The 55,840-nt window shown below is 68.4% G+C and carries 55 protein-coding genes (2 of these 55 cut by a window edge); 28 read left to right on the top strand and 27 right to left on the bottom strand.

From position 1 onward, the window contains the following. The 6 genes from ACT2FV_RS02035 to ACT2FV_RS02010 form a co-directional block, all read left to right on the top strand. A protein-coding gene (locus ACT2FV_RS02035; RefSeq protein ID WP_124628157.1) for a (2Fe-2S)-binding protein crosses the window boundary here: on the top strand, positions 1 to 426 show its 3' portion. The gene continues 36 nt to the left of window position 1, outside the view; only the last 426 of its 462 coding nucleotides appear in the window; its start codon lies off the left edge, out of view; its stop codon occupies positions 424 to 426. 2 nt (positions 427 to 428) lie between these two features. Beyond that, positions 429 to 2,639 carry a molybdopterin cofactor-binding domain-containing protein gene (locus ACT2FV_RS02030; protein ID WP_444503087.1) on the top strand — a complete coding sequence of 737 codons (2,211 nt, stop codon included), beginning with the start codon at positions 429 to 431 and terminating at the stop codon, positions 2,637 to 2,639. A gap of 453 nt (positions 2,640 to 3,092) precedes the next feature. Next, complete coding sequence (locus tag ACT2FV_RS02025; RefSeq protein WP_059526731.1) at positions 3,093 to 3,491, top strand: winged helix-turn-helix domain-containing protein; 399 nt, start codon at positions 3,093 to 3,095, stop codon at positions 3,489 to 3,491. A gap of 351 nt (positions 3,492 to 3,842) precedes the next feature. Next, the gene (gene sctQ, locus ACT2FV_RS02020) at positions 3,843 to 4,997 is read left to right on the top strand and encodes a type III secretion system cytoplasmic ring protein SctQ (RefSeq protein WP_174919669.1); all 1,155 of its coding nucleotides are present in this window, start codon (positions 3,843 to 3,845) and stop codon (positions 4,995 to 4,997) included. 3 nt (positions 4,998 to 5,000) lie between these two features. After that, complete coding sequence (gene sctR, locus ACT2FV_RS02015; protein ID WP_044847619.1) at positions 5,001 to 5,675, top strand: type III secretion system export apparatus subunit SctR; 675 nt, start codon at positions 5,001 to 5,003, stop codon at positions 5,673 to 5,675. Continuing rightward, positions 5,672 to 6,466, top strand: a complete 795-nt coding sequence (locus tag ACT2FV_RS02010; RefSeq protein WP_444503086.1) for a lytic transglycosylase domain-containing protein — start codon at positions 5,672 to 5,674, stop codon at positions 6,464 to 6,466. The genes sctR and ACT2FV_RS02010 overlap by 4 nt, the downstream gene beginning before the upstream one ends. A gap of 52 nt (positions 6,467 to 6,518) precedes the next feature. Here the strand turns inward: ACT2FV_RS02010 and asnB are convergent, their stop codons facing one another. The 16 genes from asnB to ACT2FV_RS01930 all read right to left on the bottom strand — a co-directional run bounded on the left by asnB (position 6,519) and on the right by ACT2FV_RS01930 (position 22,860). Further along, positions 6,519 to 8,486 (bottom strand): asparagine synthase (glutamine-hydrolyzing), encoded by a 1,968-nt coding sequence (asnB, locus tag ACT2FV_RS02005; protein WP_444503085.1) that lies wholly within the window; start codon positions 8,484 to 8,486, stop codon positions 6,519 to 6,521. Next, positions 8,462 to 8,692 (bottom strand): hypothetical protein, encoded by a 231-nt coding sequence (locus ACT2FV_RS02000; protein ID WP_444503919.1) that lies wholly within the window; start codon positions 8,690 to 8,692, stop codon positions 8,462 to 8,464. The genes asnB and ACT2FV_RS02000 overlap by 25 nt, the downstream gene beginning before the upstream one ends. 52 nt (positions 8,693 to 8,744) lie before the next feature. Then, positions 8,745 to 9,776, bottom strand: coding sequence for an EscU/YscU/HrcU family type III secretion system export apparatus switch protein (locus ACT2FV_RS01995; RefSeq protein WP_444503084.1), 1,032 nt, complete (start codon positions 9,774 to 9,776; stop codon positions 8,745 to 8,747). A gap of 24 nt (positions 9,777 to 9,800) precedes the next feature. Then, entirely contained in the window at positions 9,801 to 10,610 is an 810-nt protein-coding gene (sctT, locus tag ACT2FV_RS01990; protein ID WP_059526749.1) for a type III secretion system export apparatus subunit SctT, read from the bottom strand. Further along, positions 10,604 to 11,287, bottom strand: a complete 684-nt coding sequence (locus ACT2FV_RS01985; protein ID WP_444503083.1) for a hypothetical protein — start codon at positions 11,285 to 11,287, stop codon at positions 10,604 to 10,606. Before ACT2FV_RS01985 ends, sctT begins: the two co-directional genes overlap by 7 nt. After that, positions 11,280 to 12,665, bottom strand: a complete 1,386-nt coding sequence (gene sctN / locus ACT2FV_RS01980; RefSeq protein WP_444503082.1) for a type III secretion system ATPase SctN — start codon at positions 12,663 to 12,665, stop codon at positions 11,280 to 11,282. Before sctN ends, ACT2FV_RS01985 begins: the two co-directional genes overlap by 8 nt. Continuing rightward, positions 12,662 to 13,291, bottom strand: coding sequence for a type III secretion system stator protein SctL (gene sctL, locus ACT2FV_RS01975; protein WP_059600083.1), 630 nt, complete (start codon positions 13,289 to 13,291; stop codon positions 12,662 to 12,664). Before sctL ends, sctN begins: the two co-directional genes overlap by 4 nt. Next, complete coding sequence (locus ACT2FV_RS01970) at positions 13,273 to 14,013, bottom strand: SctK family type III secretion system sorting platform protein (protein ID WP_444503081.1); 741 nt, start codon at positions 14,011 to 14,013, stop codon at positions 13,273 to 13,275. Before ACT2FV_RS01970 ends, sctL begins: the two co-directional genes overlap by 19 nt. Further along, positions 14,010 to 14,894 (bottom strand): type III secretion system inner membrane ring lipoprotein SctJ, encoded by an 885-nt coding sequence (gene sctJ / locus ACT2FV_RS01965; protein ID WP_124628139.1) that lies wholly within the window; start codon positions 14,892 to 14,894, stop codon positions 14,010 to 14,012. Before sctJ ends, ACT2FV_RS01970 begins: the two co-directional genes overlap by 4 nt. Before the next feature lie 53 nt (positions 14,895 to 14,947). Further along, positions 14,948 to 15,430, bottom strand: a complete 483-nt coding sequence (locus tag ACT2FV_RS01960; protein WP_059600313.1) for a hypothetical protein — start codon at positions 15,428 to 15,430, stop codon at positions 14,948 to 14,950. A gap of 124 nt (positions 15,431 to 15,554) precedes the next feature. After that, positions 15,555 to 15,776 (bottom strand): hypothetical protein, encoded by a 222-nt coding sequence (locus ACT2FV_RS01955; RefSeq protein WP_040141234.1) that lies wholly within the window; start codon positions 15,774 to 15,776, stop codon positions 15,555 to 15,557. A gap of 145 nt (positions 15,777 to 15,921) precedes the next feature. Next, a complete protein-coding gene (gene sctD / locus ACT2FV_RS01950; RefSeq protein WP_444503080.1) occupies positions 15,922 to 17,280 on the bottom strand; it encodes a type III secretion system inner membrane ring subunit SctD in 1,359 nt (452 codons plus the stop codon). Next, the gene (gene sctC, locus ACT2FV_RS01945; RefSeq protein WP_175815969.1) at positions 17,261 to 19,300 is read right to left on the bottom strand and encodes a type III secretion system outer membrane ring subunit SctC; all 2,040 of its coding nucleotides are present in this window, start codon (positions 19,298 to 19,300) and stop codon (positions 17,261 to 17,263) included. The genes sctD and sctC overlap by 20 nt, the downstream gene beginning before the upstream one ends. Beyond that, entirely contained in the window at positions 19,300 to 19,578 is a 279-nt protein-coding gene (gene sctS / locus ACT2FV_RS01940) for a type III secretion system export apparatus subunit SctS (RefSeq protein ID WP_006751731.1), read from the bottom strand. The genes sctC and sctS overlap by 1 nt, the downstream gene beginning before the upstream one ends. Beyond that, positions 19,575 to 21,788 carry a type III secretion system export apparatus subunit SctV gene (gene sctV / locus ACT2FV_RS01935; RefSeq protein ID WP_124628131.1) on the bottom strand — a complete coding sequence of 738 codons (2,214 nt, stop codon included), beginning with the start codon at positions 21,786 to 21,788 and terminating at the stop codon, positions 19,575 to 19,577. The genes sctS and sctV overlap by 4 nt, the downstream gene beginning before the upstream one ends. A gap of 238 nt (positions 21,789 to 22,026) precedes the next feature. Beyond that, positions 22,027 to 22,860, bottom strand: coding sequence for a helix-turn-helix transcriptional regulator (locus ACT2FV_RS01930; RefSeq protein ID WP_444503079.1), 834 nt, complete (start codon positions 22,858 to 22,860; stop codon positions 22,027 to 22,029). Positions 22,861 to 23,140: 280 nt separating this feature from the next. Between ACT2FV_RS01930 and ACT2FV_RS01925 the strand changes: the two genes are divergently transcribed. Beyond that, positions 23,141 to 24,046, top strand: coding sequence for a helix-turn-helix transcriptional regulator (locus ACT2FV_RS01925; protein WP_444503078.1), 906 nt, complete (start codon positions 23,141 to 23,143; stop codon positions 24,044 to 24,046). 83 nt (positions 24,047 to 24,129) lie between these two features. On the opposite strand, the gene ACT2FV_RS01920 is transcribed toward ACT2FV_RS01925, so the two are convergent. Continuing rightward, positions 24,130 to 25,776: an NRAMP family divalent metal transporter gene (locus ACT2FV_RS01920; protein ID WP_444503077.1), complete on the bottom strand. Its 1,647-nt coding sequence runs from the start codon at positions 25,774 to 25,776 to the stop codon at positions 24,130 to 24,132. Positions 25,777 to 25,880: 104 nt separating this feature from the next. Continuing rightward, on the bottom strand, positions 25,881 to 26,018 hold the full coding sequence (locus ACT2FV_RS01915) for a hypothetical protein (RefSeq protein ID WP_444503076.1): 138 nt from the start codon (positions 26,016 to 26,018) through the stop codon (positions 25,881 to 25,883). A 1,064-nt stretch (positions 26,019 to 27,082) separates the two neighbouring features. Between ACT2FV_RS01915 and ACT2FV_RS01910 the strand changes: the two genes are divergently transcribed. Next, positions 27,083 to 27,352, top strand: coding sequence for a hypothetical protein (locus tag ACT2FV_RS01910; RefSeq protein WP_151049385.1), 270 nt, complete (start codon positions 27,083 to 27,085; stop codon positions 27,350 to 27,352). A gap of 110 nt (positions 27,353 to 27,462) precedes the next feature. Next, the gene (locus ACT2FV_RS01905) at positions 27,463 to 28,956 is read left to right on the top strand and encodes a carbohydrate porin (RefSeq protein ID WP_444503075.1); all 1,494 of its coding nucleotides are present in this window, start codon (positions 27,463 to 27,465) and stop codon (positions 28,954 to 28,956) included. A gap of 99 nt (positions 28,957 to 29,055) precedes the next feature. Here the strand turns inward: ACT2FV_RS01905 and treA are convergent, their stop codons facing one another. After that, complete coding sequence (gene treA / locus ACT2FV_RS01900; protein WP_151049381.1) at positions 29,056 to 30,780, bottom strand: alpha,alpha-trehalase TreA; 1,725 nt, start codon at positions 30,778 to 30,780, stop codon at positions 29,056 to 29,058. A 331-nt stretch (positions 30,781 to 31,111) separates the two neighbouring features. On the opposite strand from treA, the gene ACT2FV_RS01895 reads away from it, so the two are divergent. Together ACT2FV_RS01895 and ACT2FV_RS01890 are read left to right on the top strand one after the other, a co-directional pair. Then, complete coding sequence (locus tag ACT2FV_RS01895) at positions 31,112 to 32,500, top strand: MFS transporter (protein ID WP_124628116.1); 1,389 nt, start codon at positions 31,112 to 31,114, stop codon at positions 32,498 to 32,500. 343 nt (positions 32,501 to 32,843) lie between these two features. After that, positions 32,844 to 34,055 (top strand): winged helix-turn-helix domain-containing protein, encoded by a 1,212-nt coding sequence (locus tag ACT2FV_RS01890; RefSeq protein ID WP_444503074.1) that lies wholly within the window; start codon positions 32,844 to 32,846, stop codon positions 34,053 to 34,055. A gap of 95 nt (positions 34,056 to 34,150) precedes the next feature. Here the strand turns inward: ACT2FV_RS01890 and ACT2FV_RS01885 are convergent, their stop codons facing one another. Then, positions 34,151 to 34,369 (bottom strand): DUF1653 domain-containing protein, encoded by a 219-nt coding sequence (locus ACT2FV_RS01885; RefSeq protein ID WP_444503073.1) that lies wholly within the window; start codon positions 34,367 to 34,369, stop codon positions 34,151 to 34,153. A 55-nt stretch (positions 34,370 to 34,424) separates the two neighbouring features. Further along, positions 34,425 to 34,868, bottom strand: coding sequence for a GNAT family N-acetyltransferase (locus tag ACT2FV_RS01880; protein WP_059685971.1), 444 nt, complete (start codon positions 34,866 to 34,868; stop codon positions 34,425 to 34,427). A 202-nt stretch (positions 34,869 to 35,070) separates the two neighbouring features. Between ACT2FV_RS01880 and ACT2FV_RS01875 the strand changes: the two genes are divergently transcribed. Beyond that, positions 35,071 to 35,694, top strand: coding sequence for an HAD hydrolase-like protein (locus ACT2FV_RS01875; protein WP_444503072.1), 624 nt, complete (start codon positions 35,071 to 35,073; stop codon positions 35,692 to 35,694). 396 nt (positions 35,695 to 36,090) lie between these two features. Next, entirely contained in the window at positions 36,091 to 36,663 is a 573-nt protein-coding gene (locus tag ACT2FV_RS01870) for a DUF4142 domain-containing protein (protein WP_124628110.1), read from the top strand. Positions 36,664 to 36,774: 111 nt separating this feature from the next. Here the strand turns inward: ACT2FV_RS01870 and ACT2FV_RS01865 are convergent, their stop codons facing one another. Together ACT2FV_RS01865 and ACT2FV_RS01860 are read right to left on the bottom strand one after the other, a co-directional pair. Continuing rightward, entirely contained in the window at positions 36,775 to 37,374 is a 600-nt protein-coding gene (locus ACT2FV_RS01865) for a GNAT family N-acetyltransferase (RefSeq protein WP_151049375.1), read from the bottom strand. 75 nt (positions 37,375 to 37,449) lie between these two features. After that, a complete protein-coding gene (locus ACT2FV_RS01860; RefSeq protein WP_059600096.1) occupies positions 37,450 to 38,364 on the bottom strand; it encodes a LysR family transcriptional regulator in 915 nt (304 codons plus the stop codon). A gap of 109 nt (positions 38,365 to 38,473) precedes the next feature. Between ACT2FV_RS01860 and lysA the strand changes: the two genes are divergently transcribed. The 6 genes from lysA to ACT2FV_RS01830 all read left to right on the top strand — a co-directional run bounded on the left by lysA (position 38,474) and on the right by ACT2FV_RS01830 (position 44,233). After that, the gene (gene lysA / locus ACT2FV_RS01855; protein WP_444503071.1) at positions 38,474 to 39,712 is read left to right on the top strand and encodes a diaminopimelate decarboxylase; all 1,239 of its coding nucleotides are present in this window, start codon (positions 38,474 to 38,476) and stop codon (positions 39,710 to 39,712) included. A 550-nt stretch (positions 39,713 to 40,262) separates the two neighbouring features. Further along, positions 40,263 to 41,063, top strand: coding sequence for a transporter substrate-binding domain-containing protein (locus ACT2FV_RS01850; RefSeq protein WP_124628104.1), 801 nt, complete (start codon positions 40,263 to 40,265; stop codon positions 41,061 to 41,063). Between the two features lie 83 nt (positions 41,064 to 41,146). After that, positions 41,147 to 41,806 (top strand): amino acid ABC transporter permease, encoded by a 660-nt coding sequence (locus ACT2FV_RS01845; RefSeq protein ID WP_444503070.1) that lies wholly within the window; start codon positions 41,147 to 41,149, stop codon positions 41,804 to 41,806. A gap of 43 nt (positions 41,807 to 41,849) precedes the next feature. Next, entirely contained in the window at positions 41,850 to 42,575 is a 726-nt protein-coding gene (locus ACT2FV_RS01840) for an amino acid ABC transporter ATP-binding protein (protein ID WP_059468348.1), read from the top strand. Positions 42,576 to 42,624: 49 nt separating this feature from the next. Further along, on the top strand, positions 42,625 to 43,812 hold the full coding sequence (metC, locus tag ACT2FV_RS01835; protein ID WP_444503069.1) for a cystathionine beta-lyase: 1,188 nt from the start codon (positions 42,625 to 42,627) through the stop codon (positions 43,810 to 43,812). Between the two features lie 76 nt (positions 43,813 to 43,888). Beyond that, entirely contained in the window at positions 43,889 to 44,233 is a 345-nt protein-coding gene (locus tag ACT2FV_RS01830; protein ID WP_124628100.1) for a DUF3088 domain-containing protein, read from the top strand. Positions 44,234 to 44,457: 224 nt separating this feature from the next. Here the strand turns inward: ACT2FV_RS01830 and ACT2FV_RS01825 are convergent, their stop codons facing one another. Further along, a complete protein-coding gene (locus tag ACT2FV_RS01825; protein ID WP_151049369.1) occupies positions 44,458 to 45,141 on the bottom strand; it encodes a helix-turn-helix transcriptional regulator in 684 nt (227 codons plus the stop codon). 272 nt (positions 45,142 to 45,413) lie between these two features. Here ACT2FV_RS01825 and ACT2FV_RS01820 point away from each other — a divergent pair, with 272 nt between their 5' ends. The 8 genes from ACT2FV_RS01820 to ACT2FV_RS01785 all read left to right on the top strand — a co-directional run bounded on the left by ACT2FV_RS01820 (position 45,414) and on the right by ACT2FV_RS01785 (position 51,347). Then, positions 45,414 to 46,106, top strand: coding sequence for a DUF2589 domain-containing protein (locus ACT2FV_RS01820; protein WP_059600103.1), 693 nt, complete (start codon positions 45,414 to 45,416; stop codon positions 46,104 to 46,106). 210 nt (positions 46,107 to 46,316) lie between these two features. After that, the gene (locus tag ACT2FV_RS01815) at positions 46,317 to 47,000 is read left to right on the top strand and encodes a DUF2589 domain-containing protein (protein ID WP_444503068.1); all 684 of its coding nucleotides are present in this window, start codon (positions 46,317 to 46,319) and stop codon (positions 46,998 to 47,000) included. Continuing rightward, positions 46,984 to 47,430, top strand: a complete 447-nt coding sequence (locus tag ACT2FV_RS01810; RefSeq protein ID WP_124628096.1) for a lysozyme — start codon at positions 46,984 to 46,986, stop codon at positions 47,428 to 47,430. Before ACT2FV_RS01815 ends, ACT2FV_RS01810 begins: the two co-directional genes overlap by 17 nt. Positions 47,431 to 47,599: 169 nt before the next feature. Further along, entirely contained in the window at positions 47,600 to 48,715 is a 1,116-nt protein-coding gene (locus ACT2FV_RS01805) for an extracellular catalytic domain type 2 short-chain-length polyhydroxyalkanoate depolymerase (protein ID WP_444503067.1), read from the top strand. A gap of 55 nt (positions 48,716 to 48,770) precedes the next feature. Beyond that, positions 48,771 to 49,313 (top strand): hypothetical protein, encoded by a 543-nt coding sequence (locus tag ACT2FV_RS01800; protein WP_444503066.1) that lies wholly within the window; start codon positions 48,771 to 48,773, stop codon positions 49,311 to 49,313. After that, the gene (locus ACT2FV_RS01795) at positions 49,310 to 49,930 is read left to right on the top strand and encodes a hypothetical protein (RefSeq protein WP_124901235.1); all 621 of its coding nucleotides are present in this window, start codon (positions 49,310 to 49,312) and stop codon (positions 49,928 to 49,930) included. The genes ACT2FV_RS01800 and ACT2FV_RS01795 overlap by 4 nt, the downstream gene beginning before the upstream one ends. Positions 49,931 to 50,041: 111 nt before the next feature. Then, entirely contained in the window at positions 50,042 to 50,659 is a 618-nt protein-coding gene (locus tag ACT2FV_RS01790) for a hypothetical protein (protein ID WP_059600108.1), read from the top strand. 70 nt (positions 50,660 to 50,729) lie between these two features. Continuing rightward, complete coding sequence (locus ACT2FV_RS01785) at positions 50,730 to 51,347, top strand: hypothetical protein (RefSeq protein WP_059600109.1); 618 nt, start codon at positions 50,730 to 50,732, stop codon at positions 51,345 to 51,347. A 65-nt stretch (positions 51,348 to 51,412) separates the two neighbouring features. Here ACT2FV_RS01785 and ACT2FV_RS01780 read toward each other — a convergent pair whose 3' ends face one another. After that, complete coding sequence (locus ACT2FV_RS01780; protein WP_226114617.1) at positions 51,413 to 52,300, bottom strand: DMT family transporter; 888 nt, start codon at positions 52,298 to 52,300, stop codon at positions 51,413 to 51,415. 126 nt (positions 52,301 to 52,426) lie between these two features. Between ACT2FV_RS01780 and ACT2FV_RS01775 the strand changes: the two genes are divergently transcribed. After that, positions 52,427 to 53,884, top strand: coding sequence for an aminotransferase-like domain-containing protein (locus ACT2FV_RS01775; RefSeq protein ID WP_444503065.1), 1,458 nt, complete (start codon positions 52,427 to 52,429; stop codon positions 53,882 to 53,884). 42 nt (positions 53,885 to 53,926) lie between these two features. Here the strand turns inward: ACT2FV_RS01775 and ACT2FV_RS01770 are convergent, their stop codons facing one another. Next, positions 53,927 to 55,360 (bottom strand): nicotinate phosphoribosyltransferase, encoded by a 1,434-nt coding sequence (locus tag ACT2FV_RS01770; RefSeq protein ID WP_444503064.1) that lies wholly within the window; start codon positions 55,358 to 55,360, stop codon positions 53,927 to 53,929. Positions 55,361 to 55,434: 74 nt separating this feature from the next. Continuing rightward, on the bottom strand, positions 55,435 to 55,840 hold the 3' end of the coding sequence (locus ACT2FV_RS01765) for a bifunctional nicotinamide-nucleotide adenylyltransferase/Nudix hydroxylase (RefSeq protein WP_059685934.1). It continues 635 nt past the right edge of the window; only the last 406 of its 1,041 coding nucleotides appear in the window; its start codon lies off the right edge, out of view; it ends in the stop codon at positions 55,435 to 55,437.

Genomic DNA, 55,840 nt, shown 5'->3' with positions numbered 1-55,840 from the left:
ACGCTCGACGCCGATCCGTCGATGCCCGTCCTCTGGGCGATCCGCGAGCACGCGGGGCTGACCGGCACGAAGTTCGGCTGCGGCATGGCGCAGTGCGGCGCGTGCACCGTCCATCTCGAAGGCCAGCCGGTGCGCTCGTGCGTGCTGCCGCTCGCCGGCATCGCGGGCAAGCACGTCACGACGATCGAAGGCCTGCAGAGCAAGCCCGCGCAGGCCGTGCAGGCCGCCTGGGTGAAGCTGCAGGTGCCGCAGTGCGGCTATTGCCAGTCCGGCCAGATCATGTCGGCCACCGCCTTGCTCGAACAGAATCCGAAGCCGACCGACGCAGACATCGACGCGGCAATGAACGGCAACATCTGCCGCTGTGCGACCTACGCCCGCATCCGGGCCGCGATCCACGACGCGGCAGCGACACTGGGAGCCTGACCATGACGATCGAACTCGAGAATCGCGGTTCGGTGCGACCGTCGCGCCGCACGTTTCTGAAAGCCGCGGGCGCCGCGGCCGCCGTCAGCCTGACGATCGGCTTCGAATGGGCCGGCCTCGGCCGCCGCGCACTCGCCGCGACGGCACCCGCCGCCGATTTCGCGCCGAACGCATTCCTGCGCATCACGCCCGACGGTGTGGTCACCGTCGTCGCGAAACACGTGGAAATGGGCCAGGGTGCCTACACGGGCATCGCGACGATCGTCGCCGAGGAGCTCGACGCCGACTGGTCGAGCGTACGCGTCGAAAGTGCGCCGGCCGATGCGAAACGCTATGCGAACCTCGCCTTCGGCACGATGCAGGGCACGGGCGGCAGCTCGGCCATGTCGAACTCGTGGCAGCAACTGCGCGAAGCGGGCGGCAAGGCCCGCGCGATGCTCGTGTCGGCCGCGGCGGCGCGCTGGAAGGTGCCGGCCGGCGAGCTGACCACCGCCAACGGCGTGGTCACGCACGAGAAGAGCGGCAAGACGGCCGCCTACGGCACGCTGGTGGCCGACGCGTCGAAACTGCCGGTGCCCGACAAGGTCACGCTGAAGCAGCCGGCCGACTTCAAGCTGATCGGCCATCGCATTCCGCGCGTCGACGGGTCGGCCAAGTCGAACGGCACCGCGCATTTCACGCTCGACACGACCTTCCCCGGCATGCGCGTCGCGCTGCTGCAGCGCCCGCCGCGCTTCGGCGCGACGGTCAAGTCGTTCGACGCGACGGCCGCGAAGGGCGTGCCGGGCGTGGTGTCGGTCGTGCAGGTGCCGGGCGGCGTCGCGGTCGTCGCGACCGGCTTCTGGGCCGCGAAACAGGGCCGCGACGCGCTGAAGGTCGACTGGGACGAAACGAACGCCGAAAAGCGCGGCTCGGCCGAGATCATGCGCGAGTACCGGCAGCTCGCCGCGAAACCCGGCGCGTCCGCGCGCAAGGACGGCGATGCCGACGCGGCGATCGCGGGTGCCGCGCGCAAGGTCAGCGCGACATACGAATTCCCGTATCTCGCGCACGCTCCGATGGAGCCGCTCGACGCGGTCGTCAAGCTGACCGAGAACAGCTGCGAGATCTGGGCGGGCGACCAGTTCCAGACGGTCGACCAGGGCAACGCCGCCAGGGTCGCGGGCCTGAAGCCCGAACAGGTGCAGATCCACACGCTGTACGCGGGCGGCAGCTTCGGCCGCCGCGCGAACGCGTGGTCGGACTATGTGGTCGAGGCCGTGTCGATCGCGAAGGCGCTGGGCGCGGACGGCCAGCCGGTCAAGCTGCAGTGGACGCGCGAGGACGACATCCAGGGCGGCTTCTATCGCCCGATGTACTTCCACAAGCTCGACGCGGGGTTGACCGCGGACGGCAAGCTGGTCGGCTGGCGCCACCGGATCGTCGGCCAGTCGATTCTCGCCGGCACGCCGTTCGAGGCGTTCATGGTCAAGAACGGGATCGACGCGACATCGGTCGAGGGCGCGGCGAACCTGCCGTACGCGGTGCCGAACGTGTCGGTCGAACTCACGACCACCAAGGTAGGCCTGCCCGTTCTCTGGTGGCGCGTGGTCGGCAGCTCGCACACCGCGTACGCGGTCGAGGCGTTCATCGACGAAGCCGCGCACGCGGCCGGCAAGGATCCGTATCTGTTCCGCCGCGACCTGCTCGCGAAGGAGCCGCGGATGCGCGCGGTGCTCGAGCTGGCCGCGCAGAAGGCCGGCTGGGATCCGGCGAAGCCGCTGCCGAAGGGACGCGGGCGCGGGATCGCGGTGGCCGAGGCATTCAAGAGCTATGTCGCGCAGGTCGCGGAAGTGTCGGTCGACGCCGACGGCAAGGTGAAGGTCGAACGCGTGGTGTGCGCGGTCGACTGCGGGATCGCGATCAACCCCGACATCGTTGCCGCGCAGATGGAAGGCGGCATCGGCTTCGGGCTCGGTGCGGCGCTGCACAGCGCGATCACGCTGAAGGACGGCCAGGTCGAGCAGCGCAACTTCGACGGCTATCACGTGCTGCGGATGGCGGAGATGCCGAAGGTCGAGGTGCATATCGTGCCGTCGGCCGAGGCACCGACCGGCGTCGGCGAGCCGGGCGTCGCGCCGGTGGGCCCGGCGGTCGCCAACGCGATCTTCGCGGCGACCGGCAAGCGCCATTACGTGTTGCCGTTCGATTCGGGCGACACCGCGAAGGCTTGACCGGCAGGTGAAACGCCGGTCGCGCGGCGGGCATGTCGCGCGACCGGTTTTCTTTCCGCTTGGGGCAGGCCCTGACGTACGGTCCGAAATCGGCAAAAATCCGCCCCAACCCATTGATTCCGCTCTGCAATCCGTCCAGGCAACGGAGCGTTCGGTGCAGGGTTCGTCGTCCGGTCGGCGCGCTGCCTGATCGGCGGGAATTTCCCGCCCCCACGTAACACCGCCCGTAACGCCCGTAACGTTCCCGCCGGATGCTACGTAACAATCCTTTACTGTTGCTCCGACCCTTTCGAAGCGCGCCGCGCGTCCTGCGTTAAAAATTCTTTTAGATTCAAGGCCGGCGTACCGCCCGCCCCGCCCCCGCCGCCCGTCGACGCCTGACAGACCCTCCCTGGCCCGGAAGTTGCGGTACATGACCCGCAAACACTCCTTTACGGACATGCGAGGGCCAACATGGATTGCAAATACCTGTACATCGACAACATAAAAATCAACTTCGTGCGCCGCACGATCGAAATCGACAACAAAGTCGTCGACGTCACGCCGCGTGAATTCGACGTCGTCGAATTCCTGCTCGACAACATGAACAAGATCGTGCCGCGGCAAGCGATCCAGGAGGCGGTCTGGGGCCGCGAGCTCGGCGTGTCGTCGCGCACGCTCGACACCCACATCTCGCGCATCCGTTCGAAGCTGCAGCTCGATCACGACAAGAACCTGCGGATCATCCCGATCTATGCGGTCGGCTATCGGCTGGTGCTGTTCGGCGCGGCCATGACGCACGTCGAGCGCCACGACGCGGCGCCGATCCTGCGCGCCGCGCCGCAGCAGGCGCTGGCTGCCGACTACGCGTAACGGCTCACCCGCGCGCCGCCACTGAGCGGCGCGCCGGCAAGGCTCCCCACCGCGCCGCACGTCCGACGTGCGACGCCTCGCGGCGCGGCACGCGTGCCCGCCGCGCCACGACCGCCGCCTCCGGGCGGCGGCCGCCTTTGTGCGTGCGCCGCGCCGCACGCGGCCACGCCGCCGCGCAGCAGGCTTCGTAGCTCGCCGCCGCCCGCGCGGCCGGCGCATGCGCGCGACTACGGATTCCGGCGCGGCACGCGGCCGGCGCCGTCCCTACAATCGACGCAGCAGCCGCGCGCCCCCCGCGCCGCCGGCCACAAAAACCCGTCGAACCAACGCCGAATCCGCCCCGATCCCGCCGTGCCTGCGCTGTCCCTGACGAATGCCGACGCCGGCGACGCCGCGAACCGGGCCTCGCCCGCCGCGGCGCCCGCCATCCCGCCCTCGCCGGCCGTGGTCGCGCTCGACGCGTCGCCCTGGCTGCCGCGCCTGTCCGCCGCCGCCGCGCGCGGGCTGTCGCATGCGTACGGTGCCACGGGCGCGGTCCCGGTCACGCTCGGCGAACACGCGTACGAGGTGCGCTGGCGCGTCGACGCCGAACCGGCCGCCGACGCGCACGCATACCGCTTCGTCATCGGCCCGGCCGCCGGCACGCTATGGATCGATCCGGTCGCGGAAAGCGCATGGCTCGACGACGCGGCCGACCCGGCCGTACCGGCCGTGATCCGCGCGGCGCTGCTCGCCGACCTCGTCGCACCGCTTTCGGCCGTGCTGCAGGCCGCGACACGGCAGCGCGTGGAACTGCTGCCGCCGCCGACGAGCGTGCCCACGTGGCGCAGCGCGCCAGCCGCGCTGCGCTTCGAACTGCGTCGCGCCGACGGCGCATGGCGCTGCCACGGCGCGCTGCTGTTCGATGCACCGGACGCGCTCGCGGTGTTCTTCGCGGCGCCGGCGGCCACGCGGCCCGACACGCGCGCCGCGTATGCAAGCCTGCCGGTGCCGCTGGTATTCGAGATCGGCCGGACCGAGCTGACGATGGCCGAGCTGGCCGACGTCGTCAGTGGCGACATCATCGCGATCGAGCGCTGGCGCGCGCACGAGCAGAACCTGCTGTGCGTCGCGCGGGTGCCGGCCGCGCCGGCGTGGGAGATCACCGGACGGCCGTCGGGCAACCGGCTGACCGTCGAACGAATCAGGGAGATGCCTTTGGAACCGACCCGCACCGACACCCCGCCCGCGACTGCGCAGGATGGGTCGCCCGACGATGCGCCGCGCTCGCTCGACGGCCTCGCGGTCGACCTGCGTTTCGAATTGCCGCCCACGTCGATCCCGCTCGGCGAACTCGGCGCGCTGCAGCCCGGCGCGGTGATCGAATTGCAGCAAGGCATCAACCAGAGCGTGATCCATCTCGTCGCGAACGGGATGCTGATCGGCACCGGCCATCTGATCGCGGTCGGCCAGAAGCTCGGCGTGCGCGTCGTCACGCTGACGCAGCCCGCGCCGCGCGAGCGCTGAACGATGGGCAGCCTGCCGAATCCGGTCGCGCTGATCGCGGTGATCGCCGCGCTCGGCATCGCGCCGTTCGCGGCGCTGATGGTGACGAGCTACACGAAGCTCGTGGTCGTGCTGGGCCTGCTGCGCTCCGCGCTCGGGATCCAGCAGGTGCCGCCGAACCTCGTGCTCAACGGCATCGCGCTGATCCTGTCGCTGTTCATCATGGCGCCGGTCGGCATGTCGATCCGCGACGCGCTGCAGGCACGCCACTTCGACGCATCGGGACAATTGTCGACCGCCGACATCGGTGCGCTCGCCGATGCCGCGCTGCCCCCCGTCAAGGATTTCCTGGTGTCGCATACGCGGCAGCGCGACCGCGAATTCTTCGTGCGCACCGCGACGTCGGTCTGGCCGAAGAACCGCGCGGACGGCATCAAGGACGACGACCTGCTCGTGCTGGTGCCGAGCTTCACGCTCGCCGAGCTGACAAAGGCATTCCAGATCGGTTTCGTGATCTACATCGTGTTCATCGTCGTCGACCTGCTGGTTGCGAACATCCTGCTTGCATTAGGCATGCAGATGATCTCGCCGACGACGATCTCGGTGCCGTTCAAGCTGCTGCTGTTCGTCGCGCTCGACGGCTGGTCGCTGCTCGTGCACGGGCTCGTGCTGTCGTATCGCGTGGCGGGGGCAGGATGAGCGCGCGTGGCCCGCGCGGCGTCGCCGCGATCCTGTGCGCGCTGCTCGCGCTGGTGCTCGCAGGCGCGGGCATGCAGCCGCGCGGCGCGCAGGCGGCAGGCAGCGCCGCAGGCTTCGCGCAGCTCGCGCACGCCTGCGCACCGAACGTCGATCCCGACACGCTCGCCGCGCTGGTGCGCACCGAATCCGGTTTCAATCCGTATGCGATCGGCGTGGTCGGCGGCCACCTGACGCGCCAGCCCGCGTCGCTCGACGAGGCGCGCGCGACCGCTGGCGAGCTGGCCGCGCGCGGCTTCAGCTACAGCGTCGGCCTCGCTCAGGTTAACGAACGAAACTTCGCCAAATACGGCCTCGACGACACGACGATGTTCGAACCGTGTCGCAACCTGCGGGCAGGCGGCGCGATCCTGACCGAATGCTTCACGCGCTCGTCGAACACCGGCCGCCCCGCGCAGGCCGCGCTACGCGCGGCGCTGTCGTGCTATTACAGCGGCAACTTCACGACCGGGTTCTCGAGCGGCTATGTGAGCCGCGTCGTCGCGAGCGCGCAGCGCAACGCACGCGAAGGCGGCGTCGAACCGATTCCGGTGGTGCGCGACATGCCGCCACCCGAGCGACAACGGCGCATGGACGCGGCCGCGACCACGCCGCCCGAACGCGCGCGCAGGCTCGCGTCGCCCGCTGCTTCCGCCGACGCGCCGTCGTGCCATGCGCGACCGGTCGTGATGATGTGCCGCGGATTGTCGGCGAGCCAGGCGAAGCGGCTGTGCGTGCGGTGCCTCGATCAGTGAGCGAGCGCCGAACGCCAGCATGACGTGACGCGGCTTGCCGCGTCATCCCGCTTCATGCGGCGCGCTGATGTTCCAGCCACGCCTGGAACATCAGCACCGTCCACAGCTGATGCTGCCAGTTCATCCGGCCCGTCTGGTGCTGGCGCCACAGCCGCTCGACGGCCGCCGCATCGAAGAAGCCCTCGTCGCGCAGCCGCGACGGCTGAAGCAGCGCTTCGGCCCAGTCGCGCAATGCGCCGCGCAGCCAGTGATCGACGGGCGCGCAGAAGCCCTGCTTCGGCCGGTCGATCAGCGACGACGGCACGTACTGGTCCAGCAGCCGGCGCAACAGCGCCTTCGACTGCCCTTCCGGCAACCGCACCGACGCAGGCAGGCGCCACGCGAATTCGACGACGTGATGGTCGAGGAACGGCATGCGCGTCTCGAGGCTGACCGCCATCGCCGCGCGGTCGACCTTCGCGAGAATGTCGGTCGGCAGGTACGTGAGCGTGTCGATCGCCATCGCCTGCTCGGCGAAGCTCAGGTTCGCGGGCCATGCGGACACCGTGTCGAGCGGCGTCGGCGGCTCCTGGCCGCGCAGCGCGATGCGCTCCGGATGATGTACCGACGACATCAGCAGCCGGTACAGCCCGATGCGGCTCTCGGCCGTCATCACGTGGCCGAGCTTGTGCAGCCGGTCGCCGATGCGGGTCGCCGAGTCGCGCGCGTCCACGCCGCCCCATGCGCCCTGCGCAACCGCCGCGAGCTGGTCGGCATGATCGGGGCGCAGCGCATGCAGCGCGGCGGCGATCCGCGCGCGCACCGCCGCCGGCACGCGATGCAGCTTGCGCCACAGGCGCGGCGTCAGGAAGTAGCGCGTATAGCCGCCGAACAGTTCGTCCCCGCCGTCGCCGGACAGGCTCACCTTCACGTGCCGACGCGTCAGCTCCGACAGGAGGAAGGTCGGAATCTGGGAGGCGTCGGAGAACGGTTCGTCGTAGATCGTCGGCAGCTTCGGCACGACGCCAAGCGCATGGTCGGCCGTCACGTAGAGCTCGGTGTGGCGCGTGCCGAGATGGCGCGCAACCGCCTTCGCGTAACCGGCTTCGTCGTAACCGGCCTCGTGAAAGCCGATCGTGAACGTGTCGACCGGGTTCGCCGACTGCGCCTGCATCAGCGCAACGATCGCCGACGAATCGATACCGCCCGACAGGAACGCGCCGAGCGGCACGTCGGCTTCCATCTGCCGCGCGACGGCCTGCCGCAGGACCGCGTCGAGTTGCCCGACGGCCTCGTCGGCACTGCCCTCGAACGGCTGCTCGCGGCCGGCTTCGATCGCCTGCTCGAGCGTCCAGTACGCGCGCAGGCGCGGCGTGTCGCGCGCATGTTCGAACTGGACGAAAGTGCCCGGCGGCAGCTTGCTGATGCCGCGATAGATCGTATGCGGCGCCGGCACGCTCGACTGGCGCAGGTACAAGCACAGCGCGTCGCGATCGATCGTGCCGTCGAAGCCCGGATACCCGCGCAGCGCCTTGAGTTCCGACGCGAACACGAGTGCGTCGCCGATCCGGCCGTAGTAAAGCGGCTTCTCGCCGATCCGGTCGCGCGCGAGCGTCAGCACCCGCGACGCGCGATTCCACAGCGCGAACGCAAACATGCCGGTCGCGCGCCGCAGCGCCGCCTCGACGCCCCACGCGACGATCGCCGCGATGAGCACCTCGCTGTCGGAGTGGCCGCGCCACGCCAGTGCGCGACCCGCGCGCTCGAGCTCCGCGCGCAACTCGCGATGGTTGTAGATTTCGCCGTTGAAGACCATGACGTAGCGGCCGCATGCGGATGCCATCGGCTGCCGGCCGTGTACCGACAGATCGACAATCGCAAGCCGCCGGTGCCCGAGCGCGATACCAGCCTCCGGGTCGACCCAGAGGCCCTGCCCGTCGGGCCCGCGATGCGCGAGGCTCGCCGTCATTCGCGCGAGCGTGCCGCGCGCTGTCTCCTCATCGCAGGCGACGCTATTCAGAAAGCCGTCGATTCCGCACATTGATTTGTCTGCCCCTGTTGACCTGTTCCGTCAGCGGCGGCGCAATCTCGCAGCCCGCCGCCCGGTTGACGGTCGAGCCATATTACGAAGAAATAAATCAGCAATAATTCATGGGTGAATGTCGGACAAATCCGGAAAAAAAACCGCGTCAAGCCCGACGTGCCATCGGCCTGGCGAGCAGGAAACGGGTCCACATCACGGCGCATCGACGCATCGTCGAGTCGCGTGCATGCCGGCGTGCCCGACGGGTCGTATTCGTCATGCCGCGCCGGTCGCCCACTTCAGCAACTGCGCGACCTCGCGGAAATGCTGCTGCTGGATCGTGCCCTTTTCGGGCGTGCTCTCGTACAGCGCGTGCGCGAGGCCGGCGTTCGCGAGCGTCGGGCGCAGCGCGTCGCGCGCGAGCCGCACGATCCGTTCGGCTGCCTCGCCCTCGCCGCGCGCGAGCACCCACGGCAGCGTCCCGATCCCGCCGTAATAGAGCGCAACCGCGACGCTCGACGAATAGACGACCACCGACGCGAAGCCGATCCGGTCGGGCAGCGACGAGAACTGCGCTTCACGCGCGAGCTGCCGGCGCTTTGCCTCGATGTGCGGATCGCCCTCATCTTCCTTGTGCTCGCGCCGCACTTCGTCGACCGACATCTTCATCTTCTGGTTGAACTCATGGCGCTGGTGAACGATGTCGATCAGCGCCATCACGATGTAGATCAGCGCGGCCCAGCCGAACAGCAGCATCAGCAGCTTCACGATCAGCGCGAGAATCGACATCGGCCGCGTGAAGCCGGCCTGCACCGACGGGTCGAGCGACTCGACGATCAGCCAGCCGAGCGTCGCGGCGAGCAGCACGGTCTTCAGCAGCATCTTCGCGAGGTTCACGAGGTTGCGCATCGACCACATGTTCTTCAGCCCCTCGGCCGGATTGAGCCGCGACAGCTGCGGCACGAGCCGGCTCCACGCCATCACGCCGCCCACCTGCACGAAGCCCGCGAGCACGCCGGCCAGCAGCCCGGCCGCCACGATCTGCGCGGACAGCAGCGCCCAGTCGCGCGCGGCGCCGTCGATCAGCACGGCGAGCCGCGCGGACGGATCGGCCGCGCCGGCCGCATCGAACACGAGCCGGAACAGCGCCTGCAGCCGCGCGAACAACGTGCCGAGCCCCACCGCGAGCGCGACGCACACGCCGACGAAGAAGGCCGACGAGATCGTCTCCGCGCTCTTCGGCACGTCGCCCTTCTGGCGCGCCTCGCGCAAGCGCTTCGCGGTTGGCTGCTGGTTCTTCTCGGACATGGGCGCTCCGGTTCCGGCGGGCCGTCACGCGCCGCCGTGCGCGGCGAACAGCGCGCGCAGCAGCGCCATCAGCCCGCTGTCGGGGCTCAGCAGCGCATGCAGCGACGCGTACACCACCGGCAGGAACAGCACCATCATCAGCACCGCGAGCGCGCTCTTCACCGGCTGCGCGAACACGAAGATGTTCAGCTGCGGCACCGCGCGCCCGACGAGACCGATACCAAGCTCGACGAGCACCAGCACGATGATGACGGGCGCGGCGAGCTTCACCATCCATTCGAAGATCGTGTCGGTCTGCCGCACGACGAAGGTCTCCAGCATCGACGAGAAATCGGGGCCGAGCGAGCCGATCGGCCACCACGCGTACGACTGCGCGAACAGTTGCACCAGCACCTGCAGGCCGCCCGCGGTGACGAACAGCGCGATCGCGACGAAATTGAGGAAGCCCGAGGTCGGGCCGCCCTCGTGCCCGCCCATCGGATCGAAGAACGCGGCGCTGCCGCTGCCGGTCTGGAAATCGATCAGGTAGCCGACACCCTGGATCGCGAACAACACCGCGCTGAACGCGCCCGCGAGCAGCATGCCGACCACCGCCTCCTTCGCGACGAGCAGGCACCACATCAGGAACGGCAGCGCGGCGACCTGCGCCGGGTCGATCACCGGCGCGACGAACGCGGCGATCACCACCGCGATTCCGTTGCGCACGAGGCCGGTGACGATCTGCTCGTTGAACACCGGCACGACGAACATGACCGGCAGCAGGCGCGGCATCACGTAGAGCAGCGGCCGCAGCGTGCCGGCGATGTCGTTGAAGTTCGCGGCGTGGTCTAGCATCGGCGGTCCGCGGCGGCGGATGCCGGGTCGGCGGCGGGGGTGGGTGCAGTGTCTGCGGCGGTCGAGTCGGAGGTGTCGGCCGCGTCCGTCGCATCCGCATCCGCCGGCCGCGACACCATCTGCGCATCGAATACGGCGGCCATCTCCGGCTGCCCCGACGCATGCGCCTGTGCATCGCCCGCCCGGACGCCCGCCGTCGCGAAACGCCGCACCGCATGCGCATCCGCCACTTCGTCAGCGTCACGCTCGACCCGCGCGGCACGCGCCTGCAACGCCTTCTCGCCAGCCTTGTCGAGCTTGTCCTCGGCAGCCTTCGCCTTGCGCGCGGCGCGCTGCAGGTCGGCGAGCGTCGCCTCGTGATCGCGGTGCACGTGCGCGGCTTCGCTGACCGACGCATTCGCAACGCCGATGTGGCGATCGAACGTGCGCGTGTCGGCCGCGGCGTTCTGCAGCGCGCGCGCCTCGCGCAGGTCGTCGGCGAGCCGCGTCTGGATCGCGGCCTTCGCGGCGACCTGCTGCGCGAGCTGCGCCTGCGCGGCATCGAGCGCGCGGCGGCTCTGCGCGGCGATGCCCTGCTGGCGCGCGGCTGCAACGCGCGCGATCTGGCTGCGCATCTCGCGCACGCGCTTCAGGCGCGCAAGCGTCGCGAGCACGAGACGGTCGTCGGCTTCAGACATGGTCGTTCGCGAGTTTCGTCAGCTTCGCGAGCAGCGCGTCGAAACGCACGTCCTCGTGCGAAACCTGCGCGCAGAACGCGCCGATCGCATCGCGCGCACGCAGCGCGAGATCGCCGAGCCGGTCGCTGCCTTCGCGGTACTCGCCGATCTGCACGAGCAGCTCGATCTCCTGGTACTTCGCGATCAGCTCGCGCACGCGCGCGGCCGATTGCTGATGCGCGCGGCTCGCGACGAGCGGCATCACACGCGACAGGCTCGCGAGCACGTCGATCGCCGGATAGCGGTTCGCGAGCGCGATCTTGCGCGACAGCACGATGTGGCCATCGAGGATCGAGCGCACTTCCTCGGCGATCGGATCGGATTCCTCATCGCCTTCGACGAGTACCGTGTACAGCGCTGTGATCGAGCCGGTCGCGCCCTGGCCCGCGCGTTCGAGCAGGCGCGGCAGCACGGCGAACGTCGACGGCGGGAAGCTGCGCCGCGTCGGCGGCTCGCCGCTCGCGAGGCCGACCTCGCGCTGCGCGCGCGCGAAGCGCGTCAGCGAATCGACCAGCAGCAGCACGCGCTTGCCCGCATCGCGGAAGTGCTCGGCGATAGCGGTCGCCACGAGCGCGGATTTCACGCGCTCCATCGCGGGACGGTCGGAGGTCGACACGACGACGATCGAGCGCGCGCGCACCTCGGGCGACAGGCTGTGCTCGATGAACTCGCGCACTTCGCGGCCGCGTTCGCCGACCAGCGCGATCACGTTCACGTCGGCTTGCGCACCGCGCGCGATCATCCCGAGCAGCGTGCTCTTGCCGACGCCGGACGGTGCGAAGATGCCGACGCGCTGGCCGATGCCGAGCGTCATCAGGCCGTCGATCACGCGCACGCCGGTCGGAAACGGCGTGTCGATCATCTGGCGCGCAAGCGGGTTCGGCGGGTCCTGCTGCGTCGATACCCACGCGGCACCCGTCACGGGCCCGCGATCGTCGAGCGGCCGGCCGAGCCCGTCCAGCACGCGACCGAACAACGCTTCGCCGACCGGGAACACGTGCTCGCGCCCGGACGGCACGACGGTCGTCTCCGGCGACAGCCCGGCCACGTCGCCGAGCGGCGTGAGCAGCGTGGTCTGCCGCGAGAAGCCGACCACTTCGGCGAGCAGCGTCGGCTGGTTCGGCGTGCGCAACTCGCAGATCTCGCCGAGCCGCGCGCGGATGCCGGTCGCGTTGAGGATCTGCCCGACCGCATGATTGACGCGGCCCTGCACCGACACCGGCGAGAAGAACGCGAGCCCCGCGTCGAGGTCGCCGACGAGGCGGCCGCGATCGAACGGCGCCGCATCGTCGTTGCTGTCACCGCCGAACGACTGCGGATCGTCGAGCGGCACGTTCATCGTGTCGTGCCCTTCAGCGCATCGCGGCGGATCGCCTGGCGCAGCGCGTCGATCTGCAGGTCGAGGCTCGCGTCGATGCGCCCGGACGGCGTCTCGACCGTGCACGCGTGGCGTTCGAGCTGTGCGTCCTCGACGATGCGGATCCTTTGACGATTCGACTGTCCGGCGAACGCGCGGTCGAGCGCGTCGCGCATCTCGTCCTCGCGGCCCGGCGCGACCCGCACGATCAGGAACGCCTCGTCGCGCACGAGCGGCGCGATCCGCGCGAGCGCGGCCTCGTAGAGCTTCTGCGTGCCCATCTCGCCGACGATCGCGCGCACGGCCTTCACGACGATGTCGGCCATCGAATCCTTCATCGACTCCATCGTCCGGGCGGCGGCCAGCGCCTGCGTGTATGCCTGCGCCGCATGCTCGCGCTGCGCGCGGCGCATTCCCTCGTCGTAGCCCGCCGCCTGGCGCTTGTCGAATTCGCGCTGCGCATCGGCGACGATGCGCGCGGCCTCGTCGCGCGCGGTCGCGATCACCGCGGAGGCGTCGAGCAGCGCCGCGTATTCGCGCTCCTTGAGCACCTTGCGCTCCGACAGCAGCTGCAGGTTGTCGCTCGTGATCAGAAAAGCCAGTCCCATGACGCAAGCCTCTCGGGAATCAGAAACAGGAACAGCAATTCGCCGAACTGGTCGCGCTGCGCGCGATTCAGCCAGTACGGCGCTTCGTTGTCGATCGCGCGGTTGAATTTCAGGCGCGCGCGCCGCGCGACCGCGTCGCCGGCCACGCCGATGAAATCCGCGAGCAATCGCCCGCCGCGCGCACGAATCACCACCGGCAGCGCGGCCGGATCGGCACGCCACGGTTCGAGCGTGTCCGCGAGCGCGCCGAATTCCGGCGCGCGCTCGAGCGCGAGTTCCAGCGCGTCGCCGCCGAGCTTCGCCGCGACTTCCGCACGAATGCGGCGCACGGTCAGCGCGTCGCGCAGCCAGCCGCGATGCAGCAGCAGCCCCGTATACGACGCGAGCTGCTCGAGCGCCGCGCCGGGCAGCAGCGCGAGCCGCGCACACGGATTGGCGACGTCGAAGTCGTGGAGTCCGGCCACGCCGTTCGCATCGAGCAGGTGACGAGCAAGCAGCTTGCGGCCGGCCGGGCCGAACGCGTCGGGCGAGCGATAGCGCGAGGGCCACTCGGCCGGCACGCGCGTCACGTGCAGATAGCGGTCCGGGCGCAGGTTGAATTCGCAGACGAGCGCGTGAAACGCCGCGCGCCGCGCGGGAGGCGGCGGCGCGAGCGGTTGCAGCCACGGCAGCTGCGCGGCATCGGGCCTGGCACCCAGCGGCAGCGCAGCGTGTTCGCTCATGCGCCGTCGCGCGCGCCGTCCGGCGTGCGCAGGCCGCTACCCGACGACGCTGACGCACCGCCGGTTCCGTTCGCCCCGCGCGGCGTGCCGACCAGCCCGGCCAGCCGGGCGCCGAACATCCCGCGCCGCGCGGCCGACAGCGCGATCACCGCGCAGGTCAGCAGGATCAGCGCGAACACCAGCCAGCCGAGCGGCGAGCGCAGACGCAGGACGTCCGACACCGCGCTGCCGATGCCGTCCACGCGCGTCGTGTGTGCGGCGGCTGGCTGCAGGAACAGCGACACGTTGTCGTACTGCAGCCCTTCGATGCTGTGCGCGACGAGATCCTTGACCATCGGCGCCATCGCGCGCAGGTCCACGCCGGGCCGGTAGCGGATGTACACGGCCGCCGACGACGGCTTGATCTTGTCCGCGAGCGGATCGTTCTCCGGAATCACGACCTGCACGCGCGCGACCACCACGCCCTCGATGTCCTGGAGCGTGCGCGACAGGTCCTGCGACACGCCGTACAGGTAGCGCACGCGCTCCTCGGCCGGCGTCGACACGAGCCCCTGCTTCTGGAACAGCTCGCCGAGGCTCGCATAGCTCGGCTTCGGCAGCCCGTTCGCCTGCAGCACGGTGAGCGCCGACTGCATGTCGCCGTCCGCGACGCTCACCTGCCATGCGTTGCGATCCGACGTGTCGCGCGCGTCGTTGTCCTTCGATGCGCTGATGCCCGCATCGCCGAGCACGGCGACCATCTGGTTCGCGTCGCGCTCCGACAGGCCGGAGTACAGCTCCTTCTGGCAGCCGGCCAGCAGCGCGAGCAGTCCCGCGAGCAGCGCACGCGCTGCCCGGCTGCGCCACGCGTGCATGCGCGGCGTCGAATCGATCGTCGTCATCGTTTGTCCGCTTCAGGGCGCGCGGCCGCTTCAGGCACACGCACCGGCCTTCGTCACTCCTGCGTCTTCAGCACCGTATGCGTGAAGCCGTTCGCCGCCTGCGCGACCGACAGGCTCAACTGGTATTCGGAAATCGTGGTCGTCGCCGTCCACTGGAAATCCATCGCCTTCACCATCGTCATCAGCGGATCGCTGCGGTTGTCCGCCATCGACGTCAGCATCTCGGTGCGATGCTTGTCGATGTTCGCGTACCGCGTGTCGAGATCGTTGCCGTACGTGCGCAACCGCTCGACCAGCGACGCATGATTCGCCTGCGCGGGTGTCGCGGGCGTCATCTGCACCGCCGGCGCCGCATCGGCCGGCGCGCGCGACATCGCGACGCCCGACGCCGACGGCGAGCCCGCGGCGGCACCCGGCTGCATCAGCGCATCGAACTGGCGCACCTGCGCCGGATCGGACGCCGTGCCCGCCTGCTGCACGGCGCCCGCGAGCGCGGCCGCGCCCGGCGGTGCTGCACCTACGCCTGTTACCGACATGATCGTGTCCTCCTTGACCGGCAGCGCCGGAAACGAGCCGGCCGACACGCACGCGCGCCCCGCCAGGCACCCTGCACGGGCTGCCCGGGCATGGGGCGTCGCGCGGCGCGGCCGGCGTCCGGCGTCATGCGCGGCCGGCGGAACTCAGGTGTTGCGCAACCTGGGCGTTCGCCGTCCCTTCCTGCGCGGTCACTGCGTTGCTGGTTTCGAACGTCGCGGTCGACTGCTGGACCTGAAAGTTGATCTTCGTCAGTTCGAGCTGCGTCTTGGTCAGGTCGTCCGCCTGCTGCTGGACCTGGGTCGTGTCGTTCGGACCCCCCGTGCTACCGGCTGCTGAGGCACCCATATTTCGCTCCTTTTGCGTGAAGAACGTCATCCACTTTCCGGCGGCGGCCCCATGCCCCGCCAGTGACGTGACGCGCCGCATGCATGCGGCGTGTCGCGTAATGCGCGCACCGCGCGACGCGCGATGCGCAAATCCTGTCGCGACGCTAGTGCGCCGCCTCCTTCGATGCACCAGCGGCCGCGACGGCCGGCGCCGCCGGCGCCTCCTGCAGCAGCGTCGGGCCCGGCACCGGCTGCGCGACGCCTGCCGCCGCACCGCTCGCGAGCGGCGGCACGGGCGGCGCCGGCGCGCGCTCGGGCGCGCTCGCGGACGGGCCGCCAAGCGGCATCGTGATGCGCTGGCCGTTGCGCTCGAACACGACTGCGTCCGGACCGATCGACACGACGGTCGGCCCCTCCTTCAGCCGCGCGCCTTCGAAATAGCGGCTGCCGTCCGCCATCTCGATGTAGCGCTGGTCGCCGTCGCCCGCGAATACCGTCGTGATCTCCGGAATCCCCGCGACGCCGCCGAGCGTCGTCGCGGTGCGTGGCGCGGCGGCATCGGCGTCGCGCACGTGGTCGACCACCTCGAGCGCCGGACGCGCGTCCTTCATGTAGTTGCGGATGCGCGGCTCGATCTGCGCGCGCTCGGCCGCGCCCGTCAATTCGATCCGGCCGCGGCCGAGATACGCGACCGTCAGCGCCGTGTCGCTGAAATAGGTCTGCGCGGTCGCGACCAGGTCGCTGACCACGTAGATGTTGCCGAGCGCCGCGTTGTCGACGCCCGCGACGATCTGCGCGACGCGTTCGCGCGCGGCCGGATCGCTCACGTAGCCCGACACGATCACGCCGTCGTCGCGCGGCGCGACGGCCAGCTCCGGATACGCGTGCAGCAGTTGCTGCAGCCGGTGCGTGCGCGCGAGCACCGATTCGTGCTGCCACGGCAGGCGCCCGGACCAGGTGACGAAGCCGTAGCCGAGCGCGCCCAGCAGCACGCCGAGCCACAGCGCGACCAGCGCGATCACGAGCCGCCGGCTGCCGAGGCGGCGCAGCCCGCCTGCGAGCCAGCCGAGCCACGCGGCCTCGCGCGCGGTATCCGGCGCACCGGTCTCATCAGGCAGCGCGACGCTCGCCTGCGCGTGCCGCGCGATGCCGAGCCGGATCGAGCCGACCGTCACGACGTCATGCGGCGTCAGCGAGCGGCGGCCCGCGCCGAGCGGCTCGTCGTTGAACAGCACCGGCGCCCCGCCGTCGCCGCCGTGGTTCTGCACCGTCACCGCGAGCGCGCCGACCTGCAGGCACACCTGTTTCGCGCCGATCTCGCGATCGGGCAGGATCACTTCGCAGTCGGCCGCGGTGCCGACCCAGTTCGCGCCGCGCGCGAGCGACATCGTGCGGCCGTACATCGGCCCGCTCAGGAAGCACAGGTTCCACGGCGACGCGAGCGCGGCCGACCCGGCCGCGGCGCCTCCCGCGCCGCCGGGCAATGCGCCGTCGCCGTGCGGATCAATGATGGTCGTCGACATGAGTGGTGGCTCCTGCGGTCGTCGCCACGGGCTGCGCGGCCGAATCCTTCGGCGGCGGCAGCGCCGGCGGGCCGAACTTCGTGCCGGGCAGCGGCGCGGGCGTGAGCGGCACCGCGATGTCGTTGTCCGGCGGACGGTACATCGACGTGCCGTTCGAACCGGCCGGCCCGTCCGCGCCCGGATTCACCGGCGAGCCGTCGGGCGCATACATCGACGCGGTCGTCACCACGCGCGGCGTCAGCAGGTAGAACCGCTCCATGTGGTTGCCCGACTTGTCGGTGTACTTGAACAGGTTGCCGATCAGCGGGATGTCGGACAGCCACGGCACGCCGCTCTTGTTCAGCCTCACCTCGTCGTCGTTGAAGCCCGCGATCAGCAGGCTCTTGCCTTCGTCGATCATCGTCTTGGTGACGATGTTGCGCTGCTGGATCACCGGCACGTTCGACACGGCCTGCCCCGGCACGATGTTGCCGTCCTGGATGTCGATCGACATCATCACGCTCTGCGGGTTGCCGGAGACGGCGGCCGCGTTGCGGATCGCCTCGTCGACGATCATCGGCGTCACCTTGATGCTCGTGCCGGTCGTCACGCTGTACAGCGACGAATCCTGGTAGCCCTGCACCTGCACGTAGAACTGCGTCAGGTTCTCGAGAATGGCCTCGGTGTTGTCGAGCGCGAGCACCTTCGGCTTCGATCGCAGCTGCGCCTGCCCCTTCTGCGCGAGCGCGTTCACGCGCGTGAGCAGGTAGTTGCGCAACGAGCCGCCGATCGACGCGGTCAGCGCGATCCCGGTCGGCATGAAGGCGCCCGTCTGCCCGGTTTCCGACGTGCCGATGCCGAACGTCAGCGGCGGATTGCCGGCGCCGTTGAACTGCGTGTTGCCGTTCAGCGGATTCTGGCCGTTGCCGATCTGCACGTCGCCGTGCGTCGTGTGCAGGCGCCAGTCGATCCCGAGGCTGTCGAGCGAATCCTCGTTGATGTCGATGATCGTCACGTTGATCTCGACGATGCGCGGCCGCTCGTCGAGCTGGTTGATCAGCGACTGGTAGCGGTACATGTTCTCCGGCAGGTCGCGCACGATCACCGCGTTGATCGCCGGATCGGCAACGATCTGCGGCAGCGTGTCGCCACCGCCGCCGCTCGAGAACGGCGAGAAGCCGCCCGCGCTGCTGTCCGCCGCGCCATAGCCGCCCTGGCGCGGGCCGCCGGACATGTCCGGGAAGTCGAGCCGCGGCACGGCGATCGTCAGCCCCGAACCGAGCTTCACCTGACGCGCGGCCTGCCCGAGCGGCGTGCTCGACGGCAGTTCGCTCGTGCCGCCGCCCCTGCCGAACAGCCGGCGCAGGATCGTCGCGACGCCCGGCACCGTCACTTCCTTGCCCGAGCGGTTGATCGTGAAGTCGGACGCCCAGCCGTACCTGAGGCGGAAAGCGCGGATGTCCGCATGCGCGCCGTTCGCCGACGGATCGCCGACCGAGCCGACAGCCTGCCGCACGAGCTCCACGTAGCGGCGCGGGCCGGCCACGTATACGCTGTTCGCACGGTCGTTGATCACGAGCGTGTAGCGCTTGTCGGGAATCTGCATCGCCTGCAGCGCGCGCCCGATCTCGCCGGCCGCGTTCGGCGGGATCGGGATCATCTGCGTCTGCGACTGGTCGGCCGGGTCGACGTACAGAAACGAGCCGTCGTAGTACCACGTGAGTCCGTAGGTCGAGCAGATCGTGTCGAGCGTCTGCTGCGGCGTGCCCGAGAAGCGGCCGCTGATCACGCCGTCGACCTTCGGGTCGACCACGGCCGTCACGCCCTGCGACGATGCGAGCTCGCGAATGAAGTCACCGATCTTCTTGCCGTTCGCGACGATCGTAAACGGCTTGTTGCGCCAGCGCAGGTCCGCCGCGCGCGCCGGCTGCGCGACCGTCATGCACAGCGATGCCGTGAGCAGCGCGGTCGCGCACATGGCGAGCGCGGCCCGTTGCAGGCGGCGCGGTTGAAACCGGATCGGGGTGACGCGTCGGCGCATCAAAGCACTCCTGTGGAAGAAACGAACATGCGTTCAAGCGCCTGCTGCGCGAAGCGCAGCACCTCGCTGCCGAGCCAGCCCGACAGCAGCACGAGCGCGACCATCACGGCGATCAGCCGCACCGCGATGCCGATATTGGCGTCCTGCACCTGCGTGACCGCTTGCAGGATCGCGACCACGAGGCCGGTGACGGTGGCGATCAGCACGATCGGCAGCGACAGCAGCAGCACCAGCATCAGCGCCTGCCGGGTCAGGTCGAGGATCGTCGAGCTCGTCATTGCGCGACTCCCGGCGCGCGCACGCCGGCGCCCGCGCCGAGCGTGCCGTCGTCGGGCGGATTCTTCACCCAGCCGACCGTGTGCAGCTGCACGTCCTCCTCGACCTCCTGGTACGACAGCACCGCGAGCTCGGGCAGCACCGGCTGCAGGATCGTCTTCACGTAGCGACGCGCGCCGAGCGCGACCATCACCGCGAGCCGCGCGGCGCCTTGCGGGTTGCCATGGCCGCCTGCGCCGGCCGCCTGCGCCGACGTCGCGGCCTGCACGATCGCGCGCACCTGTTCGCCGATGTCCTGCTTGATCGCGCTCGACAGCGCGAGGAAATTGCCCTGCTTCGTGCGCATGACCGCGTTCTCGATCCGCTCCTGCAGGTTCTGCTCGAACAGCACGACGCGCAGCTGCCGCGTCGCGCCCGCATGACGATCGGTGATCATCCGGCGCAGGTCGACGCGCACCAGCTCGACCAGCGCGATCACGTCGTCCGGCTCGTTCGGCGCCCACGTGATGAGGCTTTCGAAAATCACGCGCAGGTTGCGGATCGGCACCTGTTCGGCAAGCAGCCGGCGCAGCACCTCGGTCACGCGCTGCAGCGGCACGAGCCGCGTCAGTTCGCCGACGAGTTCGGGATGCTCGCGGCGCACCAGGTGCACGAGCGCCTGCGTTTCCTGGATGCCGATCAGTTCGTCCGCATGCTGGCGCACGATCTGTTCGACGTGCGCGGCGAGCGCGCCTTCGCTCGTCAGCCACTTGCCGTCCGGCGCCGCGCCGTCGGGCTTGATCCACAGCGCGGTCGCGAACGGGCCGAACGCCTCGGCCGGCTGGCGCTCCGCGCGCTCAGGCAGCGGCGCGACGCCGTCCCACAGCAGCCAGCCCGGCTTCAACGCGCCGTGCGCCGCGAGCACGTCCTGCAGATAGATCCGGTACGTGCCGGCCGCTGCGCCTTCGTCGTCGTTCAGCGTGATGCGTGGAAATACCGTGCCGATATCCGCGTCGACGCGCGCCTTCGCGCTCGACAGCGCGGTCTGCAGCTGCGCAAGGTTCAGCGTCGTGCGCAGGTCGTCCGACAGCGACACCGCGATCAGCGACGTGACGCCCGCCGCATGCGACACCTTCGCGGGCTGGCCGTCGTCGGTCGCGCCGATGCGGCCCGCGATATGAATCAGGTTGAAGCTCGGCGCGGTCGTCTTGCGCTTCAGCTGCGTGAATGCGAACGCGCCGAGGCCGAACGCGATCAGCGCGAACGACCACTTCGGAAAACCGGGCACGACGAGGAAGCCGGCCAGCACCAGCGCCGCGATCAGCAGCGCGCGCGGATGCGCGCCGAGCTGCTCGCCCAGTTGTTCGCCGAGCTGGCGCTGCCGCGTGTCGCGCGTCGCGACGCGCGTCGTCACGATGCCGGCCGCGATCGACACCAGCAGCGACGGGATCTGCGACGCCATCCCGTCGCCGACCGTCAGGATCGCGTAACGTTGCAGCGCCTCGCCGATGTCCATGCCGTGCATCAGCGTGCCGACCGCGATGCCCGCGACGATGTTGATGAACGCGATCACGAGGCCCGCGATCGCGTCGCCCTTCACGAACTTCATCGCGCCGTCCATCGCGCCGTGCATCTGCGATTCCTGTTCGAGCTTCTCGCGACGCTCGCGCGCTTCGTCGGCGCTGATGATCCCCGCGCGCAGGTCCGCGTCGATGCTCATCTGCTTGCCCGGCATCGCATCGAGCGAGAAGCGCGCACCGACTTCGGCGACCCGCTCGGAGCCCTTCGCGATCACGATGAACTGCACGACGGCGATCACGAGGAACACCACGCCGCCCACCACGACGTTGTTGCCGACCACGAGCCGGCCGAACGCGTCGATCACGTGGCCCGCGTTCGCGTGCAGCAGGATCAGCTTGCACGACGCGATGTTCAGCGCAAGCCGGAACAGTGTCGTAAACAGCAGCAGCGCGGGAAACGACGAGAAGCTGACCGCGGAAGGCACGTAAGTCGACACCGTCAGCAGCACGACGCTGGCGGCGAGATTCAGCGAGATCATCCCGTCGAGCGCGGCTTGCGGCAGCGGCAGGATGAACAGCGCGACCACCGACACGATGAACGCGGCGAGAAACAGGTCGGCGCGCGGCGATGCCCCGAGACGTCGCCCGGACACGCTGCGGGCGGCGGAAAAGATCCGCTGCCAGTCGCGAGGGAGCGCCTTCGGTTCTGCCATCGTGCCGTCGTCCTGTCGTTGTCGCCGGCGGGCACGGGCCGTCATGCCCCGTGTCGCGCGGACCGTTGAATGGGACGAGTGTAGCGACGCGACACCGCGCAAAAAGGGATGCACCTCGTAGCGGCGCGGCGGTTTTCCGGCGACGATCGGATCCGACTACGAAACCCGGCGGCGCCTGCTCGCGCGCATCGCCGGAACCGCTTCCATCGCGCGGCGGGCGCCGCGCGCGCAGACAGGGTCAGGACTCCAGACGGCGTGCGGCGAGATACGCGAGCTGCGCCCGATTCCGGACGTTGAAGAGTCTTTCGAGCGAACGGATATGGTGACCGACCTTGTGCAGCGACGTGCGCAGCGCGCTCGCGATCTCCTGGTCGGACAGCCCGTGCACGAGGCGCTCGAGCACCTGCTGCTGCTCGTCGCCCAGCGCGAAGCCGCGCATGCGCGCGATGCGCGCCTCGAGAAACGGCAGCGCGACGCGATGCACGGCGAGGCTCACCGCCAGCGCGCCGCCGATCACGCGATCGTCGATCCACTCGGTACCGTGCGCTTCCGACGTCACGTTCACCGCGACGCGCAGGTCGAGCCGCGGCGCCGACAGGCTGAAGATCACGCCGCTGTTCATCGCATGCGCACGCAGATGGCCGGCCAGCGCGAGCACCTTGCGGTCGCCGCTGCCCTGCGCGGACGACTCGATCTCGTCGAGCCGCCACACGACCGGAAAGCCGCTTTGCCGCACTTGCGCGAAACGCGGGTCGCTCTCGTAGAGCATGCCCTCGATATACGGCTGCACGAACGTCGCGGGCGCGAGATCGCGCAGCAGATGCGCACACAGAATGCGCCGCCCGATCATTTCATATGCGCCGTAACCGAGTGTGCTGAAACCGATTTGCCGCAATCTGGCATGGCATTGGGCGAAATCGACGGGAGCGAGGTCGGATTTACCGGGTGCGATTTGGATGCCGGTAAAAACGTCGCGCTCGATTGCATGAATTTCTTTTGAATAAGCGGCAGCGGCAGCAATATCGGCTTGCGAGAACCACTCGACGCGTGGCGCGTCGTCAGCATATGTCATGAGGAGCCCACCCTTTCCCAATATGTGAACATGCCCCGTCACGATCTGGTCTTTTCTTTATGTTTTTCTGGTCTTCTCTATACCGGTGCGAATATGAACCTTTCGCCCGAATTAGTATTACGGCATATTACGCGCACACAGGCATTTTTGTACAATGCCCCCGCGTTTCGTCAGGATGACGATCGACGCATATCATAAAGATGCTCGATCGCATCGTCGCGAGCGCCGTACACGATACGGCTGCCGCCACGCGATGCGCGTCGATTCCGAGGGATGGCTCATGTCCGATATTGCATTGCAAGAAGAAGCGGTCGCCCCAACGTTGTCCCGTCCGTCGCGGCGGACGGCTGCCTGCACCGACGCGTCGAGAGAACGCACGGTGCAGGTCGTCTGGTGCGACGACATCAAGCGCGGCGACATCGCGCAGCCACACGCGCCGAAGCTTGGCGTCGCCGATACGCTCGCGAACGCGCAGAGCACCGCGGAGCGCAACCGGATCGTCGCAAGCCTGCTGTACCTGACGGGCTTCTCGACGTTCGCGTATTTCGCGCTCGAATTCTCGCGAGAGCGCGTCGAAAGTCTCTACCTCCACGAGGCGTTCACGCCGACCACCTATCGCGGCGACTACGTGAGGCACAACCATCACGACATCGATCCGCGCACGCTTGGCGCGCGCGTCTGCAACATGCCGATCGTGTGGGACCTGCAGCAGCTGCGCCGCGAACACCGCGAGCGCGACGACGCGCCGTGCGTGACGCCGGCGGCGCTCGACGGCTTCCTGCAGACGATGCAGGACGACGGCATGTGCAGCGGCATCATGTATTCGATGGCCGTGCCCGGCACGCGGCTGCACGCTTTCATGAGCTTCACCGCGCCGCGCCGCACGCGCGAATGGATCACGCCGGCGACGATCGAGCAGGCGCTGTCGATCGGGCTGTCGGTGCACAAGTTCGCATCGCCGCAACTGATCGCGACGTCGCGCGAACGCGCGGTGAACGGGCTCACGCCGTTCGAACAGGAACTGCTGCTGGGCATCGCGGAAGGCGCGTCGGACAAGGAGATCGGCCGGCGCCTCGACACCAGCGCGCACAACGTCGACTATCACCTGCGCAAGCTGCGCAAGCGCTTCGGCGTCGCGAACCGGATCCAGCTCACGTACCTGACGTCGAAGCTCGAACTGATCTGACGCGCGCGACGGGCCCGCGTATACGCACATGCCGGCCTCGCGGGCCGGCATGTGCGCACACCTGGCGACGACGCCGTAAGGCGCTACTTGAGCAGCGTCATCTGCACGACCTTGACGATCACGAGGCCGACCGCGATCACCAGATAGCCGCGCATCACGGCCATCCAGACGCGCGTCGCGACCGTCATCTTCTGCGGCTCGAGAGAATCGAGCGGCGGCATGCGCCATGTTTCGCGCAGCGTGCGGTCGATGCTCGGCTCGACGACACGCTTGTTGCGGCGGATCAGCACCGTCGCGAGATAACCGGCAATCGCGAGCACGGTGCCGCCGATCAGCACGTCGACGATCGCTTCGCCGCTGATGTCCGGATACATCACCGATGCGGTCAGGATGATCGACAGCAGCACGAGCACCCAGATCACCGCGCCCGTGAACACGTTCAGCTTCGTGGAGTTGACCCACGGGCCGAGCACCTGACGATCGTTGCAGAGCACGAGCAGGAACACGGTCGCGCTCGGCAGCAGCACACCGGCGAGCGTCTGCACCGCTTCGGTCAGCAGGCCGAGCGGGCTGCCGGGAATCAGCACGAGCGCGGCAGCCGCCGCGACGATGCCGAAGTAGACGAGATAGAAGCCCTTCGCATCGGACACGCCGCGATGCAGCGAATGACGGATCTTGAACACGTCGCCGATCGCGTACGCGGTCGACAGCGACACCGCCGCCGCGCCGATGATGCACGCGTCGAGCAGCGCGACCGCGAACAGCGTCGCGCTCGTGCGGCCCGCATATCTCTCGAGGCCCGCGATCACGCCGCCCGCGTCGGTGAAGCTGCCCACTTCCGGATGGCCGCCGAACAGCGCGGCACTGAAGCCGATCATCGCGACCGCGCCGATCAGCACGAACGCGATGCCGATCCACAGGTCGACCTTCTCGTACTTCATGAAGCGCGGCGTGATGCGCTTGTCGATCACGTAGCTCTGCTGGAAGAACAGCTGCCATGGCGCGACCGTCGTGCCAACAATGCCGATCACGAGCAGCATCACGTCGGACAGCTTCGCGTGCGCGGGCCAGTTCGGCACGAAGAAGTCGCGCGACATCTGCGCCACCGGCGGGTGGATCGACACGAGCACCGGCACGAGCAGCAGGCTCATCACGCACAGCACGATCGCGAACCGCTCGAAGCGCCTGAAGTCGCCGGTACTCACCGCCGCCATCGTCAATGCGGCCGCCACGCAGACGCCCGCAACCTTCGGGAGCCCGAAGAAAGCCAGCACGAACGTGATGCCGATGAACTCGGTGACGATCGTCAGCGCATTGAGCAGGAACAGGTCGATCACGCTGAACGCGCCCCAGAACTTGCCGAAGCGCTCGAAGATCAGGCGCGCATGGCCGACGCCGGTGACCGCGCCGAGGCGCAGCACCATCTCCTGATTCACGTACAGCACCGGCACGAGCAGCAGCAGCGTCCACAGCAGCGTCGTGCCGTAGTTCTGGCCGGCCTGCGTATAGGTGCCGAATGCGCCGGCGTCGTTGTCGCCGACCATCACGATCAGGCCGGGGCCGATGATCGCGAGCAGCGTGCGCAGGCGCGCCCACCACGTCCCGCGCGCGGCGGTGTCGTGATGCGCGATGGTGCCGAGCGCACCGCGGATGTCGCCCAGATGGGCTTCGTCGAGCACGGCGCTGCGTTCGACGGCGATCGGTGGAGAGACGTTCGATGGCGTGGACATGATGAATTCCGTACGGCTGGTTTTTTATACGGCAAGCGTGTGGCCTTGGAATACGCGCGCGGAACGGGTCCGCGCGCGCATGCCGAGACGCGCTCGGCGCTTCTTCAGCGGATCAACGATTTCAGCTGGTTCAGCAAACGGGAGAACACCCGCGGACGGGCGTCGAGCGTCAGCTTCGCGTCGTAATGCGGACGCGATTCCGTGACGTGCGGGAGGTTCGACAGCAGAAGGCCGAAGTTCATGGTCTGGCTCCTGGCGGCAACGGCATGCGTGCCGGCCGCTTGGTGGGCGCGGGGCCAGTCCGGGGCCTGAACGACGTGTCAGGCTAGTCGGCCGGCATGTCCCTGCGACCCGGGTTCAAAAGGGTCTGTTGATGCAACGGGCATAAGGGACAACTGTCACTGTCGTTCACGGCGGCTCCTGTGCGGTGTTCCGGAGAACACGGTTGACCGCCGTCAGGCGCGCTCCGCCGTTCGGGTGCATGCGAAACGCATGCGCGAACGCGGCCGCGCGCCGGGCGGCGGCAAAACCGGATGGCGCATGCGAAAACGCATCACGCTAACCGGCGCGAATCAGGGTGCACGTAGGGAGTTGCTGCGGAATACTGCTGCGCGCACCGTTTGCCTGGACGACAAACGGCGGCTTCGATGAGGCGCGGACGTCGGTCGCTCAGGCGGAAATTTCGTTCGAAGATCGACTACTGCAGGCGTCCAAGGCGGCGGCCCCAAGAGTGAAGATGCAGGATTCTATGGACCGGCCGAAACGGAAGTCAACCCTCTGACCCGCGCTGGGGGGAATTTTTTTCCGCCCCCTACACACTGAAAGATTCGCGCCCGGAATGGCGCGCCGCAACCTTTCAACGCGTTGCAGGGCGCGCGCCGCCGATGCGTACGAGCAACAGTCGCCGCTGCCGCCGGTGGGTCGGCGTGCCGGGCATCGGCCTGCCTGCGGCGCGGCGGCGCTGCCGATGCAACATGCGCAACGCCGCTGCTTTTTTGCTTGCACCGCAGCAAAGCTCGCGACTACAATCCGCCCCAATTCATCAAGGGAGTCCCTTCGTGGACACATGCTCCAGTTGCAGTTCGATGCCGGTCCAGGCCGGCCAAGCCATCGCGAGATAGCAGCCAGACGCATGTCATTCGCCGCTAGCTCGCATTCGTCGGGTTAGCGCGCTTCCCCCGATGCCGGCATAGCCGGCTCGTCCGTCGCACGCTCCGTTACGTTCCAACCGCCGATCGCAGGTCGCGTCATGCACCCGCGCTCGATCACGTCGTCCGGCATGCGCCGGACCGGACGGAGGATCGTCATGTTCTTTCAATCGTTCGCGGCCAGACTCAAGCGACTCATATACGTCGCGTCCGACCGCTTGCTGGTTTCGGGCCTTTCGCCGCTCGCCCACGCGTTCGGCGACTGGCGCGGCAGCGCCCTCGCGCACCTGCCGGCGGCACCGCGCCCGCTCGACTGCGTGCTGATCGGTGCGATGGCCGCCGCCGTCGCGCTCGTCGCGCTGCTCTGCACGGCCGCATCGCGCCTCGGCTTCGCATACGTATGGCGGATCAGCGGCTGGCTGCCGTAACCGGCGGTGCGCAACGCGCGGCATGCCTGCGTGTCGCTGCCCCCACCTGCTCCATCGCTTCGCGTTCCCATTTCTTCAGTCGAGCTAATCAATCAAACAACGGAGCCCGCATGAAAAATCGCTTCGAATCCGCACCGCGTACACCGCGCCTCGATGCGCTCGCCGCGTTGCTGCTGTCGCTCGCCGCCGCGCCCGCGCTCGCGCAATCGTCGTCGCCGGCTGCAGCGTCCGCCGCGGCCGAGCCGGCGGCCAGCGTCAGCGATGCCGCCCCCGCACCGGCTGCCGATGCTGCCGCGCCAGCGCCCGCCGGTTTCTGGGAGCGCTCGACCCTGCTCGGCAACATGGGCGGCCTGCGCGACGTGCTCGGCGATCACGGCATCACGCTGAACCTGCAGGAAAGCAGCGAATACCTGTACAACGCCGCAGGCGGCACGCAACGCGGCGGTGCCTATCAGGGCCTCACGCAATTCGGCTTCAACGTCGATACGGAAAAGGCGATCGGATTGCCGGGCGGCACGTTCAACGTGTCGGCGCTGCAGATCCACGGCACCAACCTCACGCAGCGCTATTTGCAGACGCTGCAGACCGCGACCGGCATCGAAGCGAATTCGACCACGCGGCTGTGGGAGCTCTGGTACCAGCAGGCGTTCCTCGCCGGCAAGGCCGACGTGAGGGTCGGCCAGCAGAGCGTCGACCAGGAATTCATGGTGAGCCAGTACGCGGCGACGTTCATGAACGCGACGTTCGGCTGGCCCGTGCTGCCGTCGACCGACCTGCCGTCCGGCGGCCCCGCGTATCCGCTGTCGTCGCTCGGCGTGCGGCTGCGCTTGAAGCCGGCCGACGCGTGGACCGCGATGGTCGGCGTGTTCGACGGCAACCCGGCCGGCCGCAGCGACGGCGACGCACAGGTGCTGAACGCGCACGGCACCAACTTCAACCTGCGCAGCGGCGCGTTCGTGATCGGCGAACTCCAGTACGCGCTGAACGCGCCGCCGGCCGATCCGAAGGCGCCGCAACCGCTCGGTCTGCCGGGCACGTACAAGCTCGGCTTCTGGTATCAGTCGCAGCACGCGAACGATCCGCGCCTCGGCACCGACGGGCTGTCGCTCGCGAATCCGGCCAGCAACGGAATCCCCGCCACGCATCGCGGCAACTACGGTTTCTATGCGGTCGCGGATCAGATGGTGTGGCGGCCGTCGGCGGACAGCCCGCGTTCGGTCGGCGTGTTCGCACGCGTGATGGGCTCCCCGGGCGATCGCAACGTTGTCGATTTCGCGGCGAATGCGGGCGTGACGCTCAAGGCGCCGTTCAAGGGCCGCGACGACGATACGGCCGGCATCGCGATCGGCTACGCGAAGATCGGCTCGCATGCACGTGCGCTCGACGGCGACTCGGGCACGTATACGACGCCCGGCTATCCGGTGCGTCGCGCGGAAACGGTGATCGAGGCGACCTATCAGTACCAGGTCGCACCGTGGTGGCAACTGCAGGCCGACCTGCAGCACTTCTTCCGGCCTGGCGGCGGCATCCCGAACCCGAACCAGGCCGGCGCGCGCATCGGCGACGAAACGGTGGTCGGCGTACGCACGACGATCACGTTCTGACACGCGCGCATGTGATATGGGCCGGACTGCCGCTCGCGCGGCGATCCGGCCCGTGTCCGTTTACGTGCCTGCGTGCCTGCGTGCAACGCACGCGGCCCGTCACTCGCCATACAGGCCGAGCAGTTTCAGCGTGACGCCGTTGGTCCAGCCGAAGCCGTCCTGCAATGGATATTCGCCGCCACCGCCACCGCCCGCGCCGGCCCCTTCCACCACGTACTTCTCGACGAGCTTGCCTTCGGTCGCATACACATGCTTCACGTCGGCCAGGAAGCGCGTGCCGATGTCCTTCGCGAGCGCCGGTTCGCCGTAGCGGCGCAGTCCGTCGATCGCGATCCACTGCAACGGCGCCCAGCCGTTCGGCGCGTCCCATTGCTGGCCGGTGTTCTCGGTCGTCGTCGCGAGGCCGCCCGGTTGCAGCAGCGTCTTGCGCACCTCGCGCGCGGTCGCCTTCGCGCGTTCGGGCCATGCGACACCCGCGAACAGCGGATACAGCGCGGCCGCCGTCACGCCGTCGCGCGGCTTGCGCAACTGCCAGTCGTAGTCGCCGTAATAACCGCGGCGATTCCACAGATAGTGGTTGATCGCCGCCGCGCGCCGCGCCGCCCGTCCCGAAAAATCCGCCACGCACGCGATGTCGCGCGTGACCGCGCAGCCCTTCACGATCGTCGTCTCGAGATGGAACATCAGGCTGTTCAGGTCGACCGGCACGATCGACGTCGTGCGGATCGTCGCGAGCGTCTTGCCGTCGCCGAACCAGCGCGAGCTGTAGTCCCAGCCGCTTTCGGCGCCCGCGCGCAGGTCGCGGTACACCTCGTTCGCGGGGCGATTCGGCACCGCCTTCGCGGTCGTCACGTCCTCGAGATACGACTCGTCGCGCGGCGTGTCGCTCGCGTCCCAGTAGCGGTTCAGCACCGCGCCGTCCGGCATCGCGACCACGTTGCGCGCCGCCTGCCCGCGCGGCGTCGTGGTTTCGCCCTGCATCCAGTACGCATGCTCCTTGCGCAGCGCCGGCAGGTATTTCTGGTAGACCTTGTCGCCTTCGGCTTGCGCGGCGAGCGTGACCATGTAGGCGAAGAACGGCGGCTGCGATCGGCTCGCGTAGTACGTGCGGTTGCCGTTCGGGACGTGGCCGATCGTGTCGATCAGATACGCGAAGTTGTCGAGCATGTCGTCGACGAGATCCTCGCGCCCCGACACCTGCAGCCCGAGCATCGTGAAATAGGTATCCCAGTAGTAGCCTTCGCGGAAGCGGCCGCCCGGCACGACGTACGGCTTCGGCATCGCGATCAGCGAGCTGTACGGCGGCACCGTCATGCTGGTGCGCGTGAGCTGCGGCCACAGCCAGTCGATGTGCTGGCGCAGCGTCTGGTTCGCGGGTGGCGTGACCCCGCCTTCCGGCGGCGGCGTGAAGTGCTGGTCGACGAACGCCTTCAGCGAGAAGCCCGGCTGCGACTTCTGTTGCTGATACAACTGTACGATCGTCGCCGGATCGGTGTTGGGCGTCGCGTCGACGAAGGTCTTCTGATCGGGATAGATTTGAGCCGTCTGCACCGCGACGAACAAGTCGCCGTAGAGCTGGCTCGGTGGCGGCAGCAGCGTGCCGGAAGCCGGGCTCGCGAGCGTCGCCGTGGCGGGCGTGGCAGGCGCGGCGGACTGGCTGGCCGCCTGCATCGAGGCTTGATTTGCGCTGTCGGCCTGCGCCGCGCAACCGGTGACGGCGAGGTAAGCAACGGCGAGGACGGCGGCCCAGCGCAGACGCGGCGCGGGAACGGACGGATGCGAGGCAGGATGCGATGCGGTCGATGCGGCACGACGTGACGTCATGACGTGTCCCCTCCTTTCGATGATGAATGGTTCGGCAGGGGTCTCGTTCGCGCGTGCGCTCGTCTCGATGGCCGTCGATCGATGCGCGTCGTTGTATTACGCAGATGAGTGCCGACTGTCGCACGAAACGCGCATCGCACGCAAGTTTCGCGGCGGCCACCGCGAGCGCACGTCATGTGCCGTGTCACGAATCGCACCCGGCACCGCAGTCGTTCCTTCTTTCACGCGCGGTAACAGGAACGACTGTTGCAACATGCGGAACAACCATTGTCTCGCGTGACGCAACGACCACATTGTGGGCATAATGGCGTCTTTACCGCGCGCCCAGCCCATGTCGCCCGTCTTTCTAGCACCGCTCATCGTTGCCTGTGCGTTGTTCATGGAAAGCGTCGACGCGAACATCATCGTCACCGCACTGCCCGCGATGGCGAGGGACTTCGGGCACAATCCCGTCACACTGAACATTGCGATCACGGCCTACGTGGTCGGCCTCGGCGTATTCATTCCGATCTGCGGATGGCTTGCCGACCGCTTCAGCGCGCGCGCCGTCTTCCGCACCGCGATCGGCATCTTCGTCGCCGGCTCGCTGATGTGCGCGGCCTCCAACTCGCTCGGGGTGCTGACGTTCGCGCGCTTCGTGCAGGGCGTCGGCGGCGCGATGATGGTGCCGGTCGGCCGGATCATCATCTTCCGCGCGGTGCCGCGCTCCGATCTCGTGCGCGCGATGAACTACCTCGCGATTCCCGCGCTGTTCGGGCCGACGCTCGGGCCGCTCGTCGGCGGCTTCATCACGACCTACCTGCACTGGCGGATGATCTTCTTCATCAACGTGCCGATCGGCATCTACGGGATCTACCTCGCCAGCAAGCACATCGCGAACACACACGAGCCCGATCCCGGCCCGCTCGACTGGTTCGGCTTCCTGCTGTCGGCAAGCGGCGCCGCGCTGCTGCTGATGGGCCTCACGCTGATCGACGGCTCGCTCACGTCGCGCGGCAACGCGCTCCTGATGTGCGTGGCCGGCGCGGTGATGCTCGCGCTCTACGTGCCGTACGCGCGCCGCAAGGCGCGTCCGGTGCTCGACCTCAGTTTCCTGAAGATCCCGACCTATCACGCAAGCGTGGTCGGCGGGTCGCTGTTCCGCATCGGCCTCGGCGCGGTGCCGTTCCTGCTGCCGCTCGCGCTCCAGGAAGGCCTCGGGATGAGCGCGTTCCACTCCGGGCTGATCACCTGCGCATCCGCGCTCGGCGGCGCGGTGAGCCGCTCGACGGCCACGCATACGCTGCGCCGCTTCGGTTTTCGCACGGTGCTGATCTACAACGCCGCATTCGCCGGGCTCGCGATCGCCGCCTACGGCGTGTTCCATCCGGGCATGGCGACCTGGGCGATCTGGACGATCGTGCTGGTCGGCGGCATCTTCCCCGCGCTGCAGTTCACGAGCCTGAATTCGATGATCTACGCGGATATTTCGCAGGCCGATGCAGGCCGCGCGACGAGCCTGGGCAGTGTCGTGCAGCAGATGTCGCTCGGGCTCGGCGTGACGGTCGCCGGCCTCGTGCTGCACGTGTCGCACTGGCTGCAGGGACATCAGACGATGGTGTGGTCGGATTTCTGGCCCGCGTTCGTCGTGGTCGGGCTGTGTTCGTTCGCATCGATTCCGATCACGCGACGGCTGCCGCCCGGCGCCGGCGATGAAGTCGCGCGCGGCAAGCGGCAATAAACAGGCTGTCCGGGAAAAGGCTGGCAGCGGAACAACCGGAAAACAAAAAAATCAGCGGACATCCACACGGGGCCGGTGCACAGCCGCATGGATGTCCGCTCAGGGCTCCGGGTCTCTCATTGGGGGTTGAGATTCCCTGATCTGCTTCCTGCGTGCCATGGACATATGTGCGTCGGAAGCCGAATCGTTGCGCGCACACTTCGTCGCGCCATGACTGCACTATAGGGAAAGTCGCGCCGCGCATCTGTCAAGCATTGTCAGAAGCGTCGCGTGCATGCGTCGCACACGTGCGCCGCTTTCGCGCTAAAGTGGTGCCCGACTGCCACCCTCAGCCGCCGTTCCGATGCTTACGCTCTCGCCCGCCGCCGCCCGCGCGCTGCATCTCGCCGCGCAGGGCCTGCTGACCCCGCCCCGCCGCAAGGCCACCAAGGCCGACGTGCTCGACACGATCCGCCGGATGGCGCAGTTGCAGATCGATACCATTCACGTCGTCGCGCGCAGCCCGTATCTCGTGCTGTTCAGCCGCCTCGGCGACTTCGCCCCGCAGTGGCTCGACGAACATCTCGCCGAGGCGCGCCTGTTCGAATACTGGTCGCACGAGGCGTGCTTCCTGCCGGTCGAGCAATTCGGGCTGATGCGCTACAAGATGCTTGATCCGTCGGGAATGGGCTGGAAATACGCGGCCGAATGGCACGAGCAGAATCGCGCGGACATCGACCGCATGCTCGCGCGAATTCGCGACGAAGGCCCGGTGCGGTCGGCGGATTTCATTCGCGAAGACGGCGCGAAGGGCAACGGGTGGTGGGACCGCAAGCCCGAGAAAAAGCACCTGGAGGTGCTGTTCACGACCGGCGACCTGATGGTGTCCGAACGCCGCAACTTTCAGCGGATCTACGACGTGCGCGAACGCGTGCTGCCCGGCTGGGACGATGCACGCGACCTGCCGCCGCGCGACGCGGTGCTGCCCGCGCTGCTCGACTACACGTGCCACGCGCTCGGCGTCGTGCGCGCGGACTGGGTGGCCGATTACTACCGGCTGCCGCGCCGTTCGTACCGCGCGGAGCTCGAGCGGCTCGCGGATGCGGGCGAGCTGATTCCGGTGGAGATCGCGGACTGGAAGGAGCCGGCCTACGTGCATCGCTCGCTCAAAGCGCTGCTGCCGGCCGCCGCGGCCGATACGCTGCGCTCGACCGTCACGACGCTGCTGTCGCCGTTCGATCCGGTGGTGTGGGACCGGCGGCGCGCGTCGACGCTATTCGGGTTCGACTACACGATCGAGTGCTATACGCCCGCGCACAAGCGGCGCTACGGCTATTTCTGCCTGCCGGTGCTGCATCGCGGCCGGCTGATCGGGCGCGTCGACGCGAAAGCGCATCGCGCGCTCGGCACGTTCGAATTGAAGGCGGTGCATGTCGAGCCGGGCGTGCGGTTCGGCACGGGGCTCGCGGCCGACGTCGCGAAAGCCGTGAAACGGCTGGCGGCGTGGCATGGGACGCCGGAGGTGGCGGTCGCGCACGCGCCGCCCGAATTGTCGAAGGCGCTGGCCGGCGCGTAAGGCCGGCGGAGCCGCGCCGCGCGACGGGCAACAGCGACGCGCGCGCCGCTTGCGATTGCGCGGCGGCGCGCCCGTCTGCCGCCACCTGCCACGACTCAGTCGCGCAGTTTGCGAAAACGCGGGGTGCCGTCCGGCAGGTTCTCGTTGAACATCGCTTCCGGCCGCACCCACAGGCCGCGCGCATGCGGCCACAGATGCTCGTACACCACCACCGATTCCTCGGTTTCGGAATGACGGGCAACGCCGATGTAGCGATACAGCCCGCCCTTGTAGTGACGATGCATGGCGAGTTGTTCGGCTTCCTGTTCGGTCATGATCTGCTTCCCTTCGGCAAGAACGAAAGCGCGTATTGTATGCGCTCGCCGCGCGTCAGCGTTTCGCGTAGATGTCGGGGCGGCGAATCTCCATCAGCCGCTCCGGATTCGCGGACGGCCCGAAGCCGACCGGCCGGTACAGTTCGTGCGCATCGGTCGTCACGAGCATGATGCGGCGCAGGCTGCGCACCATCGGCTGCGCGAATACGTGGTCGATCAGCGCGCGGCCATAGCCGTTGCCGCGGTCGGCCGGCAGGACGAAGACGTCGCACAGGTACGCGAACGTCGCGTGGTCGGTCACGAGCCGCGCGAACCCGACGAGCCGGTCGCCCACGTACGCGCCGAAGCACAGCGATCCGTCGATCGCACGCTCCACGACGTCGCGCGGAATGCCCTGCGACCAGTACGCGTCCCGGTGCAGGAAATCGAAGATCGCGTCGATGTCGAGTTCGCGCTTGTCGGTGGAAAATCTCAGCGTGGCGGGAGTGGCTGCGGGCACGTCGGCTCTCCGGTCGGGTCGGGGGCGGAGCAGCAACGATAGCGCGACTCGACCAGCCGAGGCAACCGAACGCCGCGCGACGCACTCTGGCGTCTGCTCTTCCATCTCGTCTCGCCTCGCCGCGGGCACAACCGATCGCACGGGCCACGCGGCTCGATTCGGTGATATCGTCACCGGCTCAATGAACTCGCAGCATCGCTTCATGCCCTATCGACTCATCGCGTTCGACTTCGACGGCACGCTCGCCGATTCGCTCGACTGCTTTCTCGCGGCGCTGACCGAAGCGTCGCGCATGCACGGCTTTCGCGACGCGACGGCCGACCTGCGCCCGGCGCTACGCGGCATGTCGGCGCGCGAGATCATCCGCGCGCTCGAGGTGCCGATGTGGAAAGTGCCGCGCGTGACGCTCGACATGCGCCGGCTGATGCGGCCACGCATCGCGCACGTGAAGCTGTTCCCGGGTGTCGACACGACCTTCGACGCGCTCGCCGCGCGCGGCATCCGCATCGCGATCGCGACGTCGAACAGCGAGGACATCGTGCGCGACCGGCTCGGCCAGCATGCGAGCCGATGCGTCGATACGTTCGCGTGCGGCATTCCGCTGTTCGGCAAGGCACGCCGGCTGCGCGCGCTTGTGCGCGAAGCGGGCATGCAGCCCGACGACGTGCTGTACGTCGGCGATGAAATCCGCGACGCCGAAGCGGCACGCCGCGCGCGGATCGCCTTCCAGGGCGTCTCGTGGGGTTACACGGCCGCCGATGCGTTGCAGGCGCATTGCGCGACGCCATTGCTGCCGCATCTCGACGCCTTGCTCGACCGCGTGTGAGGACGCAGCGCGGATCGCGCGTTCGATTCGGCGGATCGCGAAGCAACCGGCGCGCTCCGCGCGCAAGACGATGAAACGCCGATGACACGCGCACACATCGCAGCCATTGCATGCACGCCGCGCACGCAAAAATTTCCGCCACGATGCGCGCGACAGGTACGCTCTACCTGCCCGCGCGCACACACATCGATTCGTCTTACCAACCGTTACACAAACCACAGCGCGGTTGCACCTGCTACCTGAGCGGTCTCCTAGAATCAGTCGGGCCGGGAAACACTTCGAACGCCGCCGCGGCAGAGCGGCCACCGAGTCCGGCCCGGGCGCGCCCGGTCTCTCGCACAGCTGCGGATCACCCGATCCGCCCGTTAATCAGAGCCCCGATTGAAAGGAGGTCCCATGAACCGCTTTCCCCAAGTCTCGCGCCTTGCATTGTCTGCCGCTGGCCTGCTTCTCGTCGCCGTGACGGCGACCGCGCAAACCGCGCAACCGGCGCCGGCCGCACCGGCCGCCGCCACGCAAACGCGCATCCACGAAGCCGACCAGACTTTCATCACCGACGGCACGAAAACCGTGTCGACGCAGCACGATGCCGCACGCATCGCCAATTCGCGCACGTCGGACAGCCAGGTGAAGGCGTTCGCGCAGCGCGTGTCGACCGACGACGAGAAGATCATCCAGGCGATGCGCGCGGCCAGCCCGCGCGGCGTCGACGTGCCGGCCAACGATCCCGACACGGCCGTGCTGGACGGCATCAAGAACCTGCGCGGCGCGGAATTCGACAAGGCATACATCGAGCAGGTCGCGCTCGCCGGCCAGCAAAAGACGATCTCGGCATTCCAGGCCGAAATCGCTTCGGGCCGCGACACGAAGCTGAAGGAAGTCGCACGCCAGGCGCTGCCGATCCTGCAGGCGCACTACGCGGACGCGCAGAAGCTCGCGCAGCGTCACCACCTCGCATCGGCACAGTAACGCGATGCCCCACCGCGCATCGCGCGCGGTGCTCCTCTTCCCCGCTTCCCCGCTCGTCGCGTCGCCGTCCCCCCTTTCGGCGGCGCGACGCCAGCGCCTCCCCGGTTCGCGTTACGTCGCCAGCTTCGCGCGCAACCGCTCGCTCACGTCCGGCCATTCGTCGTCGATGATGCTGAAGCGCACCGAATTGCGCTTGCGGCCGTCGGGCATGATCCGCTCGTGACGCACGATCCCTTCCTGCTTCGCGCCGAGCCGCAGAATCGCCGCGCGTGACTTCTCGTTCAGTTCATCGGTCGTGAACTGCACGCGCACGCAGTGCAGCGTGTCGAACGCGTACGAGAGCAGCAGCCATTTCGCCTCGGTATTCGCACGCGTGCGCTGCGCCGATTCGCTCAGCCACGTATGACCGATCTCGAGCTTGCGATTCTTGCGGTCGATCTTCCAGAAACGCGTGCTGCCGATCGCGCGGCCCGACGCGCGATCGACGATCACGAACGGCATCACGGTGCCGGCCGCGCGGCCTTGCAGCGCCGTGTCGACATAGGCGTCGACCGTGTCCTCGCCCGGCACGACCGTGACCTTCAGGTTCCACAACCGACCGTCCGCCGCCGCATCGAGCAACGCTTGCCGGTCGGATGCCTCGAGCGGCCGCAGTACGATGCGCTCGCCGGTGAGCGTCGGTTGTTCGAGGGAAGATGATGCGTCCGTCATGTCCGGTTCCGTTTCCATGAAGATGACGCGGAGGATGACCCACCGCGCAGCGAAACGCCCATCATACGGCCAGCGTCAGCCGGGCAGCGCGGCGAGCCGCTGGCGAATCGCGTGCGCTTCGCCGCGCAGCGCGTCGGCGAATGCGTCGACGAGCAGGCTCTTCGGCCGGTGCTCGGGCACGATCACGCTGACGCGGTACGGAAACGAGCGCGTGAGCGGCCGCACGTGCAGGTCGCGTCCGACGAAATCGAGCGCGGTCAGCGGGTTGACGATCGCGGCGCCGAGCCCCTGCCGCACGAATGCGCACACCGACACGGCCGACGGCGTCTCGACGATCGAACGCGGCGCGACGCCGAGCTGCGCGAACGCCTCGTCGATCAGGATCCGGTACGGGTCGTTCAGCGACAGGCTCACGAACGGGCGATCGGCGAGATCCGCGAGATCGATCGCGCGTTGCGCGAGCAGCGGATGGCCGTCGGGCAGCACGCATACCTCGTCGACTTCGAGCAACGGCGTGAGGACCGTGCCGGCCGGCGCGATGTCGTGTTCGGTCAGCCCGAGGTCGTAGCGCTGCGCGGTCAGCCACTCCTCGAGCACGGGTGACTCCTGCGTCGCGACCGACACGCTGACGCCCGCATGCGCGTCATGGAAACGCCGGCAGGCGCCGGGCAGGATCGCGTGCGAAAACGCCGGCAGCGCGATCACCGACAACTGACCGTCGCGAAACTCGCGCAGCCGCGCGGCCGTCGCCGCGACGCGCTCGAGCCCCACATACGCGAGCCGCACGTCGTCGAACAGCGTGAGCGCGGCCATCGTCGGCCGCAGCCGCCCGTGCGAGCGCTCGAACAGCGCGAAGCCGATCACCTGCTCCATGCGCGCGAGCTCGCGGCTGATCGTCGGCTGCGACGTATAGAGCATCTCGGCCGCACGCGTCGTGCTGCCGGTGACCATCAGCGCGCGGAAGACCTCGATGTGCCGGTGTGTGAGCATGAGCACCTATATCCAAAATGAATAGAATCTCGAAAAACAGGCATTTTACTGTATAGACGTTCAGGCGCATCATTCACGCTATCCGTTCATTCGATCCGATTCTTCCGCCATGTCCCTCGATTCCCGCCAGCTCGCGGCGCTCGCGCAGCAATACGGCACCCCGCTGTGGGTGTACGACGCCGACGTCATCCGCGACCGCATCGCCCAACTGCGCCAGTTCGACGTGATCCGCTATGCGCAGAAGGCGAACTCGAACCTGCATATCCTGAAGCTGATGCGCGACGAAGGTGCGTGCGTCGACGCCGTGTCGCTCGGCGAAATCGAGCGCAGCCTCGCGGCCGGGTTCAGTCCGGCGGGCGAACCGGAAGGCGTCGTGTTCACGGCCGACCTGATCGACCGCCCGACGCTCGCGGCCGTGCTGACGCACGGCGTGACCGTGAACGCCGGCTCGCTCGACATGCTCGCGCGCGTCGGCGAGCATGCGCCCGGCCACCGCGTATGGCTGCGCGTGAACCCGGGCTTCGGCCACGGCCACAGCAACAAGACCAACACCGGCGGCCCGCAGAGCAAGCACGGCATCTGGATCGACGACGTGCCGCGCGCGATCGAGATCGTTCGCCAGTACGGGCTGAAGCTGGTCGGTATCCACATGCATATCGGCTCGGGCGTCGACTACGGCCATCTGTCGCAGGTGTGCGACGCGATGGTCGACCTCGTCACGTCGCTCGGCCACGACATCGAAGCCATCTCCGCCGGCGGCGGGCTGTCGATTCCGTATCGCGACGGCGAGCCGCGCGTCGACGTCGGTCACTACTTCAGCCAGTGGGACGCCGCGCGCAAGCGGATCGAACGGCATCTCGGCCACGCGGTGCGCATCGAGATCGAACCGGGCCGCTTCCTCGTCGCGGAAGCCGGCACGCTCGTCACCGAAGTGCAGGCCGTGAACCACCGGCCGAAGCACGACTTCGTGCTGATCGACGCGGGCTTCAACGACCTGATGCGTCCGTCGATGTACGGCAGCTACCACGCGGTGTCCGTGCACACGCACGACGGCGCACTGCCTGCCGGCCGGCCGCTCGTCGACATCGCGATCGCAGGGCCGCTGTGCGAGTCGGGCGACGTGTTCACGCAGGACGCGGGCGGCGTGGTCACGCACCGCAAGCTCGCGCAGCCGCAGATCGGCGACCTGCTGTTCCTGCACGATGCAGGCGCATACGGCGCGTCGATGTCCTCGAACTACAACAGCCGGCCGCTCGCGCCGGAAGTGCTCGTCGATCGCGGCACGCCGCGGCTGATCCGCCGCCGGCAGACGATCGACGAACTGCTTGCGCTCGAAACGTTCGAGTAAAACGCGCCTTCGCGCCGCGTTCGACGCGGCGGACGCCAACGGCCAGGCTTGCCACTACCGGCATGCCTGGCCGTTCTGCTTTTCAGCAATCGTTTCGGGCGCAACCGCTCGACCACGCCGTAGCACCCGATGCTGCGCACCCCGTACAACCGCAGCAGATCGCATGCACCGTGCTTCACGCATGGAGAAAAACTTTCCACGCCGCGTGGAAAGTCCATGCTTTTTTGGAAGCACTTTCCTTTTTGACAAAACTAAGATTGCCCTCAGTCGTTCAGCATTTGCGTCACCGGACACGCATCGACGATGCAGCCGGTCTACCCCACTCGCAAGCCGCACGGGCACTCATGAACACGATGCTTGAATTCTTCGCCGCGCAACGCTACGCCACCGTGCGCGAACGCATGCCGTAACGCCTCGCGGCACACGGCTCGCACCGTCTCTCGCCGCACTGTTTCCCGCTTCCCGCCCACGGCGACGCCGCCCGTCGCCGCGGACGCGCTCACCCTGAATTTTCGACAACGACGTTTCGACAACAACCCCGGAGACAACCATGAAGCCCTTCACCCCGACGCTCAAGCAAGGCCTCGCCGCCGCCCTCCTCTGCGTGGCGGCCACCGCGTCGCACGCGGCGGACCTGCTCGACACCGTCAAGCAGGCCGGCGTGCTGAAGATCGCGCTCGAAGGCACCTACCCGCCGTTCGACTACCGCAATGCCGAAGGACAACTCGAAGGGTTCGACGTCGACGTCGCGAAGGCCGTCGCCGCACGGCTCGGCGTGAAGCCGCAGTTCGTCACGACCGAATGGAGCGGGATTCTCGCCGGGCTGCAGGCCGGCAAGTTCGACGTGATCGTCAACCAGGTCGCGATCACGCCGTCGCGCCAGCAGGCGCTCGACTTCAGCATGCCGTACGTGTATTCCTCCGCGCAGCTGCTGCAGCGCCAGAACGACACGCGTGCGTTCAAGTCGCTCGACGAGCTGAAGGGCAAGAAGGTCGGCGTGACGATGGGCAGCAACTACGTCGATCTCGTGAAGACCGTGCCCGCGATCGATCTGCAGGTCTATCCGGGTACACCGGAAAACCTGCGCGACCTCGCGGCGGGGCGTATCGACGCGGCGGTCAACGACCGCCTGATGCTGAGCTATCTGATCAAGAACTCGCACTTGCCGCTGCGCCCCGGCTCCGTGCTCGCCGGCGGCGAGGACCGCATGGGGATCCCGTTCCGCAAGGGCAACCCGAAGTTCGCGAAGGCGATCGACGACGCGGTCGCGTCGCTGCAGCAGGACGGCACGCTGAAGAAAATCTCGATGCAGTGGTTCGGCTCGGACACGACCAAACCGATCGCGCAATAACGCAGCCGTCACGCGGCCGCGCACGCGCGCGCGCGGGCCGGCCGCCACCTCGGGGCACACGACACACAATCAGGAGACACGCGATGGAAGCACTCGATCTGGTCATTCAAACCCTGCCCGTGATGGTGAAGGGCGCGCTGCTCACGCTGAAGTTCGCGGTGGCGTCGATGGCCCTCGGCCTCGTCGTCGGGCTCGTGGTCGCGATCATGCGGATCGGCAGCAACCGGCTCGCGTCCGGTCTCGCGCAGGGCTACGTCAGCCTGATGCGCGGCACGCCGCTGCTCGTGCAGATGTTCGTCGTCTACTACGGGCTGCCCGATCTCGGCATCACGCTCGATCCGACGACGGCCGGCATCTTCACGCTGACGCTCAACGCCGGCGCTTACCTGTCGGAAAGCATGCGCGGCGCGATCCTCGGCATCGGCCGCGGACAATGGGCGGCCGCGCACAGCCTCGGCCTCACGCACGTGCAGACGCTGCGCTACATCGTCTGCCCTCAGGCGCTGCGCCTCGCGGTGCCGAGCCTCGGCAACACGCTGATCAGCCTGATCAAGGACACGTCGCTCGTGTCCGTCATCACCGTCACCGAGCTGCTGCGCTCGACGCAGGAAGTGATCGCCGCGACGTTTCAACCGCTGCCGCTCTACCTCGCGGCCGCCGCGATCTACTGGGTGCTGAGTACGCTGCTCACGCGGCTGCAGGGCCGCGTCGAGACGCGCCTCTCGCTGCCGTCCTCGCATTGAGCATGCGCACCTCGTTCAACCCGAACCTCAATCACGGACAACCATGATTACGCTCGACAACGTTTCCAAGTGGTATGGCAAGCATCAGGTCCTTTCCGAATGCAGCGCGGCGGTATCGAAAGGCGAAGTGGTCGTCGTCTGCGGGCCGTCGGGCTCCGGCAAGTCGACGCTGATCAAGACGATCAACGGCCTCGAGCCATTCCAGAAAGGCAGCATCGTCGTCGACGGCATGCGGCTCGGCGACCCTGCCGCGAAACTCGCGCAACTGCGCGCACGCGTCGGCATGGTGTTCCAGCATTTCGAGCTGTTCCCGCACTTGTCGATCACCGACAACCTGACGCTCGCGCAGGTCAAGGTGCTCGGCCGTCGCAAGGACGAAGCGATCGAGAACGCGATGAAGCTGCTCGATCGCGTCGGCCTGAGGGCGCATGCGCACAAGTATCCGGGGCAGTTGTCGGGCGGACAGCAGCAACGCGTCGCGATTGCACGCGCGCTGTCGATGAACCCCGTCGCGATGCTGTTCGACGAACCGACCTCCGCGCTCGATCCCGAGATGATCAACGAAGTGCTCGACGTGATGGTCGAGCTCGCGCGCGACGGCATGACGATGGTGTGCGTCACGCACGAGATGGGCTTCGCGAGAAAGGTCGCGCATCGCGTGATCTTCATGGACCAGGGCGCGGTGGTCGAGGATGCGGCGAGCGAAGCATTCTTCGCCGCGCCGCGCTCCGAACGCGCGCGCGACTTCCTCGACAAGATCCTGCACTGACCGCGCGACGGCTTCGCTCCGATTTGACCGACTTTCAAAGGACGACATCTTGAACCAACCGCACTCGACCGACACCCTGCTCGCTCACGAAGGCCGCGCGCACGGCCAGCCCGGCTCGCCGGTGAACCCGCCCGTGTATCGCCAGTCGACGCTGCTCTTTCACGGCACCGACGCGCTCGACGCGGTGCGCGGCACGCCGCTCGCGTACGGACGCCACGGCAGCCCGACCACGCGTGCGCTCGAAAAGGCGCTCGCACGCCTCGAAGGCGCGCACGCCGCGCTGCTCACGCCGAGCGGGCTCAGCGCGATCACGACCGCGCTGCTCGCGGTACTGAACCCCGGCGACCATCTGCTGATGGCCGACTCGGTGTACGACCCGACCCGCTCGTTCTGCGACGAGACGCTCTCGCGCCTCGGTATCGAGACGACCTATTACGATCCGTCGATCGGCGCCGGCATCGCGTCGCTGATGCAGCCGAACACGCGCGCGGTCTTTACCGAATCGCCGGGCTCGCTGACCTTCGAAGTGCAGGACATTCCCGCGATCTGCCGCGTCGCGCACCAGCACGATGCAGTCGTGCTGCTCGACAATACGTGGGGCACGCCGTTGAATTTCCGCTCGTTCTCGCACGGCGTCGACGTGTCGATTCACGCGGCGACCAAGTACATCGCCGGACACTCCGACGTGCTGATGGGCGTGATCCTGACAACCGAGGCGCTCGCGCAGAAGGTCACGCGCTGCTACCGGCAGCTCGGGATGACCGTCAGCGGCGACGATGCGTATCTCGCGCTGCGCGGGCTGCGCACGTTGTCGGTGCGCCTCGAACGCCACCAGCGCAACGCGCACATGCTGACCGAATGGCTCGCGCGGCAGCCGGAAGTCGCGCAGATCCTGTATCCGGCCCGGCCGGGCGATGCCGGCCATGCGCTGTGGCAGCGCGACTTCACGGGCGCGTGCGGCTTGTTCGGCCTGGTGCTGCATCCGCAGCCCGACGATGCCGTGCGCGCACTGCTCGACGGCATGACGTGCTTCGGCATGGGCTACAGCTGGGGCGGCTTCGAAAGCCTGATCATCCCGTCGAATCCGTCGCGCCACCGTACCGCGACGCCATGGCTGGCAGCCGGCCCGCTGCTGCGCATCCACGCAGGGCTCGAGCATCCCGACGACATGATCGCCGACCTCGACGCCGGTTTCGCGAGAATGCGTGCCGCCGCGGCCGCGCTCGCGGAAGCCTGACATCGGGCGCGTCGCACGCATCTCCCCGCACTCCCGTTTTTTTCAACGTTCGACCACCACTGATAGCGAGGCCATCATGAAAGACACGCTGTTCATTCTCCGCCCGGGTTTCTTCAAGGACTCCGAAGGTCCGTTCTACTGCGGCGACTCGGTTGCCGTCGAAGGGCTGCTGAGCTTCTATCCGCAGTTGCGCGACGCCGTCTCGGTCGAGTACGTCGACGCGCCGCGGCCGCGCCGGCCGATCGTCGCGCTGATCGGCGAGGACAACCAGTCCGCGCCGGTGCTCGTCCTGGGCGACGGGCAGGCGCCGAAGGACGACGCGGTCGGGATTCGCGAACACAACGGCCGCCGCTTCATCGATTCGCCGGCCGATATCCGGCGCTACCTGTCCTCGCAATACGGCGTCGCGCACGTCGCGTAAGCACGCCGGCGCCCGGTGTCGACGGGCGCCGCCGAACGGGGCGCGCGGCCGGCGCGGCCCGTTCGCCGTTTCCGGCACGCACGTCGCCGCGCGCGTGCGACGTACTCGGCCACGCGGCTCGCCGCGACCGATGGCCGGCCCGGGCACCCCGCCTCCGGCCCGATGGACTTCAACGCAACGCGACACCGGATGCTGGCACACACCGGGGCCCGCCGCGACCAGCCTCAGCCGGGCGAACTGCAGACGGGCGCGAACGCGAATGCCGCCGGCTCGGACGGCACGTGGCGTGCGAGCCACAATGCGGCCTCGGTCCGGTTGCTCACGCCGATCTGGCGGAACAGCGCATACAGGTGATTCTTGATCGTGCCTTCCGCGACGTTGAGCACGCGGCAGATCTGCTTGTTCGACTTGCCTTCGGCCAGCAGCCGCAGCACGTCGCGCTGGCGCGGCGTGAGACGCTCGAATGCGCGATCGTCCCCGGCCGGCACGCCGCCCGGGCGCGCCTGCGTCGCGCCGCCGTCGCTCGGCGGCACATAGATCGCACCAGCCGCGACCCGGCCGAGCGCGTCAGCGAACTCGTCAGCGCTCGCGTGCCGGTCGATGATGCCGGCCGCCCCCGCCAGCAGCGCATCGGCAATCGTGCGGCGGCACACGGTGGCCACCACGCACAACCACGGCGCGCCGGCGAACGTCTCGTTCAGCACGCTCGGCCAGCTCGGCCGCGCGGCGTGCTCGTCGCATTCGATCGTGATCGCCTCGACCGTCCCGGGCAGCAACGCGTCGCGCAAGCGCAAAACGTCCTCGGGACGGCGGGCCGACCACACATGCCAGTCGACATCGCGTTTACACAGTACGTCCGCCACGCCCGCGACGAATAACGGCGGGCTATCGATCATCAGAACGTTCATTGCGCGGTTTCCTCGAAATCGGGATGCTCGGTTTAGGTTTTTTTGCTTCCCTACCCGGCGTTTTTTTACCGCTGTTTTACCCGCCGCGCACTAGGCCCGTCGCTCCGTGACGAATGGCCTAATTCGTCCACGCCGCGCGTACCGATGCCCGCCGAGGGCCGGCCAGGGCCGCCGGACGTGACCGACGTCATATTTTGTAAACGTCTTCAATTTCCTAATGTAAATAAAGACAACGAATTTCCGTTGTCTTCAACACGAAGAGGAGTTTATTCATGGACGCGAATTTCATCGGCTCAGTGATTAACGCTTTACCCATGGACCAAATGATCGCCGGCCCGTTAAAGGCGATGATCAGCGCGCAGACGCAGGCCGCGAAGAGCTACGCGGATTTCCTGATGCAGGTCTGCATCCAGGGCGGCAAGGCCGTGGCCGTCCAGTTCGACTACGACGAGACGCTGGTGGACGAAGCCGGCGTGTCGAAGGGTGTCGTGCAGAAGACGATGCGCATCCCGCTGCTCGCGGCGATCGTCCACCCGATCATCGCTATCGAGGAAGGCACGATCGACTTCGAAATGGAGATTACGCAATCGGAGAAGTCGTCGTCGTCGACCGAGGCCGGCGGCGAATTCCAGGCGAAGTTCGGCTGGGGGCCGATCAGCGTCAGCGTGTCCGGGCGTGTCTCGCACAAGGCGGAGCAGACGCGCAGCACCGACACGCGCGCGAAATATTCGATCCATACGCAGGTGAAGCGCCAGTCGCCGCCCGAAGCGCTGATGCGCGTGATCGACTTCCTGACCGAAGCCGCGACCAAGCCGGTCGTCACGGAAGGCAACGCGAAGGCCGTGAAGCCGCTGCCGGCGACGCCGACCGACGGCAAGCTGGTCGGCGATGCGTCGGCGGCAGGCGGCGGCACGGCCGCGCCTGCTGCAGCCGGTTCGGATGCCCAGCAGCCGGCGCACGCGTAAGCGCGCGGGCCGGCCATGTTCAGGCTCTTCAGACGGTCTCGCCGCGCGGACGGCGGGCACGACGATGGGGATACGCGTCCGGGCGGCAGCACAGCCCGGCCGGAACCGGACGCGACGGACCCGCCGCCGGCCGGTGCGGCTGCCGGCAAGACCGGGACGGTCTCAGGCACCGGTGCCTCGGCGGCGGTAACCGCCGATCCGGTGCCCCACGTGCCGCTCGAGGCCTCCGGCTCGCCGGCCGGGGCCGCGCCGGGCACGCGCGACGCACCGGGCACCGCGGCGCCCGGCGCGTCCGCCGGCGGCCTGCCCCCCGCTCCGCCCGCCCCGCCGGCGCCGCCCGGCACGCCAGCCGACGACGAGCGCCCGCCGCCACGTGGCATCGCGCTCGACGAAATCGCGCGCGGGATGCAGCACGCCGCGGCCGCCGCGAACCAACTGCTCGCGCACCAGTACACGGCCGTGCTCGATCAGTTCTTCGACCTGCGCGACGACGGCCTGCTCGCGCCACGCGAGGTCACGGTCGCGCTCGACGCGGAGCACACGATGCCGGTGCCGCTCGTCGCGCTCGCCACGCCGCGCGGACTCGCGCTCGACCGGATGATCGTGCACCTGACGGTGCGCGGCGACTTCACCGAGGCGTTGCCGGCCGGCGGTGTCGCGGGCGACGACGACCAGCGCGGCCGCTTCTACGTGACGTTCGCGCCGCGCTCCGGGAAGAAGGACGCGCAGGGCAACGCGCGGCAGCGCGACACCGAGCACATCGACATCGAAATGCAGTTCGCAGCGCTGCCGCCGCCCGAAGCGATCATGCGCGTGATCGACGAATACACGCATCGCCTGGTGCCGCGCGCACGGCCGGGCAGCAAGGAGAACGACGATGGCGAACCAGCCTGAACACACCGGTGAGCAAGGCATCGCGCTGATCAAGCAGTTCGAGGGGCTGCGGCTCGCGCGCTATCTCGACGCGGTCGGCAAGCCGACGATCGGCTACGGGCACCTGATCCTGCCGCACGAGCGCTTCACACGACCGCTCACGCCGGCCGAAGCCGAGGCGCTGTTGCGGCGCGACCTGCGCGGCGCCGAGCTGAACCTGCGCAAGCTGCTGCGCGTGCCGGTCACGCAGCAGCAGTTCGATGCGCTGATGTCGTTCGTCTTCAATCTCGGCGCGGGACGGCTGCGTTCGTCCACGCTGCTGCGCTACCTGAACGCCGGCGCGTGCGCGCGTGCGGCCGACCAGTTCCTCGTCTGGAACAAGGCCGGCGGCAAGCCGCTCGCGGGGCTCACCAAGCGCCGCCAGGCCGAGCGCGCGCTGTTCATGTCGTGAGCGCCGGGACACCGCACCGGCCGAACGTCACGGGTCGCCGCGCATGTCGTTCGCGCCATTTCGCACGTCGTCGGCGGCACGTAAGCTGAAACCGTCGCTGAAGTCTTGCCGCATCCGTTCCAGCCGTTCGTCATTCGCCATTCGTTACTCGTCACGTCAGGAGTCCCGCATGAAGGTCACTTGCTCGCCCGGCCGCACGACGCCGCCCCGTTCCACCGTTTCGCGCACGCTGCGCCGCGTGCTCGGCGCCGCATGCGTCGCCGTTGCCGCAGTGGCGACGGTCGCGCCGCACGCCGTCGCCGCCCCCGCCGATCCGCTGCCCGCATACGGCGCCGACCTCAAGCGCACGTCGGTGTCGGGGCTGTCGTCCGGCGGCTTCATGGCCGCGCAGTTCGACGTCGCGTTCTCGAGCCGGCTGATCGGCGCGGGCATCGTGGCGGGCGGGCCGTTCTACTGTGCGGGCGTGAACGAGTTGATCCCGCCGGCGGTGGCCGCCACCACGCTGTGCATGCAGCCGATCGGCCCCGCACCATCCGCGGCCGATGCATGGCGCGCCGCGCGCGTGTTCGCGCAGCGCGGCGAGATCGACGATCCGGCCGCGCTGCGCGGCCAGCGCATCTACGTGTTCAGCGGCGCGAAGGATACGGTGGTGTCGACGCGCGTCGTCGACCAGACCGCGCGCTTCTACACGCTCGCGCAGGTCCCGGCCGCGAACCTCCAGTACCGCGAATCGCCGGACGCCGGGCATGCGTTCATCACGAACCGCCCCGAAGACAACACATGCAGCGCGAACGCGAGCCCGTATATCGACAACTGCGGCTTCCAGCAGGCGCACGACATCGTGCGCTGGATCTACGGCACACCTGACAAGCCGCTCAATCCGCCGGCCGCTCAGGCAGGCGGCAAGCTGCTGAAGTTCGATCAGCGCGCGTTCGATCCGCAGCGCGGCGCGTCGCTCGGCGACACGGGCTACGCATACGTACCGGCCGACTGCGAGCGCGTGGCCTGCGCGGTGCACGTGGTGTTCCACGGCTGCGTGCAGAACGTCGCTGCCGTCGGCGAGAAGATGATTCGCGGCGTCGGCTACAACGAGATCGCCGATACGAACCGGTTGATCGTGCTCTATCCGCAGGTCGAAAAATCGGCCGTCAATCCGCTCGGCTGCTGGGATTTCTGGGGCTATACGAGCACCGATCCGCTCCACCCCGGCTTCTACCGCCGCGACGCGCCGCAGATGGCCGCCGTGATGCGGATGGTGCAGCGCCTCGGCGCCGCGCGTCAGTAATCCACGTATCGGCCGCCATCGCGCCGTCACCGCCCCTTCATCACGAGGAATCGCCATGTTCTCCACGTTCATCGCCCAATGGGAACGCGCGCACGCCGACGCGCTCCAGCAGTTCGGCAAGGTCGCCGCGCAGGCGACCGGCACCGGCTGCACGCCCGGCGGCCCCGCGTGGCGCGCGTTCGCGCACACCGCGCTGCTCGCCGGCCACCGTTACACGGATGCCTGCCAGGCCGCGACCGACGCGTTGTGGCGCGGCCAGCTCGAACGGTTCGCGCCCGGCAGTTCGGCCGCCGCGGTCAAGGAGCTGGCGGCACTGAACGCCGATCTCGCGACACGCGTCACACAGAGCCATCTGCAGCATGCAGGCGCGATGGCCGACGCGGCCGCGCAATATCTCGACGATCTCGGCCGCACGCGCGGCCCCGCCGATGCCGTGATGGCGCTCGGCCGCTTCGCGGGCGACCTTCAGGCCCAGGCGCGTGCACATGCGCTGCACATCGCGTCGCTCGCGAACGGCGTCGCGCCCGCGCTTGCGCAGTGGGCCGACCGCACGCTGCGCGACGATCGCGGCACGTCCGATCAGGAGCAGGCGTCATGAACATCAAGCTCCGCTTCGTCAATCGCTCGAACGACTGCGGCAACAGCGAGGTCGTGCTGTTCCAGCGCGACGTGATCCCCGATCTCGACGCATTCGCGATCGCGTGGAAGGTGATCCGTTATTGCGGACGCGACTGCTTCCATCCGTTCGACTACTCGACCGACATCGACGTCGCGCTCGGCGACGAGCACGGCAACTTCTCGCCGCGCGTCACGGCGCCCGCCGGCGTGCGCTTCGTGGTCGACGCGCAGCCGACGGGACGCGGCCGGCTCGTGCCCGACCCGGCCGACGCGCCGGGCGGCGACATCGAGGTCGTCAACCGGCTGCGGCGCGGCGCCGTGAACGTCAACGCGTTCAGCGCAGGCCGGCTGATCGCGGTGAAGGAAGCGGTCGCGCCCGGGCAGAAGGCCGTGTTTCGCTTCACGCCGACGCTGTGGATCGGCGTGGCGTCGCAGATACAGGAAAGCCGCGCGCTGCACGCGGCGGTGCTATCGAGCGCGAACACGCTTCTGCCGCTGGCGGGCGTCGCCGCGGCCGACATCGTGATGACGGGCGGCGGCACCGGCACCGACGCGCAGCCGTTTGCATTCGCGCTCGAACACATCGTGCGCGCGTAGCGCCGCCAGACACGGATTGAACCGGCTTGACGGCACGGCTTCGCGGCCGGGCCGGCGGGAAAGGTGTGCGGCAGACCGACTGCCGTCTTTTCAAACTCAAGGAGCAACGACGTGGATATCCAACTGAACCTGATCAACCGCTCGAACGACGCCAACAACTCGAGCGTCGTGATCTTCCAGAAGAACGTGGCGACCGACTTCGACGAACTCGCGATCGCCTGGAAGGTGATCCGCAATTGCGGCCAGGGCGACAACCATCCGTTCAAGTTCCCGATGACGATGAGCGTGAGCGCGAGCGACAGCTGGGGCAACTACATGCCGCAGCAGGTCGCCTCGAACGGCCAGGTGTTCCAGGTCGTGCGCTCGAGCTCGGGCGACGTGCTGCAACTCGGCGGCGACCCGGGCGCGAGCTCCGAGGTGCAGGTGCGCAACGACCTGCCGGCCGGCGCGATCAACGCGACGATCTACAAGGACGGCAGCGCGCTTGCGCGCAAGACGTCCGTCGCGCCGGGCCAGAAGGCCGTGTTCCAGTTCAAGCCGACGATCTGGATCGGCGTCGCATCGCAGATCGAACAGGGTGCGCTGATGAATTCCGCGGTGATCTCCGACATCAACACGGAACTGTCGCTGCTCGGCATCGCGAGCGCCGACATCGTGATGACCGGCGGCGGCCCCGGCCCGCGCTCGATGCCGTTCACGTTCCGGCTGGAAAACGTGGTGATGGCGTAACGGTTCGTGCGCCGGCTACGCACGGCCGGCGCCCATTCAATCAGTTATCCAAATCGAACCAAGGTGACTCATGGACATCAATCTCAACTTCGTCAACCTGTCGAACGACGTCAACAACAGCCAGATCGTGATCTTCCAGAAGAACGTGTCGACGGACTTCGACGAGCTCGCGATCGCGTGGAAGGTCATCACCAACTGCGGGCGCGGCGACAACCATCCGTTCGTGTTCCCGATGCTGACGACCGTCTCCGCGAGCGATGCCGACGGCAACTACATGCCGCAGAAGCGCGCGGACAACGGACAGGTCTTCAACGTGTCGCGCTCGACGTCGGGCAACGTGCTCGCGTTGGCCGGCCCGGCGCCGACGTCGCGCGAGATCCAGCTGCGCAACGACCTGAGCCAGGGGGCGATCACCGCGTCGGTCTTCAAGGACAACCGGCTGCTCGCGCACAAGACGGGCATCGTGCCGGGGCAGAAGGCCGTGTTCGAGTTCAAGCCGACGCTGTGGATCGGCACGGCGTCGCAGATCGAACAGGGCGCGGTGATGAATTCGGCCGTGCTGTCCGACATCAACACCGAACTGTCGCTGCTGGGGATCAAGAGCGCGGACATCGTGATGACGGGCGGCGGCGGCGGCACCACCGCGACCGCGTACCAGTTCCGGCTCGCGAACGTGGTGATGGGGTAAGCCGCAAGCCGCGCCCGCGCGACGGCGAACGGGTGGCACCCGTCACGTCGTCGCGCGCCGGCGCGTCAGCCCGCGCGCTGCGCGGGCGCCATCTTCGAGAAGTACTTCGCCCCCGCGACGCAGCCGACAACCACGGCCGTCACGGCGAGCATCGACGGCGGCACCGTCTCGTGCAGCAGCCCGGCCGCGAGCAGGAAACCGAAGAACGGCTGCAGCAACTGAAGCTGGCCGACGCCCGCGATCCCGCCGAGCGCGAGGCCGCGATACCAGAACACGAAGCCGATCAGCATGCTGAACAGCGACACGTACGCGAGCCCCCACAGCGCGGCAGCGTCGACGCCGTCGAACGTCGCGGGCCACGTGAACCACGCGAGCGGCAACATCACCGGCAGCGACAGCACGAGCGCCCACGAGATCACCTGCCAGCCGCCGAGCTGGCGCGACAGGCGCGCGCCTTCCGCATAACCGAGCCCGCATGCGACGATCGCGGCCAGCATCAGCGCGTCGCCCACCACCGACGCACTTCCGCCGTTGCGCAGCGCGAACGCGGCCACCGCCCCGCTACCGACCAGCGAGAAGATCCAGAACGGCAGCCGCGGCCGTTCGCCGCCACGCCAGACACCGAACAGCGCGGTCGCGAGCGGCAACAACCCGACGAACACGATCGCATGCGCGGACGTCACGTGCTTGAGCGCGAGCGCCGTCAGCAACGGGAAACCGACCACGACCCCGAGCGCGACGACGACGAGCGACGCGGTCTCGGTACGCGTCGGCCGCTTCTGTTTCAGCGCGACGAGCAGGATCAGGCCGAGCACGCCGGCGATCGTCGCGCGCGCGAACGTGAGGAACAGCGGGTCGAGCCCCTGCACCGCGACGCGCGTCGCGGGCAGCGAGCCACTGAAGATGATCACGCCCAGCAGGCCGCTGAGCCATCCGTCGGTCGTCTTTTGCACGGGAAATCCTGATCGGAAAAAGGTGAATGACCGATGATCCGCCGCCCGTGAAAAGCGCGTAAGCTACAGCCCAATACAATTCGGACAAACTGTACTGGACAACCGTCCGTACAGTTCCCTCTCGCCATGAGCCGTTCCATGCAAGCCCCTGCTCCGCCCGCGCCGTCGCGCACCCGCGTGGAAACCGTGATGGACACGCTGCGCGCACGGATCGCGAGCCGCGCGCTGATGCCCGGCGCGCGCGTGCCGTCGATCCGGATGATGGCCGACGCGCTGCACGTGTCGAAATCGACCGTCGTCGACGCATACGAGCGGCTCGCGAGCGAAGGCGTGCTCGTCGCGCGGCGCGGCTCCGGCTTCTACGTATCGGGGCACGCGCCGCCGCTCGCGCTCGCCGAACTCGGCCCGCGCCTCGATCGCGAACTCGATCCGCTTTGGCTGTCGCGCCAGGCGCTCGAGGCGGCGCCGAGCTCGGTGAAGCCGGGCTGCGGCTGGCTGCCGTCGTCGTGGCTGCCGGACGAAAGCCTGCGACGTGCGCTGCGCGCGGTGTCGCGCGACGAAGCCGACGCGCTGACTGACTACGCGACGCCGCTCGGGCTGCCCGCGTTGCGCCAGCAGTTGGCGTGGCGGCTCGCGCAGCACGGCGTACATGCGGAACCCACGCAGATCATGCTGACCGACGGCGGCACGCACGCGCTCGATCTCGTGTGCCGGCTGCTGCTCGAGCCGGGCGACCCCGTCGTGCTGGACGATCCGTGCTACTTCAACTTCCAGGCGCTGCTGCGCGCGCATCGCGCGCGCATCGTCAGCGTGCCGTACACGCCGAACGGCCCCGATCTCGCACGCTTCGAGCAGGTGCTTGCCGAGCATCGGCCGCGCCTGTACATCACCAACGCGGCGCTGCACAACCCGACCGGCGCGACGCTCGCGCCGCCGGTCGCGCACCGCCTGCTGACGCTGGCGGCCGAGCACGGCCTGCTGATCGTCGAGGACGACATCTTCGCGGATTTCGAGAGCACGCCCGCGCCGCGCCTCGCGGCATTCGACGGGCTGTCGCGCGTCGTGTCGATCGGCAGCTTCTCGAAGACGCTGTCGGCCGCAATCCGCTGCGGCTATGTCGCGGCGCGCCCCGAATGGATCGACGCGCTCGTCGACCTGAAGCTCGCGACGTCGTTCGGCAATGCGCAGATCGGCGCGAACATCGTGCACCGGCTGCTGATCGACGGCACCTACCGGCGCCACCTCGACGGCCTGCGTGCGCAGCTGGCCGATGCGATGGGCGAAACGATCCGGCGGCTAGCGCGCGCCGGGCTCGGGATCTGGACCGAACCGCGCGGCGGCCTGTTCGTATGGGCGGAACTGCCCGACGGGCTCGATGCCGCGCGCGTGGCGCGTCATGCACTCGACCACGATGTGGTGCTCGCGCCCGGCAACGTGTTCAGTGCGTCGCACGGCGCGACGTCGTTCATGCGCTTCAACGTGTCGCGCTGCAAGGGGCCGGCGGTGTTCGATGCGCTGGCGCGGTCGATGGAGGCAACGCGTGCGGCGGAGCGCAGCGGTCGCACACTGGCCGGCGACCGATGAACATCCACGGCGGCGGAGCGCACGAACGCCCCGCCGTCGCCCTCACATTTGCGCCGCGTGCGCCCTCGCCCTCACCTCGGCGAACGTCGTATCGACCAGCATTCTCCCCGTATCGAACACCGTTTCGAGCGCCTCGTCCCATTCGCCTTCCAGCGCGCGATCGTCCCATGCGACCGGCAGCGTCACCGTCCGGTATTCGCCCGTGCGCCGATTGCGCAGCAAGGTGAGCCGCCCCTTCTTCGAGCGCTTGCCCTGATCGGTGACCGGATCCTTGCGGACGTCGTGCCATACGTCGCCACGACGGATCGCCGAGCACTTCATCGCGAAGCGCTGCGTATCGCGGTTCACCTGCTGCAGCAGCGCGCCGCCCATGCCAAACACGACGTTGCCGGCCGCATAGCCTGCGTCGTCGAGCGCGGAGAGAATCGCGTCGATCGACAGCTCGTCGACGCCGTCACCCTGGATCACGCGGACATGATTCAGAACGCGCCGTCCCTTGCCATTCACGGACGAACCGAACGATGCGTCGAGCGCGCGCACGGTCTGCAGCACGATCGCCACGGGGTCGCCCGAATCGGGACGCACGACCAGCGTCGCGCCCGAATCGATCACGGTTTGCCGAAGCTCGCCGCCCCACATCTCGAGTGCGGCGAACAGATCGTAGGAGTCCGATACGACCGACACGATCGCGCCGGGCAGGCCGAAGCGGGCGATCATGTTGCGATACGCATCGGCTTCGTGCTCACGCCCCCAGGACGTGATCGTGCTGTGCTCGGCCGCCGGCACCGAATACGCGGCCATCGGCTCGCGATAGAAGCGGTTCGCGGCCAGCACGCCGAGCACCGTGTCCGAACCCATGAAGCTCACGAGATGCGCGGCGCCGCCGATCGCGGCCGATTCCGCGCTCGATACGCCGCGCGCGCCGAAGTCGTGCAGCTTGAACGGCAGTTGCGCGAGATCGTCGTCGGTCTTCTCGAGAAAGCGTCGGATCGTCTGCCGCAGGTGCCAGCTGCGCGTCGCGACCGTCACCGGGTACCACACGCGCAGCAGCATCGTCTCCAGATACGACGCGAGCCAGAACACCTTCGGGTCGTCGCATTCGACGGTCATCAGCACGTTGTGCACCGGCACGATCGAACCCTCGGGCACCGCGCGAATCTTCACGGGCAGGTAGCCGTCGTAGCGCTCGACGATATGGCGCCAGCCGTCCTCGTTGAACGGCTCGCCACGCACCGCGAAGAAATCGCGAGCGTCGTCGATCATCGCGTGCGTGACAGGCCGGCACAGATATTCCTTCAGCAGCATCTGCAGGCCGAAGAACAGCGTGCGGTCGTAGCGGCCGCCGCGCGACTCGACGTACGAGAACATCGCCTGCGCGTCGGACGGATATTGCAGGAAGTGGGAAGCCTTGTACGAATCCGTGTTGAGGATCGGATTGGCGAGAACCGCGGCAAAGCCGCCGGGATCGTTTTGCATGGCTAGAGCTCCTCTAGGCCGTTGAAGTGCCGCCGCGTCTGTCGCGACGGACCGGAATCCGGGGAATCAGCGCGTCACAGCTTCCCCAGGAAGTGATACGCGATCTCGAAGTGATCCTCGAACATCACGTTGCGCATCTGCGCGAATTCGTTGAGCGGCACCCAGCGCGCCTTGTCGGCGTCGTCGCTGCCCTTCACACGCGGCAGTTCGCCCGTCGGGAAGTTGAACAGGCACGCGTGCGTGATCGTGCGGCCGCGCAGCGAGCGGGCCGGATGATCGAACACCTGGCGATCCTTGATCGAGCCGCGCAGCACGGGCTCCGGCAGCTTCAGGCCGGTTTCCTCGCGCAATTCACGGATGCACGCCGCGTCGAGCCGTTCGTCCTGGTTCACGAACCCGCCCGGCAGCGCCCACAGGCCGCGGCCCGGTTCGCTGCGCCGGCGCACGAGCAGGATATGGCCCGAGTGCACGACCACCGCG

The sequence above is a fragment of the Burkholderia sp. PR2 genome (genome assembly GCF_052372875.1).
GTDB lineage: Bacteria > Pseudomonadota > Gammaproteobacteria > Burkholderiales > Burkholderiaceae > Burkholderia > Burkholderia diffusa.
Note: the sequence above shows the minus strand (reverse complement) of the source record. Positions and strands in the feature narration are given on the sequence as shown.

Excerpts from the sequence above, each read along its gene's own strand:
- ACT2FV_RS02030 (WP_444503087.1), top strand. The coding sequence starts at position 429 with ATGACGATCGAACTCGAGAATCGCGGTTCGGTGCGACCGTCGCGCCGC.
- ACT2FV_RS02025 (WP_059526731.1), top strand. The coding sequence starts at position 3,093 with ATGGATTGCAAATACCTGTACATCGACAACATAAAAATCAACTTCGTG.
- sctR (WP_044847619.1), top strand. The coding sequence starts at position 5,001 with ATGGGCAGCCTGCCGAATCCGGTCGCGCTGATCGCGGTGATCGCCGCG.
- ACT2FV_RS02010 (WP_444503086.1), top strand. The coding sequence starts at position 5,672 with ATGAGCGCGCGTGGCCCGCGCGGCGTCGCCGCGATCCTGTGCGCGCTG.
- asnB (WP_444503085.1), bottom strand. The coding sequence starts at position 8,486 with ATGTGCGGAATCGACGGCTTTCTGAATAGCGTCGCCTGCGATGAGGAG.
- ACT2FV_RS02000 (WP_444503919.1), bottom strand. The coding sequence starts at position 8,692 with ATGCGCCGTGATGTGGACCCGTTTCCTGCTCGCCAGGCCGATGGCACG.
- ACT2FV_RS01995 (WP_444503084.1), bottom strand. The coding sequence starts at position 9,776 with ATGTCCGAGAAGAACCAGCAGCCAACCGCGAAGCGCTTGCGCGAGGCG.
- sctT (WP_059526749.1), bottom strand. The coding sequence starts at position 10,610 with ATGCTAGACCACGCCGCGAACTTCAACGACATCGCCGGCACGCTGCGG.
- ACT2FV_RS01985 (WP_444503083.1), bottom strand. The coding sequence starts at position 11,287 with ATGTCTGAAGCCGACGACCGTCTCGTGCTCGCGACGCTTGCGCGCCTG.
- sctN (WP_444503082.1), bottom strand. The coding sequence starts at position 12,665 with ATGAACGTGCCGCTCGACGATCCGCAGTCGTTCGGCGGTGACAGCAAC.
- sctL (WP_059600083.1), bottom strand. The coding sequence starts at position 13,291 with ATGGGACTGGCTTTTCTGATCACGAGCGACAACCTGCAGCTGCTGTCG.
- ACT2FV_RS01970 (WP_444503081.1), bottom strand. The coding sequence starts at position 14,013 with ATGAGCGAACACGCTGCGCTGCCGCTGGGTGCCAGGCCCGATGCCGCG.
- sctJ (WP_124628139.1), bottom strand. The coding sequence starts at position 14,894 with ATGACGACGATCGATTCGACGCCGCGCATGCACGCGTGGCGCAGCCGG.
- ACT2FV_RS01960 (WP_059600313.1), bottom strand. The coding sequence starts at position 15,430 with ATGTCGGTAACAGGCGTAGGTGCAGCACCGCCGGGCGCGGCCGCGCTC.
- ACT2FV_RS01955 (WP_040141234.1), bottom strand. The coding sequence starts at position 15,776 with ATGGGTGCCTCAGCAGCCGGTAGCACGGGGGGTCCGAACGACACGACC.
- sctD (WP_444503080.1), bottom strand. The coding sequence starts at position 17,280 with ATGTCGACGACCATCATTGATCCGCACGGCGACGGCGCATTGCCCGGC.
- sctC (WP_175815969.1), bottom strand. The coding sequence starts at position 19,300 with ATGCGCCGACGCGTCACCCCGATCCGGTTTCAACCGCGCCGCCTGCAA.
- sctS (WP_006751731.1), bottom strand. The coding sequence starts at position 19,578 with ATGACGAGCTCGACGATCCTCGACCTGACCCGGCAGGCGCTGATGCTG.
- sctV (WP_124628131.1), bottom strand. The coding sequence starts at position 21,788 with ATGGCAGAACCGAAGGCGCTCCCTCGCGACTGGCAGCGGATCTTTTCC.
- ACT2FV_RS01930 (WP_444503079.1), bottom strand. The coding sequence starts at position 22,860 with ATGACATATGCTGACGACGCGCCACGCGTCGAGTGGTTCTCGCAAGCC.
- ACT2FV_RS01925 (WP_444503078.1), top strand. The coding sequence starts at position 23,141 with ATGTCCGATATTGCATTGCAAGAAGAAGCGGTCGCCCCAACGTTGTCC.
- ACT2FV_RS01920 (WP_444503077.1), bottom strand. The coding sequence starts at position 25,776 with ATGTCCACGCCATCGAACGTCTCTCCACCGATCGCCGTCGAACGCAGC.
- ACT2FV_RS01915 (WP_444503076.1), bottom strand. The coding sequence starts at position 26,018 with ATGAACTTCGGCCTTCTGCTGTCGAACCTCCCGCACGTCACGGAATCG.
- ACT2FV_RS01910 (WP_151049385.1), top strand. The coding sequence starts at position 27,083 with ATGTTCTTTCAATCGTTCGCGGCCAGACTCAAGCGACTCATATACGTC.
- ACT2FV_RS01905 (WP_444503075.1), top strand. The coding sequence starts at position 27,463 with ATGAAAAATCGCTTCGAATCCGCACCGCGTACACCGCGCCTCGATGCG.
- treA (WP_151049381.1), bottom strand. The coding sequence starts at position 30,780 with ATGACGTCACGTCGTGCCGCATCGACCGCATCGCATCCTGCCTCGCAT.
- ACT2FV_RS01895 (WP_124628116.1), top strand. The coding sequence starts at position 31,112 with ATGTCGCCCGTCTTTCTAGCACCGCTCATCGTTGCCTGTGCGTTGTTC.
- ACT2FV_RS01890 (WP_444503074.1), top strand. The coding sequence starts at position 32,844 with ATGCTTACGCTCTCGCCCGCCGCCGCCCGCGCGCTGCATCTCGCCGCG.
- ACT2FV_RS01885 (WP_444503073.1), bottom strand. The coding sequence starts at position 34,369 with ATGACCGAACAGGAAGCCGAACAACTCGCCATGCATCGTCACTACAAG.
- ACT2FV_RS01875 (WP_444503072.1), top strand. The coding sequence starts at position 35,071 with ATGCCCTATCGACTCATCGCGTTCGACTTCGACGGCACGCTCGCCGAT.
- ACT2FV_RS01870 (WP_124628110.1), top strand. The coding sequence starts at position 36,091 with ATGAACCGCTTTCCCCAAGTCTCGCGCCTTGCATTGTCTGCCGCTGGC.
- ACT2FV_RS01865 (WP_151049375.1), bottom strand. The coding sequence starts at position 37,374 with ATGACGGACGCATCATCTTCCCTCGAACAACCGACGCTCACCGGCGAG.
- ACT2FV_RS01860 (WP_059600096.1), bottom strand. The coding sequence starts at position 38,364 with ATGCTCACACACCGGCACATCGAGGTCTTCCGCGCGCTGATGGTCACC.
- lysA (WP_444503071.1), top strand. The coding sequence starts at position 38,474 with ATGTCCCTCGATTCCCGCCAGCTCGCGGCGCTCGCGCAGCAATACGGC.
- ACT2FV_RS01850 (WP_124628104.1), top strand. The coding sequence starts at position 40,263 with ATGAAGCCCTTCACCCCGACGCTCAAGCAAGGCCTCGCCGCCGCCCTC.
- ACT2FV_RS01845 (WP_444503070.1), top strand. The coding sequence starts at position 41,147 with ATGGAAGCACTCGATCTGGTCATTCAAACCCTGCCCGTGATGGTGAAG.
- ACT2FV_RS01840 (WP_059468348.1), top strand. The coding sequence starts at position 41,850 with ATGATTACGCTCGACAACGTTTCCAAGTGGTATGGCAAGCATCAGGTC.
- ACT2FV_RS01830 (WP_124628100.1), top strand. The coding sequence starts at position 43,889 with ATGAAAGACACGCTGTTCATTCTCCGCCCGGGTTTCTTCAAGGACTCC.
- ACT2FV_RS01825 (WP_151049369.1), bottom strand. The coding sequence starts at position 45,141 with ATGAACGTTCTGATGATCGATAGCCCGCCGTTATTCGTCGCGGGCGTG.
- ACT2FV_RS01820 (WP_059600103.1), top strand. The coding sequence starts at position 45,414 with ATGGACGCGAATTTCATCGGCTCAGTGATTAACGCTTTACCCATGGAC.
- ACT2FV_RS01810 (WP_124628096.1), top strand. The coding sequence starts at position 46,984 with ATGGCGAACCAGCCTGAACACACCGGTGAGCAAGGCATCGCGCTGATC.
- ACT2FV_RS01805 (WP_444503067.1), top strand. The coding sequence starts at position 47,600 with ATGAAGGTCACTTGCTCGCCCGGCCGCACGACGCCGCCCCGTTCCACC.
- ACT2FV_RS01800 (WP_444503066.1), top strand. The coding sequence starts at position 48,771 with ATGTTCTCCACGTTCATCGCCCAATGGGAACGCGCGCACGCCGACGCG.
- ACT2FV_RS01795 (WP_124901235.1), top strand. The coding sequence starts at position 49,310 with ATGAACATCAAGCTCCGCTTCGTCAATCGCTCGAACGACTGCGGCAAC.
- ACT2FV_RS01785 (WP_059600109.1), top strand. The coding sequence starts at position 50,730 with ATGGACATCAATCTCAACTTCGTCAACCTGTCGAACGACGTCAACAAC.
- ACT2FV_RS01775 (WP_444503065.1), top strand. The coding sequence starts at position 52,427 with ATGAGCCGTTCCATGCAAGCCCCTGCTCCGCCCGCGCCGTCGCGCACC.
- ACT2FV_RS01770 (WP_444503064.1), bottom strand. The coding sequence starts at position 55,360 with ATGCAAAACGATCCCGGCGGCTTTGCCGCGGTTCTCGCCAATCCGATC.